A 56,966-nucleotide genomic window follows, 5' to 3' on the forward strand; every position below is an offset into this window, starting at 1 on the left:
GCTCGGCGAGTTCGGGGTGCGCGTCAACGCCGTGTCGCCCGGTGCCTTCCCCACGAAGGCCGAGGAGATCCAGGGCGATGCCGCCGAGTACTCCGCCCACGTCATCGAGCACCAGGCGCTGAAGCGCCGGGGAACGGATGCCGAGCTGGCCGCGGTGGTCGCCTTTCTGGTGGGCCCGGATTCGTCGTTCGTGACGGGCCAGACCATCAACGTCGACGGCGGATGGATCATGAAATGAGGGGCACCCTATGAACATCTTCGGCCGCGACCTCTCGCGCGACGAACTCGAACGCCGCACCGGCGACCTGTCGGCGGTGGCCGGCATCCGTCAGATGGTGCTCGACAACGGCGTGGAGCGGGGCGTGCGCGCCATCGATCTGCGCACCGCATCGGGCCTCGAGCTCGAGGTGCTCGTCGACCGGGCGTTCGACCTCGGCTCGGCCCGCTTCCGGGGCGTGCCGCTCGGCTGGCGATCGGGCAACGGATTCCGCCACCCCGGGTTGCACGAGCACACCGACGAGGGCGGGCTCTCGTGGCTGCGGGCCCTCGACGGGCTGCTCGTGTCGGGCGGCCTCGACCACACCCTCTTCGGCGGCTCGGTGGATGCCACACGCTACGCCTACCCGCCCAAGCAGACCGTGTCGCACGGCTTGCACGGGCGGCTCACCGCGATTCCGGCCCGCCTGCTCGAGGCGCGCGAGGTGGTGACGACGGATGCCGCGGGGGCGGCTTCGTCGGTGCTGCGGGTCGTGGGCGAAGTGGTGCAGGCCACCTCGTTCGGCGAGCACCTGCGGCTGACCCGCACCATCGAACTCGACTTCGACGGGCGCGAGATCCGGCTGCACGACGTGGTCGACAACCTCGGGTTCGAGACCACGCCGCACATGTTCCTCTACCACCTCAACTTCGGCTGGCCCTTCGTCGACGAGGGCACGGAGTTCGTGGCGCCGATCGCGTCGACGCTCTGGGCCTCCGACTCCACCACCCAGCAGGGCGTGTCGTATCGCACGCTGCCCGAGCCCCAGCAGGGCTTCGTCGAGCAGGTCTACGAGCACGAGATCGTGCCCGACGCCGAGGGGCGCAACCACGTGGCGCTGCTCGCGGCCGACAAGACGATCGGCGTCGAGGTGTCGTGGACCGCGGCGGGGATGCCGCACTTCTTCGAGTGGCAGAATCTGCGCAACGGGCAGTACGCCGTCGGTCTCGAGCCGTCGACGCACCACGTCGACGGCGATGGTTCCGCCCGCGACGACGGGTCGATGATCTGGCTCGAGCACGGCGACTCGCGCACCTACGACACCACGATCAGGGTGCTCGAGGGCGCCGCCGAGGTCGATGCCGCTCGCGCCGGCATCCGTTCGATCGCGGATCAGCCCGAGTAGGGAGGGTGCTCGATGTCGTCGAACTCTCGCACTGATAGGCTTATGTTAGCGCTGCCATCATCATCGTCGATGCGTGTCGCAGCCCGTGAAGAACGAAGGACCGATCATGACTGACGCCACTGCCCAGGCCGCTCCGGCCGACTCGACCGCTGCCCCGGAGGTGCTCTCGGGCATCCGGGTGCTCGACTGCTCGATCGCGATGGCGGGCCCGTTCGCGGCGCAACGCCTCGGCGACCTCGGCGCCGACGTCATCAAGGTCGAGCCGACGACCGGGGAGTGGCAGCGGCACGCAGCGGCGGGCGGGGCCACCGGCAACCGCATCAACGTGTCGTTCCTGTCGCTCAACCGCAACAAGCGCTCCATCGCCATCGACCTCAAGGCGGCCGAGGGCAAAGAGATCCTCTACGACCTCGTCAAGACGGCCGACGTCTTCCTGCAGAACTACCGCCCCGGCGTGGCCGCGCGCCTCGGGGTCGACTACGAGACGCTGCGCGCGCTCAACCCGTCGCTCGTCTACGTGTCGATCTCGGGCTACGGCGAAGACGGCCCCTACCGCAACCGCCCCGGGCAAGACCTGCTGCTGCAGGCGATGAGCGGGGCCATGCTCTCCTCCGGCAGCCGTGGCCACGCGCCGACGCCGGCCGGGCAGTACCTCGTCGACGCCGTCACCGCGTCGACGGCGTTCGAGGGCGTGCTCGCCGCGCTCTTCCACCGCGAGCGCACCGGCCAGGGACAGCTCGTGTCGATCAACATGCTCGACGCCATCACCACCCTGCAGATGCAGGAGCTCTCGGTGTTCACCGTGGGCAAGGTGGCGCAGACCCGGGGAGAGCAACCGCACGCGCACGTCTACATCCGCGCGCCCTACGGCACCTTCTCCACCACCGACGGCTACATCGCGCTGGCCATGCCCGACCTGCACACGCTCGGCGAGGTGATCGGGGAGCCCCGGTTCCTCGGCATGGACACCGAGACCGACAGCTGGGCGCACCGCGACGAGATCTTCGAGAAGACCGCTGCCCGCCTCGCCACCGAGTCGACCGAGCACTGGCTGACGGCGCTGGGCGCGGCGGGCATCTGGGCGGGGCCGGTCTACGACTACCAAGACCTCGTCGACGACGAGCAGATCATCCACAACGGCACTTTCATCGAATACGAGCACCCGACCGAGGGGCTCGTGAAGACGCCCGGCTTTCCCTACAAGCTCTCGGAGACACCCGCCCGCATCGATCGCGGGGCGCCGCTCGCGGGCGAGCACACCCGGGAGATCCTGGTCGAGCTCGGGCTCGGCGACGACCGCGTCGACGAACTGCTGGGAGCCGGGGTGGTGGCGGCCGACACGATCGACGGCGGCGCGAGCGGGGCGCAGGCCGGCGAGCCGGTGACGGATGCCGCGGCCGCAGTCGCCGCGGGGGAGCGCGCGTGACCAGCTACCGCGGCATCACCTGGAACCACCCCCGCGGCAAGAACGCCCTGCTCGCGGCGGCGGCCGAGGCGCGGGCTGCCGGAAGCCTCGACATCGAGTGGCAGGCCCACTCGCTCGAGCACTTCGAGTCGCATCCGATCGACGACCTGGCGCAGAACTTCGACCTCATCGTGCTCGACCACCCGCACCTCGGCGAGGCGCTCGCGCTGGGGTCGTTGCAGCCCCTCGACGCCGTGGTCGGCCCCGAGCGCATCGCCGCCTGGGCGAGCGAGTCGGTGGGCCCCTCGTTCTCGTCCTACTCCGCCGGCGGATCGCAGTGGGCGCTGCCCCTCGACGCCGCCACCCAGGTCGCGGTGCACAAGCCGGCCCTGCTCGACCCGGCCGACGTGCCGGCCACCTGGCCCGACGTCGAGGCGCTCGCCGCCTCGGGGCGCGTGCCCGTCGCCCTCTCCCTCGCCGGGCCGCACGCCTTCCTTACCTTCGCCTCGGCCTGCGTCGCGTTCGGCGACGCCGTCGGGGGCCCGGATGCCGCCGCGCTCCCGCCGGGCGACGACGGGTTCGTCGCGACCGCCACCGGCATCCGCGTACTCGAGCTGATGCGCGACATCGCCTCGCGGGCACCGGCCGGCAGCGACACCTGGAACCCGATCGCCCTGCTGCAGCGCATGACCGACACCGACGAGGTGGGCTACTGCCCGCTCGTGTACGGCTACGTCAACTACTCGTCGCCCGACCTGCGGTTCGCCGACGCCCCCGCGGCCGCGCCCGGCGGCCGGCGCGGGTCGACCATCGGCGGCACCGGGCTCGCTCTCAGCGCCCGCGCCCGGGTCACCCCCGAACTCGTCGAGCACATCGAGTGGCTGATGTCGCCCGACGCGCAGGCGCGGTTCATCCCGCAGCACGACGGCCAGCCCTCGGCGCGGGCGGCATGGCTCGACCCCGAGGTCAACCACGCGAGCCACGACTTCTACCGCGGCACCCTCGCCACGCTCGACGACTCGTGGGTGCGCCCGCGCTTCTCGGGCTACATCGCGTTCCAGTCCCACGCGTCGGCCGTCATCCGCGATGTCGTCGCCGGCCGCGTGCCCGTGCCCGCGGGCCTCGCCGAGCTGCGCGAGGCTTATAGCCACGCCCTGGCGGCGTCGAGAAGTCACGATCGGGTGCCCAACGACGCCTTTGCACCGCAAAATGACTTCTCGATGGGCGCTGCGCGCCCTCGACCTCAGGAAAGGGTCTGATCATGACCGCCACCGCCCCCGTGCTCGCCACCGACGAGATCGTGTTCGAACTCGACGGCCAGGTCGCCGTCGTCACCCTCAACCGGCCGGCGAAACTCAACTCGGTCACGCAGGAGATGTCCGACGCGCTCGTCGAGATCGCCGAGTGGGCCAACGACAGCAACGACGTGCGGGCCGTGGTGCTCACGGGCGCCGGCGAGCGGGCCTTCTGCGCGGGCAGCGACATCCGTTCGCTCGACAAGTACGCCACGCCGTGGGACTTCCGCAACCGCGGCGACTACTGCGACGCCCTGCGGCTGCTGCGCAAGCCGATCATCGCGGCCGTCAACGGCTACGCCTTCGGCGGCGGGCTCGAGACGGCGATGACCTGCGACATCCGGCTGGCCTCGACCACGGCGTCGTTCGCGGCCCCCGAGATCAAGCTCGGCTGGATCGGCGGGGGCGGCATGAGCACGTTCCTCGCCCATTCGATCGGCGCGAGCAATGCCGCGCTGATGCTGATGACGGGCGATCCGATCGACGCCCAGCGTGCTCTCGCCTGGGGCCTCGTGTCGGAGCTCACGGAACCCGACGCCCTGCTCGGCCGCGCGATCGAGCTCGCCCGCACCATCGCGTCGCGCCCGCCGATCGCGGCCGAGACCGCCAAGGCCAACCTGCGGGCCGCCTACAACCTGCCGCAGGATGCCGCCATCGCCTACGAGCGCGACCTGCAGACGGTGACCTTCGCCACGGATGACGCGGCCGAGGGTCGGGCCGCGTTCGCCGAGAAGCGTGCCGGGGTGTTCCACCGCCGATGAACGCGTTGCTGCCTGCCGCCTCTCCGAGCGCCGCCGCCGCGGCTGCGGTCGCGCCGCGTGCCGCCGCCGTGCCCGCGCCGTGTGTCGCGGCGCGGGCGCTTTACGCTTGCACCCGAGCGCCGGCCGGCGACACGCCCGCGCGCACCACCACCGCTGACCGCCGCCCCACCACGACTAACGCGAGCCTCACCACTACCACTGCCCGCGGGACCACCGCCGCCCGCACCACGACCGACCGCACCACGACGATGGAGTCACGATGACCGACCGAGACACGAGCACCGCCGGCCCCACCAGCACGGCCTGGGCCGGGCCGGCCTCGCGGGCGCTGCCCGCCGACGGCTACACCGGAACGCTGATCGCCCGCGTGTGGGATCCGGCGGCCGGCCCCACCGGCGGCCCGTCGCCCGTGCTGGTGCGCGCCGACGGCGTGTTCGACCTCAGCGGCACCTTCGCCACCGTGAGCGACCTCGCCGAGGCCCCCGACCCCGCGGCGGCGGCCCGCCTCGCGGCCGACGACGGTGTGCGCCTCGGCGGTTTCGATGAGATCTACGCCAACACCGCGGCATCCACCCGCGACGCCGGCCGCCCCTGGCTGCTCGCTCCGGTCGACCTGCAGACCCTCAAGGCCGCGGGCGTCACGTTCGCGGTGTCGATGATCGAGCGCGTGATCGAAGAACGCGTGCGCGGCGACATCGAGGCCGCCGCCCGCATGCGCGGCAGCATCCTCGACCAGATCGGCGCCGACCTGCACGAGATCAAGCCCGGGTCGCCCGAGGCGATCGCCCTGAAGAAGTACCTCGTCGACGAGGGTCTGTGGAGCCAGTACCTCGAGGTGGGCATCGGCCCCGACGCCGAGATCTTCACCAAGGCGCCCACGCTCGCCGCCGTCGGCACCGCCGCCCAGGTGGGCGTGCTCTCGACCTCGCTCTGGAACAACCCCGAGCCCGAGGTCGCGCTCGTCATCGACTCCTCGGGCCGCATCGTGGGCACCACCCTCGGCAACGACGTGAACCTGCGCGACGTCGAGGGCCGCTCGGCCCTGCTGCTGCCGAAGGCGAAAGACAACAACGCCTCGTGCGCTCTCGGCCCGTTCCTGCGCCTGTTCGACGACAGCTTCGACCTCGACGCGGTGCGGCGGATGCGCGTGACCCTAGAGATCGACGGCGGAGAGGGCGGCGACGGTTTCCACCTCGACGGCACCTCGGAGATGGCGCAGATCAGCCGCGATCCCGTCGATCTGGTGGCGCAGCTGACGGGCCCGCAGCACCAGTATCCGGATGGCGCGGTGCTCATGCTCGGCACCATGTTCGCGCCCATCGTCGACCGCGACGAGACCGATCGCGGCTTCACGCACAAGGCCGGTGACGTCGTGCGGATCTCGTCCGACGAACTGGGTAGTCTGGTCAACCAGGTCGAGGAGAGTGAGAGGTGCGAACCGTGGGAGTTCGGAATCGGCTCGCTGATGAAGAATCTCGCGAGCCGGAACCTGTTGTGACCGGCGAGGGCCGCGCCGCCCTCGCCCTCGACGACGGCGGAGTCACCGATGCGGGTGCGGGGCTCGAGGGCGGCGCGTCCTCGAGTGTTGGGGTGGGTGTTGGGGTCGGTGTCGGCTCCGGCCCGCGCCAGACGCGCCGCTCCACCAACACGGTGACGCTGACGGATGTCGCCCAGCACGCCCGCGTCTCGCCGCAGACGGTGTCGCGCTCGATCCGTTCCCCCGAACTCGTGTCGGAGTTCACGCTCGAGCGCGTGCGCAACTCGATCGCCGAGACCGGCTACGTGCCGAACCTGGCCGCCTCGAACCTCGCCTCGAACCGCAGCATGACGGTGGCGGCCGTCATCCCCGCGGTCTCGGCGTCGGTGTTCGCCGACGCGCTGCACGGACTCGAAGAGGTGCTCTCGCCCGCCGGCTACCAGCTCTTCATCGGCTCGACCGACTACCGCCCCTCGCACGAAGAAGAGCTCGTGCGCGCTCTGCTCGGCCGCCGGCCCGACGGCATCTTCATCGTGGGCACCAAGCACTCGCCGAACACGACGCACCTGCTGCGCGAGTCGCGCGTGCCCGTGGTCGAGGCCTGGGATCTCACCGACGATCCCATCGACAGCGTCGTCGGCTTCTCGAACCGCGACGCGATCAGCGCGCTCGTGCAGTTCGCGGTGACGCGCGGCTACGCGCATCCGACGTTCGCCGGGTCGTTCCAGACCGGTGACTTCCGTGCCATCGCCCGGCGCGGAGCGTTCGAGGACTCGGTGCGCGAGCTCTACCCGGGCGAGCCCATCCGGGTCGTCGACTCCGGCACGGCGACCGTCGACTTCGAGACCGGGCGGCGCCTGCTCGACGAGACGCTCACCACCTACCCCGAGACCGACGTGCTCATGTTCGCGAGCGACGTGTTCGCGGCCGGCGCGGTGCTCGAGTGCGCGCGCCGCGGCATCCGGATTCCCGGCGACATCGCCATCACGGGGTTCGGCGACTTCGAGATCAGCCGCCACCTCGTGCCCACCCTCACCACCGTCGCCGTGCCGAACCGCCAGATCGGAACAATCGCAGGCGAATTGCTGTTGGCCCGCATGACGCATCGACCGGTCGAGAACTCCGAGCTCGATCTGGGGTTCTCGGTGGTCGCGCGCGAGAGTGCGTGAGCCGCTTCGCGCCCCGGATGCCCCGCCCGCCACACGCCACGCACGATCAGTTCTGCCCCGCCACACGCTCCGCCCGCCACTTGCTTCACCCCGCAGCTTGCTCCACCCCCGCCACACGCTCCACCCCGCCAGACCCTCCGACGAAGGAACAGACATGTTGACCACCACGAATCCCCGAACCGGTGTTAGCGCTGCCACCGAGTTGAAGCCCACGAGCCTCGAGGGCGTGGATGCCGCCGCCCGGCGCGCGGCCGGCGCCGCGCTCGAGCTGCAGTCGCGCGGGCGCGAGTTCCGGGCGCAGTTGCTCGACGCCATGGCCGCCTCGGTCGAGAACGCCCGCGAACGGCTGGTCGCGACCGCCGACGCCGAGACCGGGCTCGGCGCGGCGCGCCTGAACGGCGAGGTGTCGCGCAGTGCCTTCCAGTTCTCGCTCTTCGCCGAAGCCGTGCGCGAGGGCAGCTTCATCGAGGCCATGATCGACCACGCCGGTGACACCCCGCTCGGCGCGGCCCCCGACGTGCGGCGCATGCTCGTGTCGATCGGTCCGGTCGCGGTGTTCGGCTCGAGCAACTTCCCGTTCGCCTTCTCAGTGCTGGGCGGTGACACCGCCTCGGCCATCGCCGCCGGGTCACCCGTGGTGATCAAGGCGCACGGCTCGCACCTGCTCACCTCGCAGCTCTCGTTCGACGTGCTGCAAGCGGCGGCGGATGCCGTGGGCGCCCCTCCCGGAACCTTCGGCATCGTCTACGGCCAAGACGCCGGACTCGCGCTCGTGAAGCACCCCGCCATCAAGGCGGCGAGCTTCACGGGCTCACTGTTCGCGGCCGAGTCGCTGCAGTCGGCCATCAACACGCGGCCCGACCCCATCCCGTTCTTCGGCGAGCTGTCGAGCATCAACCCGCTCGTGGTCACGCCGGGTGCCGTCTCGGCCCGGGGCGCCGAGATCGCGTCGGGGCTGTTCACCTCGTTCACCGGTTCGGCCGGGCAGCTCTGCACCAAGCCCGGCATCGCCTTCATCCCCGCGGGCGACGAGGGGCAGGCGCTCGTCGACGAGATCGCGGCCCTCACCTCCGACGCGACGCCGCAGGTGCTGCTCAACTCGCGCATCCGCTCGTCGTTCGGCGAGATCGAGGAGCGGCTGCTGGCCGCCGGAGCCGCCGAGGTGGCGCGGGGCGACGACCCGGTTGTTGACGACGCTGTGGCCGATGACGCTGTGGCCGCCGGGGGGGCCTCGGCCGCGGCATCCGGAGGTTTCACCGTGGCGCCGACGCTGCTCGAGACGACGGCCGCCGACTTCAGCGCCGAGCTCGCCGAGGAGTGCTTCGGGCCGCTGATCGTGGTGGCGCGCTACTCGTCGCTCGACGAGGTGCGGGAGGCGTTCGGGCGCATCCCGAAGTCGCTGACCGCCACGCTGCACGTCGAGGACTCGGAGGCGGATGTCGTGGCCGAGCTCTCGTCGACGCTCGAAGCGAGTGCGGGACGCATCGTGTTCAACGGCTACCCGACCGGCGTTCGGGTCACGTGGGCGCAGCACCACGGCGGATCCTGGCCGTCGACCAACTCGCAGCACACCTCGGTGGGTGTGACGGCGGTGCGGCGCTTCCTGCGCCCCCTGGCCTGGCAGAACGCGCCCGCCGCCGCCCTGCCCGAAGAACTCCGCGACGACTACACCGCCATCCCCCGCCGCGTCGACGGCACCCTCGTGCTCCCCGCCTGACCGGCCGGCCCGCGGGCCGCCGCGCCCGCCGCTACCGCCCGCCCAGCCCACTCCCACCCTCGCGAGAAGTCACAATCTGTGCCAACTCCGCCTCGGAGCGACCACTTCTTGACTTCTCGTCCACTCCCACCCTCGCGAGAAGTCAATATGTGTGGCAACTTCGCCGCCCAATGACCGGTTCTTGACTTCTCGGCGAGGTGGGGAGGCGCCCGGCGCGACGGGGGCGCGACCGGGGGCGCGGCGGGGGTCAGCCCTTGATGGCACCGCCGAGGCCCGCGCTGCGGAGGAAGAGGCGCTGGAAGATCACGAAGAGCGCGATCGGGATGAGGGTCGAGATGGCGAGCGCCGCGAGGTAGACGTCGAGCTCGATGGTCTGCTGCAGCGCGGGCAGCCGCACCGAGAGCGGCTGCATGGCCGGCACGGTGAGCACGAGCATGGGCCAGAGGTAGTCCTTCCACGCGGCGATGATGGCGAACACCGACACCACCCCGATGATGGGGCGCGACATCGGCAGCACGATCGACCAGAACAGCCGGAACGGTCCCGCGCCGTCCATGCGCGCCGCCTCGAAGATCTCGCGCGGCAGGTTGTCGAAGAACCGTTTCATCAGCACCACGTTGAACGCGGATGCCCCGGCCGGCAACCACACCGCCCAGAACGTGTTGAGCAGCGAGGTTCCGATCAGCGGCGGATGCAGGATCGTGAGATAGAGCGGCACGAGCAGCACCACCGCCGGCACGAACAGCGTCGCGAGCACGAGCCCGTAGACGATGCGGCCGTAGCGCGGCTTCAGCACGCTGAGCGCATAGCCGCCGGTCGCCGCCACGACGAGCTGCACCGCCCACGCGCCGGCGGCCACGATCACGGTGTTGAGAAACTGCACGTCGATGTGGATGGTGGTCCACGCGGTGACGAGGTTCTGCCAGTCGATGCCGTTCGGGAAGATCGCCATGGGGGTGCGCAGGGTGTCCTGCGTCGGGGTGACCGCGGCCTTCAGCAGCCAGAGCAGCGGCCCGAGTCCCGCCACCACGAGCAGAGCGAGCAGCACGCCGTGCACCACGCGCGTCGTGCGCCGGATGGAGGGGCGACGGTGGTCGGAGATCGAGATGATTCCGCGATCGCCGGTGCTGCCGGCATCCGGCCCGCCCTGCAGGCGACGAGCACGGCGCCGGTCGCGCCAGCCCCGCCAGCCGTGCCGACCGGGCCCGCCCGGCCCGCCTGGTCCGCCCGGCCCGCGGCCGTCGGAGCCCCCGGATTCCGGCTCGGTCATGACCGTGGCTCCGAGCGGCACGAAGGGCGGAGCCGGAGTGTCGGTGGTCGAGGTCATTCTGAGCTCCATGATTTGGTGAGCCGAAAGTAGATGAGTGAGAACACAGCCAGAAACACCGCGAGCAGCACGCTCAGCGCGGTCGCCGCCCCGTAGTTGCCGCCGAGCGAGTTCTGGAACGCGTAGCGGTAGATGAGCAGCAGGATGGTCGACGTCGAGTTCGCCGGCCCGCCGTTGGTGAACAGGAACGGTTCGAGAAACACCTGCGCCGTGCCGATGATCTGCAGGATGAAGGTGATCAGCAGCACGCCCCGTAGCTGCGGCAGCGTGACGTGCCAGACCTTCTTCCAGATGCCGGCGCCGTCGATCTCGGCCGCGTCGTAGAGATCGGGGCTCACGCTCGTGAGCGCGGCGAGATAGATGATGATGGTGCCGCCCGCTGCGGCCCACGTCGCCTCGAGCACGAGCGAGGGCATCGCGGATGCCGCGCTCTGCAGCCACGGTTGCGGCGGGATGCCCACCCACGACAGCACGGTGTTGAAGGGCCCTGTGGGGTCGGCGTTGTAGAAGACCTTCCAGAGCAGCACCGCGACGACCGGCGGCACGACGACGGGCAGGTAGGCGAGAGCGCTGTAGAGACCGCGCGCCCGCTTCACCTCGCTCATCAGCACCGCGACGACGAGCGGCACGGGGTAGCCGAAGAGCAGCGCGAGCGCCGCGAAGTAGAGCGTGTTGAGCGCGGCCTGGCCGAGCTGCGGATCGGAGAGCACCTTCACGTAGTTGTCGAGCCCGATGAACGTGGCGGGGCTCACCAGGTTGGTCTTCTGCAGGCTCATCACCACCGCTTCGACGATCGGCTTCCACGAGAAGACGCCGAAGATCACCAGCAGCGGCAGCATGAACAGCAGGTTCGAGAGGCCGCCCCGCCGCACCCACGAGACGGGTGAGCGTCTCGGGGTGCGGGCGGGGCGTTCGAGGGTCGACATCAGTCGGCGTCGACCAGAGCCTGCACGTCGGAGTTCGCCTTGGCGAGCAGTGCGTCGATGTCGGCGTTCTGGTCGGTGAGCACGGCCTGCACCACGGTGTCGAGCGCCGCGTAGAGGTCTTGCGTGTGCACCGCCGGCTCACCCACGAGGGTGCGGCCGACGTTGCCCTCGGCGAAGTACGACACCTGGTCCTGCGGCACGTTGATGTAGTCGGCGATCCACTCGCGCGACTGGTCGAGCGTGGCCTGGTCGAAGATCGGCAGCGCCGGGGTGCCGACCGCCTGGTCTTGGTCGGCGAGGATCTTCGCGTCGGCGACCGCGGCATCCTGGTCGACGAGCTTGGCGACGTCGTAGAAGTCGATCCACTTCACCGCGGCGTCTTTCTGCTCGTCGGTCGCCTTCGCGCTCACGACGTTGAGCGTGCCACCGCCCATGATCGCCGCCTCGGGCGAGTCGGTGATGGGGATGGCGGCGAGCCCGTAAATCGCGGGGTCGAGGTTGTTCTCGCGGGTGAGCGACGTGAACAGGTCGGAGCCCGAGGTGTACATGCCGATCTGCCCGGCCGCGAAGGCCTGGTTGATGGTGCCCCAGTCGAAGAGGAAGTTCGAGCCCATCGAGTTGTCCTGCCAGCGCAGCTCCTTGAGGAACTCGAGCGACTCCTTGGTGGCGTCGTTGTCGAGCGTGACGGTGGTGGTGTCGCCCTCGCCCTCCTCCATGCGGCCGCCGCGCGAGACGGTGGCCGCGGTGGTCTGCCAGCCGCCGGTGTTGCTCTGGGTCATCTGCATGTAGCCGGCCTGGCCGGTGGCGTCGGCGATGGCCTTGGCGTCTTCGCGCACCTCGTCCCAGGTGGTGGGCGGGTCGTCGGGGTCGAGCCCGGCCTGCTCGAACAGGTCGCGGTTGTAGTGCAGCCCGATGGCATAGGCCTCGCGGGGGATGCCGTAGATGTTGCCCTGGTCGTCTTGTGCCGTGGCCAGCACGCTGGGGTTGAACTGATCGAAGTAGGGCAGGGCCTCGACCTGGGCGGTGAGGTCGGCGAGCTGACCGTTCGCGATGAGGGTGCGGCCGTCGGTGAGCGGGATGCGGAACACGTCGGGCAGCGTGCCGCCGGCGAGCTGCGCCGTGAAGGTCGTGGCCTTCCACTCGTATTCGACCGGGTCGACGACGATGTCGGGGTTGAGCTTCTCGAACTCGGCCACGCGGGCGTCGAACGCGTCGAAGGCCGCCTGCTCGGTGCCGGGGATGAGGGATGCGACGGAGATGTGGACCTTGCCGTCGTCAGAACCGGCGTCGGCCGAGCAGGCGCTCAGCAGTCCGGCGGAGGCGATGCCGACCGCGACGATCGCGACGGCCTTTCTGGGTGACTTCATCGTCAGTGCCTTTCTCGGTGTGTGGGATGGTGCTGTTGTGGCGGGACGGGGTCAGTGTGGTGGGCGCAGCCAGACGGTGGCGTCGCACGGCAGGCGGTCGCCCTCGAGGTCGGCGCTGGCCAGCAGCACCGCGCTGTGGGCGGGTAGCGCGGCGGGGGAGCTGCCGAAGTTCGTGACGCAGACGACGTCGCCGCGCGAGAACGCGAGCACGCCGGGCGCACTCGGCAGCCACTCGAGCGAGCCGTCGCCCAGGTCGGAGTCGTTCGTGCGCAGTCGCAACGCGGCCCGGTAGAGCGAGAGCATCGAGTGCGGGTCGCGCTCCTGGGCCTCGACGGTGAGCCGCTCCCAGCCCTGCGGCTGGGGCAGCCAGGTGCGCGGGGCGGGCGTGGTGCCGACGGGTGCGCTGAAGCCGTAGGGAGGGTGGTCTCCCGACCAGGGAAGCGGAACGCGGCATCCGTCTCGGCCCGGATCGACCCCGCCCGACCGGTGATGCATCGGGTCGGTGAGCAGGTGCCGGGGAATGTCTTCGACCTCGGGCAGGCCGAGTTCGTCGCCCTGGTAGAGGTAGAGCGAGCCGGGCAGGGCGGCGGTGAGCAGCGCGGCCGCCCGGGCCCGGCGGGTGCCCGAGGCGAGATCGGTGGGCGTGCCGAAGCGCTTGCCGGCGAAGGCGAACGTGCTGTCGGCGCGACCGTAGCGGGTGACCGGCCGGGTGACGTCGTGGTTCGAGAGCACCCACGTGCTCGGCGCCCCCACCGGGGCGTGCGCCGCGAGCATCGTGTCGATCGAGGTGCGCAGCTGCTCGGCGTTCCAGGCCCGGCTCATGAAGTCGAAGTTGAAGGCGGTGTGCATCTCGTCGGGCCGCAGGTAGTTCGCGAAGCGCTCGGCGTCGGGCAGCCAGATCTCGCCCACGAGCACCCGGGTGCCCTCGTAGCCGTCGGCGATGGCCCGCCAGCTGCGGTAGATGTCGTGCAGTTCGTCGCGGTCGGTGTTCGGATGCTGCCCGGGCGCGGGGTTCTCGGGCACCTCGGGCAGGGTCGCGTCTTTCACGAGCAGCGCAGCGGAGTCGATGCGCACGCCCGCGACACCGCGGTCGAACCAGAAGCGCAGGATGCTCTCGTGCTCGCGCCGGGTCTCGGGGTGATCCCAGTTGAGATCGGGCTGCTCGGGGGCGAACAGGTGCAGATACCACTCGCCGGGGGTGCCGTCGGGGTTCGTGGTGCGCGTCCAGGTGGGTCCGCCGAAGTTCGAGACCCAGTCGGTGGGGGGCAGCTCGCCGTGCTCGCCGCGGCCCTCGCGAAACCAGAAGCGCTCGCGGGCGGGGCTGCCGGGCGCCGCGGCGAGGGCCTCTCTGAACCACGGATGCTCATTCGACACGTGGTTCGGAACGATGTCGATGATCGTGCGGATGCCGAGCGCGAGTGCCTCGGCGATGAGCGCCTCCGCCTCGGCCAGGTCGCCGAACGCGGGGTTGATGGCACGGTAGTCGCTGACGTCGTAGCCGCCGTCGGCGAGGGGCGAGGGATACCACGGGGTGAACCAGAGGGCGTCGACGCCGAGGTCTTTGAGGTAGCCGAGCCGGCTGCGCACCCCCGCGAGGTCGCCCGTGCCGTCGCCGTCGGCGTCGGCGAAGCTGCGCACGTAGACCTCGTAGATGACGGCGCTGCGCCACCAGTCGGTGTCCGGCGTGGCGGCAGCGGTGGCCCGCGGGGCGGGCACGGTCTGGGTGTTCACGCGGTCGGGCTCCTCGGCTTCGGTCGTGACGGAGCGCGAGGCTGCGCTGCCGTGCCCCGAATGTAGCCTTCGGAATGCGGACTGCGCAAGAATTCGACAGATAGTAAGCAAGTTAAGTATTCTTGCGGCCGTTTGCGCGGGGGAGGGGCGCGCGGGCTCGCGTCAGGGAGGCCGTTCGGGAGGAGGGCCGCGCTCGGGAGGCCGTTTCGGCCTCCCGACGGCGCGACGGCCTCCCGAAGCGCGGTCAGGCGCGCGGGCGCGCCGGCCCCGTGGAGCCGCGCACCACGAGTTCCGGCTCGAAGAAGTACTCGTCGGGCGCGGCGGCGCTGCCCTCGATCTGGGCGACGAGCAGGTCGATCGCCATGCGTCCCATCACCTCGATCGGCTGCCGCACGGTGGTGAGGGGCGGGTCGGTGCTCGTCATCAGGGCGGAGTCGTCGAAACCGATCACCGAGACATCCGCCGGCACCGCGAGCCCCGCGCGCTTCACGGCGCGGATGGCCCCGAGGGCCAGGGGGTCGGATGCGCAGATGATGGCGGTGACCCCGGCTTTCAGCAGGCGGGTCGCGGCGGCCTGGCCCGCCTCGAGCGAATACTGGGAGTGCACGACGAGCTCGCGAGGGAACGCGCCCGCGCTCAGTCGATCGGCCGAGGCGAGCTTGCGCAGCGACGGAACGTGATCGGCCGGGCCGAGCAGCAGGCCGATGCGCTCGTGACCGAGCTGGCTCAGGTGCCCCCAGGCCTGCTCCATGGCGACGGCGTCGTCGGTCGAGACGGTGGCGAAGCCCAGGTCGGCGATCGGCGCGTTGGTCACCACGGTGGGCAGCCGCAGGTCGATCAGCCGGCGGTAGTGCTCGTGCGGCGCCTCTTCCTGCGTGTACTGGCCGCCGGCGAACACCACTCCCGACACGTGCTGCTGCAGCAGCAGGTCGAGGTAGTCGGCCTCGGAGATGCCGCCGGCGGTCACCGTGCAGAGCACCGGGGTGTAGCCGTGCTGGGCAAGCGCGATGCCCACCACCTCGCCGAAGGCCGGGAAGATGGGGTTCTGCAGCTCGGGCAGGAAGAGCCCGACGAGTCGGGCCCGTTCACCCCGCAGTTTGCTCGGCCGCTCGTAGCCGAGCACGTCGAGCGCGGTGAGCACCGCCTGCCGCGTGGCCTCGCCCACGCCGGGCTTCTCGTTGAGCACCCGGCTCACGGTGGCTTCGCTCACGCCCACCTTGCGGGCGACATCGGCCAATCGACGAGACATGCGTCGATCTTACGCAGACGACGCAAGTTCTTGCAGAAACGGCGACGGATGCCTCAGGGCGTGGCTTCGTGGCCGGAACGACCGTGGGTGCGCCGATCTTCTTTCATCTCGGCCTCGAACAGGTGGCGGCGGCCTGCCACCAGCTCGCTGCGCGTCATCCGCTCGGCCTCGCGGAAGGCCGCGTAGTAGCCGTCGTCGAACTCCTCGACGAGCTGGAACGTCCAGCGCCCGTCGACGACGTTCCGGCCGATCAGGGTGCGCTCGATCTCGTCGGCCAGGGCGCCGTGACCGGCTGACCGCAACGCATCCGTCGCCTCGCCGAGCGTCAGGTCGGCCATTCCGGTGAGCCGGTGGAAGCCGTAGAGCATGCCCCGGGCCTGCTCCACGATCTCGAGCGCCTCGGAGACCTTGCCGACCGCCGCGACGGTCTCGTCGGAGACACCCTCGGGGCGCCGGTGCTCGGGCGCGGGCCGTTCGCGATCGGTCGGGTTCATGCTTCGAGCTTGCCCCTGTTATCCGGCCAGGGGGAGGGGCAGGCTGAGGGCAGACCCGAAACCGGGCCGACAGTCGAGAGAGGTGCCCCGTGGCCAAGAAAGACATCGAGAAGGTCGGATTCGATCCGATCGAGTTCGCGCACGATCTCGGAATCCGCAGCAAGCACGCCTACCTCGCCGGGTTCGCCTCGGTGGTGCTGGCGCTCATCGCCTGGCTCGCCTCGCGCGGCAAGAAGAACGACGACAAGGCGCAGTCCGACCGCTGGGGCATCTTCATCGGTCACTGGGCGCCCACGTTCTTCGCGATCGGCATCGCCCTCAAGCACGAGGAGTGAGTGGTGGGCCGGGGTGCGCCCAGCGCCCCCGGCTACTGCCGCGGTGTGTACTCGTCGATGACGAGGATGTCGCGCCGGAAGTGCTCGGTGCGGTAGGCCGCGCGCCCGATCATGTGCGCTGACGCGGGTGCCGTGAGCGACTGGAAGAACACGATGGCGAGCGCCAGGGTGATGGTGCCGACCGACGGGTTCGTGACCGCGACATCCGCGACGATCGCGATCAGGCCGAGGATCTGCGGTTTGGTCGCGGCGTGCAGGCGCGACAGCACGTCGGGAAAACGGATGAGTCCCACTCCGGCCGCGAAGCACATGAGGGCGGCCAGCAGCACGAGCGCGGCGGTGATGACGTCGCGGATGTCGAAGCCCAGGTCGCCGGTCATGCGTCGTCCCTCGACGAGATGAACCGCGCCACGCTGACCGAGCCCACGATGCCGAACAGGGCCAGCCCGAGCAGCACGGGCAGATTGTCGGTGTGGCGGTTGATCGCCATCTCGGCGCCGATCGCGCACATCGCCGTGGCGACGAGCACATCGCTCGCGATGATGCGGTCGAGGGCCGACGGGCCCCGGATGATGCGCCAGAGCGCGCCGACCGCTCCGGCGCCGAACAGCACGCCGGCGATCACGATCACGACGGTCATTCGGGGCTCCCTTCGCGAAGCCGCGCGAGGTCGTCGGCCGATCCGGCCGCGCGGATGAGACGGCGTTCGGTGGCCAGCACCTCGCGCTTGAGGGCCGGCACGTCGTCGGCCGAGCGCACGTTCAGCGCGTGCAGATAGAGGGTCGACGTGTCACGGTCGATGTCGAGCACGATCGAACCCGGCACCAGCGAGACCGCCTCGGCCGTGAAGGTCATGACGAGATCGGATCGCGTGCGCAGCGGCACGGCGATGATGGCGTTGCTCGGGCGGTACCACGGGCTGACCGCGGTCCAGGCGATCTGCAGCGACGCCACCACGATGTCGAACAGCAGCCGCAGCGCGAACACGAGCGCCCACACCAGGTTGAGGCGGCCGCTCAGCCGCACGGCCGGAAGGTAGAACACCACCGACACGAGCAGAGCCAGCACCACTCCGGTGACGAGGGCGAGCCAGGTGAACTGGCCCCACAGCAGCATCCAGAGCAGCACCAGCCCGAGGAAGGGCACCAGCCCGCTCGCGATGCGCGCCCGGATCATGCGCGAGGGCCGCTGCGAGGTGTCGCCCTCGGCCGCCCGCTCGCCCTCGGCCGCCGCCCGCTCGCCCTCGGCCGCCGCCAGCTCGCCCTCACCTGCTCGCTCGCCCGTCATCGCACACCCCCCGGAAAGACGGAGTCGACATACATCTCGGGCGTCGCCACGTTCCCGGCCGCTCGCTGCGCGAGGTCGAACAGCGGCCCCGCGAACACCGTGAGGCAGATCGTCATGGCGATCAGTCCGGTGGTGGCTCCCACCATGAGCTTCGACGTGCCCGTGGCGGTGGCCACCCCGGTCGCGGTGCCGTTGGTGGCCTCCGGGCTCTCCTGCAGCGATTCGGTGAGCGGCGACTCGTAGCCCTCGACGTCTTCTTTCGGCCGCCAGAACGCCATGTTCCACACCCGCATGAGCGCATAGAGCGTGAGCAGCGAGGTCACGGCGCCCGCGCCGATCAGCACGTAGACGAGCGGGCTCGGGCTCGCCGCGCCCGCCTCGAACAGGCCGACTTTGCCGAGGAACCCCGAGAACGGCGGGATGCCGCCCAGATTGAGTGCGCCGATGAAGAACAGGATGGCCACGAACGGAGCCTTCTTCAACAGCCCGCCGAGCCGCGTGATCGACGTCGACCGCCCCACCCGTTCCACGAGCCCCACCACGAGGAACAGCGCGGTCTGCACCGTGATGTGATGCACGATGTAGTAGATCGTGGCGCCGGTCGCGAGCTCGGTGCCGATCGCGACGCCGAAGATCATGTAGCCGATGTGGCTCACGAGCGTGAACGACAGCAGCCGCTTCACGTCGGCCTGCGCGAGCGCGCCGAGGATGCCGATCAGCATCGTGAGCCCGCCCACGATCAGCAACGGCACGGTCAACGGCACATCGAAGAAGAGCAGCTTGTCGGTGCGGATGATGGCGTAGACACCCACCTTCGTCAGCAACCCGGCGAACACCGCCGTGACCGGCGCCGGGGCCGTGGGGTAGGAGTCGGGCAGCCAGAACGACAGCGGGAACACCGCGGCCTTCACCGCGAACCCGATCAGCAGCGCGGCGCACAGGATCACCTGCACGTCGAGCGGCAGCTCGCGGATGCGGTCGCTCAGCAGCGCCATCGTCACCGTGCCCGTGGCGCCGTAGATGAGGGCGATCGCCCCCAGGAACAGCAGCGACGACACCAGGCTCACCACCACGTAGGTCACCCCGGCCCGGATGCGCGACCCGGTGCCGCCGAGCGTGAGCAGCACGTAGCTGGCCGCGAGCAGCATCTCGAACCCGACGTACATGTTGAACAGGTCGCCCGCGATGAAGGCGTCGAACAGGCCCGCGGCGAGGATGAGGTAGGTGGGGTGGAAGATCGACACCGGGGTGTCGCGGTCGCGGTCGGCGATGCCCTGCCCGACGGCGAAGATGAGCACCCCGAGCAGCATCAGTGCCGAGACGACCACCATGATGGCCGACAGCCGGTCGACCACGAGCACGATGCCGAACGGCGGCTCCCACCCGCCGACCTTCACCACGGCGGGCTGGCCGGTGCGGTCGACCACGGCGAGCAGCGCCGCCGCCGCGATCGTGACGGCGGTGAGGGCCGTGACGCTGATGGCGATCTGCACGCGCGGGTAGCGGCCGAGGATGAGCGTGACGGCCGCTCCCACGAGGGGCAGGATGACGAGCAGCGGAACGAGGGCGTTCATCGCATCACATCCCTGTCGCGCTCGCTCGCTTCCGGCTCCGGGCCGCGGCCTCCGTCGATGTCGTCCTCGGCGTCGCCGCCCTCTTCGAGCACGGTGCGCACCGCCGCGTCGTCGCCCTCGAGCGACCGGTGGAACACCTGCGCCTGGTCGGCCTCGGCGGCGTCGTCCTCCTCTTCGCCGGTCGTGACGTCGTCGCCCTCGTCGCCGAGGTTCGAGAGCCACCACGAGCGGTAGATGAGGGCGAGGATGAACGCCGTCACGCCGAAGTTGATCACGATGGCCGTGAGCATGAGCACCTGGGGCACCGGGTCGACGGTGGAGGCGGCATCCGTCTGCCCGTCGATGATGGGGGAGTCGCCCGATCGGCCCGACATCACGAAGATGAGCAGATTGGTGGCGTTGCCCACCAAGAGGAAGCCGATGAGGATGCGCGTGAGACTGCGCTCGAGCATGACGTAGACGCCGGTGCCGTAGAGCACGGCCATGAGCACGACGAGTGTGATGGAGGCGCTCACGAGGCACCTCCGTCGGTGGCGTCGACGGTGCCGGTGCTGGTGGTGCTCGGTGGGCCGGAAGCTCCGGATGCCGCCGCCGCGGTGACCGGCGCGCCGCTCGTGTCGCGCCCCGCCACGCGACCGCGCGTCTCGGCCTCGGCGGCCGAGACGGAGTGGTCGTCGGGTTGCCCGTCGACCTCGTCTTCGGCCTGCTGCCGGTCGACCTCGCCGCCCAGGGCGCGCAGGATGTCGAGCACGACGCCGATCACCACGAGGTAGACGCCGATGTCGAAGATGGTCGAGGTGCCGAACGAGATGTGGCCGAGCACCGGCACGTCGGCCTCGAAGTAGGCCGACTGCAAGATCTCGCCGCCGAAGAACAGCGAGCCCACCGCCGTGCCCGTGGCCAGCAGCATGCCGCCCCCGAGCAGCACGCCCGGGCCGATCGGAATGGTCTCGCCGAGCTCGTAGCGGCCCCCCGCGAGGTAACGGGCGATGAGCGCGAGCCCCGCGAGCAGCCCGGCCGCGAACCCGCCGCCCGGGGCGTTGTGGCCGGCGAAGAGCAGAAAGATCGACACCACGATCGCGGGGTGGAAGATGAGCCGCACGAGCACCTCGAGAATGAGCGAGCGGTTCTCGGGCGAGAGCGTGCGCCCGCCGAGCAGCCAGGAGTGCTGGCGGTCGTCGGGCGCCTCGTCGGAGGTGTGCGGGTCGGCCACGAGCAGGGTGCGCTTCGAACCCTGGCGGCGGCCCCGCGACTCACGCAGTCGCGGAACGGTGAAGTTGCGGCCCGTGACGAAGATGAGGCTCGCGACGCCGGTGGCCACGACCACGAGCACCGAGAGCTCGTTCATGGTGTCCCAGGCGCGGATGTCGACGAGCATCACGTTGACGACGTTCTTGCCGTGGCCCTCCTCCACGGCGAGCCGGGCGAGTTCTTCGCCCATGCCCGGAGCCTGCCGGGCGCCGAGCGCGATGAAGCCGACGAGACCCATGGTGACGCCGACGAGCGAGCCGATGACGATGCGCCAGCCCTTGCGCACGGGCTTGTTGTGCTGCGCGATCTTGAGCGGAAGGCGGCGCAGCACGAGCACGAAGACCACGATGGTGACGGTCTCGACGAGCGCCTGCGTGAGCGCGAGATCGGGGGCGCCGTGGAAGGCGAAGAGCACCACGAGCCCGAAACCGGTCGCGCCGACGAGCAGCACGGCCGCGAGCCGGTGCGTGGCGCGGGCGGCCATCACGGCCGCGACCGCCATGGCGAGCGCCACGAACACCTGCGCCGGGTAGTCCCAGGCCACGAACTCGCTCGGCCAGGTGCGGTTGAGCGCGCTCGAGGCGCCGAGGCAGAGCACGAAGACGAGCAGGATGGTGCCGAGATATTGCGGCAGGCCGCCCCTCTGGGCGAACAGCGTGACGCGGGCGGCCGCGTTGTCGACGCTGCGCACGATGGTGAGATAGCTGCGCGACGCGTCGACGAGCGGGGGCACCTTCTTCTGCAGGCGCGCGAACGGCCTGCGCAGCGCGAAGAGGCCGAGACCGGCGGCGATCACGAGCGCCGAGATGCCGAGCGCGGGCTCCAGGCCGTGCCAGAGGGCGAGGTGGTAGTCGCCGCCGCCCGGCACGGTGTCGGCGTAGGTCTCGAGCGCGTGGCCGAGAGGGGCCGCCGCGAGTCCGAAGCCGATCGTGGCGAGCGTCAGCACGACGGGAGCGATGAGGATGCCGCGGTCGGGAGCGTGCGGCTCGTGCTCGGCCGCGTGCTGCCGGGCGGCATCCGTGTTCTTCGTGGCGAAGGCGCCGTAGAAGAAACGGGCGCTGTAGGCCACGGTCAGCACCGAGCCGAGGCTCACGCCCACGAGGGCGATGATGCCCCAGGGGTCGCCGGCGTGCTCGGCCGTGCCGATGCCGGCCTCGAGCAGCGACGTGAGCACTCCCTCTTTCGCCACGAAGCCGAGCAGGGGCGGGATGCCGGCCATGCTCGCCACCGCGATGAGCGCCACGGCCGCCAGAACGGGCCGGCGGCGGCCGAGCCCGGAGATCTCGCGCAGGTCGCGGGTGCCCTCGTCGTGATCGACGATGCCGACGACGAGGAAGAGGGTGGCCTTGAACAGCGCGTGCGCGAGCAGCAGCGCGGCGCCGGCGAGGGCGGCATCGCGCGTGCCGAAGCCGACGACCACGGTGAGGAAGCCGAGCTGGCTCACCGTGCCGTAGGCGAGCAGCAGTTTGAGGTCGTTCTGCCGCAGCGAGCGCCAGGCGCCGAGCAGCATGGTCCAGACGCCGAGGCTCACGAGCAGCGGCGTCCAGCCCGGGGTGTCGGCGTAGCCGGGGGCGAACCGGGCGATGAGGTAGATGCCGGCCTTCACCATGGCGGCGGCGTGCAGGTAGGCGCTCACCGGGGTGGGGGCGGCCATCGCCGCCGGCAACCAGAAGTGGAACGGCACGAGCGCCGACTTCGACAGGGCGCCGACCAGGATGAGCATGATCGACGTGGTGACGAGCGCACCGCCGGGCGGCGGGTCGGCCACGAGCTCCGAGATCGACGTCGTGCCGGCGTGCACGCTCAGCAGCACGATGCCCACCAGCATGGCGAGGCCGCCGAACGTGGTGACGAGCAGCGCCTGCAGGGCGGCGCCGCGGCTCTCCTTGCGCTCGGTGTAGTGCCCGATGAGCAGGTAGGAGAGCACGCTCGTGATCTCCCAGAACATGAACATGATGAAGATGTCGTCGGCGGTGACGAGGCCGTACATGGTGCCGGCGAAGGCCAGCAGCAGTGCGGCGAAACGACCGAGCGAGGGCTCGCGCGGCGAGAAGTAGCGGGCGCAGTAGATGAGCACGAGGGCGCCGACGCCCGACACGACGAGCGCGAGCAGCCAGGCGAGGGTGTCGACGCGGAAGCTCAGGGCGATGCCGAGCTGCGGAATCCACTCCACCCTCTCGACCGCCGCGCCACCGCTCAGAACCGTGCCGGTCTGGGTGAGTGTATAGACGAAGGCGGCCGCGGGCAGAGCCGCGACGACGTAGAAGACGCGAGTCGAGAGCAGCCTCGTCAGCAGGGGAGTGAGCGCTGAAAGTCCTGCGAACAGCAGCAGGATCAGGATCACGCGGACTCCTCATGTCGGGGAGAGGGCAGGGCCATCAGTCTACCCGGTCGACCTGAGGGCGCCTTCGGCCCCCACGATTCGCGCCCCACCGGCCGGATGCGGTGTAATCGACGAGACGAAGGGGTGCGTGTGGAATCGGTGGCGCTGGACGACGCTGTTCGCTGGGTGAGACGACAGGTGGAGCAGGGGCCGTTGCCCTCGGCGGTGCTCGGGGTGGCGACATCCGGGGGCATCCAATTTCTCGAGGCGTTCAGCGGCAGCGACGAGCGCCCGGCGCGCGTCGACGACCACTACGCCCTCTACTCGGTCACGAAGCCGCTGACCGGCATCGCCATGGCCCGGGCGATCGAGCGCGGTGACCTGTCGTTGCGCCGCGACCTCTCCACGGTGCTGCCGGATGCGCCGGGCGGCCCCGCGCATCCGTGGCGGTCGGCCGTGCGGCTCGAGCACCTGCTCTCGCACACGGCAGGCCTCGTCGAGCCCGCCCTCGACGACCCGCGCCCCCTCGACGAGCAGCTCGCCACCGCCGGGCAGGCGTTCGTCGCCGGAACCAGGATCAGCTATTCGAACATCGCCTTCCACGGGGCCGCGAAGCTGTTCACCGCGGCCACGGGGCGGGCCGTGCACGACGACATCGAGGCGCTCGCCGGCCTGACCGGCGCCGCCGACGGGTCGCTCACCTTCGACGCGGCGAGCGATCCGCACCGCGTCTACGGCCAGGAGCGCGCCGGGGTCTCGCCCGACCGCATCGCGGCAGCCCGGCATCCGGCCGCCGGCGTCAACGGCACCGCGGAGGGGCTGCTCTCGCTGGGCGCCTCACTGCTGCGCGCCCTGGGTGGCGCCCGCGGCGAGGTGCTGCACCCCGAGACCGCGCGCGGCATGACCATCTCGCGCACGGCCGGGCTGCCCGAAGCGGTGCCGAACGACGATCGGCGCGACTTCGGCCTCACCTGGCACCTGCGCGACGAGTCGTCGGGGCTGCTGCACCGAGACGCCATCGGCCACGAGGGGTGGACGACGACGCAGTGGTGGATCTACCCCGAACTCGACCTCTGCTTCACGCTGCTGACGAACGTGCTCGACGCCCGCGGGCTCGGGGTCGACCCCGACGAGCTGAACAACGCGGTGGTGGCGGGGAGCTGAGCCCTGTGCGCCCACCGCTCGGCGCCCGGCCCGGCGGTCAGCCCTGCGCTCAGCCCAGCGCTCAGCGCTCGGCGCCGGCCAGCATGCCGAGCACGCGCGGGTAGCTGCCGTTCGCGACCGCGTTGCGCAGGAAGCCGACGTTCTCGACCAGGATCTCGGCGGCATCCGGCTGGGTCTCGATCAGCAGCATGACCTCGTCGAGGAAGGCCTCGAGCGGCATCGCCGTGGGTGACTCGGCCTGCCCCGGCATGAGGTCGGTCTGCACCGCGGGCGGCACGAGCTCGAGCACCTGCACGGGCGTGCCGGCGAGCTGCACCCGCAGGCTCTCGGTGAACGAGTGGATGGCGGCCTTCGTGGCGCTGTAGGTGGGCGTGGCCGGCAGCGGCACGAACGCGAGTCCCGACGACACGGTCATGAACACCGGGTTGCGGGCCTGCTCGAGCCACGGCTCGAAGGCGGCGAGCAGCCGGATCGGGCCGAGCAGGTTGGTGGTGATCGTGCGCTCGGCGGTGGCGAGGAACGCCGGGTCGCGCAGGTTCTCGGCCTGCATGACGCCCGCCATGGCGATGACCACGTTGAGCTCGGGGTGCCGCCCGGTGACGGTGCGGAAGGCCTCGGCGATGGAGTCGGGGTCGGTGGTGTCGATCTGCACGGCGTCGAGGCCCGGGTGCCCGGCGACGAGCTCGTCGAGCAGCTCGGTGCGGCGCCCGCCGATGACGACGGTGTTGCCGAGCGCCTGGAAGCGCAGCGCGAGGCCGAGGCCGATGCCCGAGGTCGCTCCGGGGATGAAGAGGGTGTTTCCTGTGATCTGCATGCCTCCAGCGTGGTCGCCGGCGGCGCGGCGCGGCAGAGAGGGCTTGTCCAGGGATCGGCGGTCCCTGGCACGCGCCCCGCGGGTCGGCGAGGATGGGGAGCATGAACCGTGCCGATCTCGCCGACTTCCTGCGCACCCGCCGGGAGGCCCTGCAGCCCGCCGACGTCGGCATCGGCGCGGGTCAGCGCCGGCGTGCCCCCGGGTTGCGGCGCGAGGAGGTCGCGCTGCTGGCCGGCATGTCGACCGACTACTACGCCCGGCTCGAGCAGCAGCGGGCGCCGCAGCCTTCGGAGCAGATGCTCACCTCCATCGCCCGCGCCCTGCGCCTCACCCTCGACGAGCGCGACCACCTCTATCTGCTGGCCGGCCACAACCCGCCCTCGCGCGTGCGCCGCTCGGAGCACGTCGCCCCGGCCCTGTTGCGGGTGCTCGACCGGCTGCACGACACACCCGCGCTCGTGGTGAGCGACCTCGGCGTCACGCTGGCGCAGAACGCCATGTCGCTCGCCCTCAACGGCGACGAGATGCACTTCACGGGCCCGGCCCGCAGTGCGGTGTTCCGCTGGTTCACCGATCCGGCGGCGCGTGCCCGCTACCCCGAGCGCGATCACGCCCACCAGAGCCGCGTGCAGGCCGCCAACCTGCGAGCCGCGGTGGGCGGCGGGGCGGGCGAGGCCGATGCCCGGGCGCTCGTCGAGGAGCTGGTGCGTCAGAGCGCCGAGTTCCGCTCGGTCTGGGCTGCGCACGAAGTAGCCCGCCGGTTCGACGACCACAAGACCTTGGTGCATCCGGAGCTCGGCGAGATCGAGGTCGACTGCCAGCCGTTGTTCACCGAGAACGCCGCCCAGGCCCTGCTCGTGCTGACCCCGCGGGCGGGCACGGATGCCGCCGACAAGCTGCGTCTGCTGCAGGTGGTCGGGGTCACGTTCGCGGGGTGACGCTGGGTAGGCTCGCACCATGAGCTCCCGCCCGCCCCTGATCGCCGAGCACGTGATCTCGAACGCCGACGAGGGGCCCTACGCCGTGGCCGTCACGGCCGACGGTGCCGTGTGGTGCACGCTCGTGCACGGCGGAGCGGTGGTGCGGTTCGACCCTGCCACGAACTCCGCCGCGCGCGTCGACCTGCCGGTGCACGCCGAACGCCACCACGCCGGCCACAGCCACGCCGGCCGCGCCCAGCCTTCTCAGCTCGCCGTCGCCGACGAGGCCTCGGTGTGGGTCACCGACACCACGGGCGACCGCGTGCTGCTGCTCGGCCCCATGGAGCAGACGGATGCCGCGGCGGAGCCCTTCGGCGTGCGCCTCACCGTCGACGTGCCCACCGCGGGCGCGCAGCCGTTCGGCATCACCACCACCGACGACGGCACCGCCTGGTTCACCGAGATGGGACGCGACGCGCTCGGGCGCATCGACATCCTCGGTCGGGTCACCGAGTTCGCGGCAGGCACCGACGAGGGCTTCGTGTCGATGATCGCGGCGTCGGGTGAGAGCCTCTGGTTCACGGCCAACCAGGCCAACGCGATCGGCTACATCCGGGGCGGCGACTCAGCCGTGCAGCTGTTCGAGGTGCCGACGCCGCACGCCGGGCCTGTGGGCATCACGGTGGCCGACGACGGAGCCGCCTGGTTCGCCGAGATTCTGAGCGGGCGCATCGGACGGGTCGATCGCGCCGGCCGGTTCACCGAATACCCGCTGCCGTGGAGCGAGTCGAAGCCGCACGCGATCTGCGCCGACCCGGCCGGGGGCTGCTGGTTCACCCTGTGGGGGTCGAACCAGCTCGGGCACATCGGGTTCGACGGCGAGATCGAGCTGCACGACCTCTCGGCGACCCAGACCGAGCCGCACGGGCTGGCCGTCGGCCCCGACGGCACGGTCTGGGTGGCGATGGAGTCGGGGGCGCTGCTGGCGGTGAGCCGCGCAGGCTGAACCGGCGGGGTGGGCGCCGGCCCGCTGGGCGCCGGCCTCCTGGGTGCCGGCCTCCTGGGCGCCGGCGGCTGAGCTCAGGGGAGGGCGTTCGCGATGGCGGTGAGCACCTGCTCGGTGGTCGGCACGCCGGATGCGCGCATCCGCTCGTCTCCGCCGGCGTCGGTGATGACGATGGTGGGCGTCGCCACGATGCCGAGGCGCTCGCTGTCGTCGGGGGCGTCGGCCACGTTGATCTCGCGCCATCCCACCCGGTCGCCGAGCAGTGGGGCCACGCGGTCGAGGGTCTGACGCGTGCTCGAACAGGCGCCGCAGAAGCTCGACGAGTAGAGCGTGACGGTGAGTTCGGGCATGGAGTCCTCCTCTCCTGCACAACCCGCCGTGGGCCCCGCAGATTCCCACAACGACGGGGCGACGCGGATGCGCCGGGGTGCCCACGATAGAATCGACTGTCAACCGGCACCGGCGTCGGGCACTGACATCGGAACCGAGAGGAATCCACATGCCAGCGATCGTCTTGATCGGCGCCCAGTGGGGCGACGAGGGCAAGGGCAAAGCCACCGACCTGCTCGGCAGCCGCGTCGACTACGTCGTGAAGTTCAACGGGGGCAACAACGCCGGCCACACGGTCGTCGTGGGCGACAAGAAATATGCGCTGCACCTGCTGCCCTCGGGCATCCTGACCCCGGGCGTCACGCCGGTCATCGCCAACGGCGTTGTGGTCGACGTCGAGGTGCTGTTCCACGAGCTCGAGGCGCTCGGTTCGCGCGGTGTCGACGTGTCGCGGCTTCTCGTGTCGGCGAACGCCCACGTCATCACCGCCTACCACCGCACGATCGACAAGGTCACCGAGCGGTTTCTCGGCAAACGGCAGATCGGCACCACAGGCCGGGGCATCGGCCCGGCCTACGCCGACAAGATCAACCGCGTCGGCATCCGCATCCAAGACCTGTTCGACGAGGGCATCCTGCGACAGAAGGTCGAGGGCGCGCTCGACCTCAAGAACCACATCCTGGTGAAGGTCTACAACCGGCGGGCCATCGAGGCCGAGCAGGTCGTCGACGACCTGCTGAGCTACACCGAGCGGCTGCGGCCGATGGTGGCCGACACCTCGCTCGTGCTCGACCGGGCGCTGCGCGACGGCAAGACCGTGCTGTTCGAGGGTGGCCAGGCCACCATGCTCGACGTCGACCACGGCACCTACCCGTTCGTCACGTCGTCGAACGCGACGTCGGGCGGCGCCGCCACCGGGTCGGGCGTGGCGCCCAACCGCATCGACCGGGTGATCGCGGTCGTCAAGGCCTACACCACGCGCGTCGGCGCGGGCCCGTTCCCCACCGAGCTGTTCGACGAGTCGGGTGAATACCTGCGCTCGAAGGGCTTCGAGTTCGGCACCACCACCGGGCGGCCGCGACGCACCGGGTGGTACGACGCGCCGATCGCGCGCTACACCGCGCGCATCAACGGTGTCACCGACTTCGTGCTCACGAAGCTCGACGTGCTGACCGGGCTGCCGACCATCCCGGTCTGCGTCGCCTACGAGGTCGACGGCGTGCGGGTCGACGAGGTGCCGGTGTCGCAGAGCGACTTCCACCACGCCGTGCCGGTCTACGAGGAGTTCGAGGGCTGGACGGAAGACATCACCGGTGTGCGCACGTTCGACGAACTGCCCGCCGCGGCGCAGCGCTACGTGCTGGCGCTCGAAGAGATGAGCGGTTCGCGCATCTCGGCGATCGGCGTGGGCCCGGGGCGCGACGCGATCGTCACGCGACACGATCTGCTCGAGTGAGGTCGGCGTTCGCGGCGGTTTGTTGCTGATCGCTCTTTATCGGGCGGCCGCGGCATCCGGAGTCTGAGGCCGATTTACTGCGTCGATTTCCCGGGTCGATTTCCTGGTCGGCCACGTTGACTTTCGCACGCTCTCGTGAATATGTTGTGAGCAACCACTTTTTTGGATCGACTACTGCACTGGAGCACCGATGTCGCTGACCCCTACCCGTGAAGACAAGTTCTCGTTCGGCCTCTGGACGATCGGCTACAACGGAACCGATCCGTTCGGCGGGCCCACCCGGGCGCCCCTCGACGTGGTGCACGCCGTTGAGAAGCTCTCGGAGCTCGGTGCCTACGGGCTGACCTTCCACGACGACGACCTCTTCGCGTTCGGCTCGACCGACGCCGAGCGTCAGACCCAGATCGACCGGCTGAAGACGGTGCTGGGCGACACCGGCCTCGTGGTGCCGATGGTCACCACCAACCTGTTCTCGGCGCCCGTGTTCAAAGACGGCGGCTTCACCTCGAACGACCGCGCCGTGCGCCGCTTCGCCCTGCGGAAGGTGCTGCGCAACATCGACCTCGCGGCCGAACTCGGTGCCACCACGTTCGTGATGTGGGGCGGCCGCGAGGGTGCGGAGTACGACGCGGCCAAAGACATCCGCTCGGCGCTCGAGCGCTATCGCGAGGCCGTGAACCTGCTGGGCGACTACGTCACCGATAAGGGCTACGACATCCGGTTCGCGATCGAGCCGAAGCCCAACGAGCCCCGCGGCGACATCCTGCTGCCCACCGTCGGCCATGCGCTCGCCTTCATCGAGACGCTCGAGCGGCCCGAGCTCGTGGGCGTCAACCCCGAGGTCGGCCACGAGCAGATGGCCGGCCTCAACTTCGCGGCCGGAATCGCGCAGGCGCTCTATCAGGGCAAGCTGTTCCACATCGACCTCAACGGGCAGCGCGGCATCAAATACGACCAAGACCTTGTGTTCGGCCACGGCGACCTGCACAATGCGTTCGCCCTCGTCGACCTGCTCGAGAACGGCGGCCCCGGTGGCGCGACGACCTACGACGGCCCGCGCCACTTCGACTACAAGCCCTCGCGCACCGAAGACGAGTCGGGCGTGTGGGAGTCGGCCGCCGCCAACATGCGCACCTACCTGCTGCTGAAGGAGCGGGCCGCGGCGTTCCGCGCCGACCCCGAGGTGCAGGAGGCGCTCGCGGCTTCCCGCGTGCCCGAGCTGTCGGTGCCCACGCTCGGCGAGGGCGAGAGCTACGCCGACCTGCTCGCCGACCGCTCCGCCTTCGAGGATTTCGACGCCGACGCCTACTTCGACGGCAAGGGCTTCGGCTTCGTGCGCCTGCAGCAGCTCGCCCTCGAGCACCTGGCGGGCGCCCGCTAGCGCGCCGCGCCGCGCCGCGGCTGCGGCCGCCGTCGCCGTCGCAGCTTCAGGCGAATCTCGCGTCATTCGGGCCCGTATTCGGGGCGAGCGGCGCGAGGCTCGCCCTTATCCGCGGCAGGCGCGAGTCGGGGCAGCGAAGCGGTGGGGCAGCTCAGACGCCCGAGTGGTTCTCCGGCGGGCGCCGGCTGACGCGCGGCGCGGTGGCGCAGCCGCGGCCACCGGCGCAGCTTCGGGCGAACCTCGTGTCATTCGGGCCCGTGTTCGGGCCGAGCGGCGCGAGGTTCGCCCGCGGCGGGTGCGGGTCGCGTCAGCGGAGCGGCGGGCGAGCCAGGCGGGCGAGTAGTTCTGAGGCGGGCGCCGGCTGGCGCCCTTATCCGCGGCGGGTGCGAGTCGCGCAGCGGGCGGCCGCTGGCGCGCGGCGCCGCGGCTGCCGTCGCAGGTTCCGGCGAACCTCGTGTCATTCGGGCCTGTATTCGGGGCGAGCGGCGCGAGGTTCGCCCTTAGCCGCGGCGGGTGCGAGTCGCGTCAGCGGGGCGGCTGGGCGGGTTAGTCGACTAAGTAGTTCTCGGGCGGGCGCCTGCCAGCGCGCCGTCGCAGGTTCAGGCGAACGCCGCGTTGTTCGGGGGTGTATTCAGGGCGAGCGGTGCGAGGTTCGCCCGCGGCGGGTGCGCGTTGCGGCAGCGGAGCGGAGCGGAGCTGAGCTGAGCGAGCGGAGCGAGCCGCGCGAGCGACGGGGTGGGTCAGACGACTGAGTAGTTCTCGGGCAGGGTGCCGCGCCCGGTGAGGCTGAGCAGCAGGGTCTCGCCGTCGCCCCGGGCCGCGGCGATGCCGGCGGCGAGCTCGAGGGTGCTCATGACCGCGTCGGCCGACTGGCCGTGCGGCAGCCCGGTGGCACGGGAGATGTCGATCGAGTGCACGACGAGTTCGAACACGCGGGTGCGCAGGTATTCCGGCAGGGCTATGCCGAGGCCGCCGATCGACACGATGCGCTCGGGCGGCGAGGTGTCGACGAGCGCCATCGCGCGGCCAAGTGCGTCGGCGATCGCGACCGCGGGCTCGGCACCCAGCCAGATGCCCGCCTCGACGCCGCGGGCGGCGACCGCCGCGGGGTCGGTGAGGTCGCGGTAGACCCGGGCGTAGTAGTGCTCGGCGTTCGCGACATTCGGATAGCCCGGGTCGTCGAGCAGCAGATAACTCTCGACCGTCAGGATGGCCCGGGTCGTGTGCCCCACGAGCGATCGCAGGCTCCACTCCCCGAGCGCGATCGAGTCCCACGCGTCGTCGGGTATTCGGGTGACGAGATCGTGGAACGCGGTGGCGGAGTGGAAGAACGTGGCGGCACTGCCCATGGGTCAATCGTGGCACAGCTGAAGCGCGGGCGGACACCGTTCCAGCGCGAGCGGACACGGTGGCGGCATGGGCTCTCGTTCGGCGCGCCACCGCCCGCCGAGCGCCGCCCGCGAAGCCTCCCCCGGCCGCCCGGGATGCCAGACTTGTCGCATGGCAGCAACGCTTCCCGACCGCGGCATCCTGACCGGGCGCTACATCACGCTCGAGCCCCTCACTCGGGAACTGCTGCCCGAACTGCATGCCGCCATCGGCCACCCCGAAGTCTTCGCCGGCGGCTACGGCGGCGGCCCCAAGGGCTACCGCGACACCGCGGCCGCGTTCGTGGAGTGGGCCGAGACCTATTACCAGTGGACGGGCGGCAACGCCTACGCCATCCGCCTGGTGGGCGGCAGCCACGACGGCGCCCTCGTGGGCACGTCGACGCTCGGCGATCTCAACCCGGCGCTCGAATACGCCCACCTCGGCTGGACCGCCTACGACCCCCGGGTCTGGGGAACAGTCGTGAATCCGGAGGCGAAGCTGCTACTGCTCGGCCTGGCCTTCGACCACGGGTTCGGCCGCGTCAAGATCCAGGCCGACGTGCTCAACACGCGGTCGCGGGCGGCGATCGCGAAGCTCGGGGCGACCTTCGAGGGCATCAGCCGGCGCGATGTTCCGCGCGCCGACGGCTCCTGGCGGGACTCCGCGGTGTTCTCGATCATCGTCGACGAGTGGCCCGCGGTGCGGGCCGCCCTCGAGCAACGCGTGCAGGATCAGGGCCGGGGAGTGCCGGTGGAGTACAAGACGGTGTGAGCGGCGTGTGCCGCGGCATCCGTTCTCCGTCGCGGGCGCATTGGTCGAATCGTTCGAACAATGGTGAACTAGCTCCATGGAATCTCTCTACACGGCAATCGCCCATGCCTCCGGCGGCGGACGCGACGGACACGTTCGCAGCGAAGACGACCGACTCGATTTCGACACCCGCCCCCCGAAGGAGATGGGCGGCTCCGGCGAAGGCACCAACCCCGAGCAGCTCTTCGCGGCGGGTTATTCGGCCTGCTTCCTGAGCGCGCTCCACGCCGCCGGTCGCCAGCTGAGCCTCGACACCACGGATGCCGCCGTGTCGGCGAGCGTCTCGATCGGCAAGACCGACGAGGGCGGCTTCGGGCTCGCGGTCGAACTCGACGTCTACGTTCCCAACGTGACGCCCGACGAGGCGCAGCAGCTCGCCGACCGGGCGCACGAACTGTGCCCCTATTCCAACGCGACGCGCGGCAACATCGACGTGGCGCTGACCATCGTCGAGTAGGCGCGACTGCCAGATGCCCGGCGCTGACTGCCAAATGCCGGGCTGAGCACTCCGCGCGGGTTCGCGAGGCCGAACCCGCGCGGTAGTGTCGGCGGGTGACACCGCTCCAACCCGCCGCCGCTCCGGCTCCCGCTCCCGGATCGGGTCCCGCCCCCGCACTCGCGCGGGGCCGGTTCGCCGTGGCGCTGCAGTTCGCCGCGATGGGCCTCGTGTGGGGCTCGAGCTTTCTGTTCATGAAGGTCGCGCTCGGTGGCATCTCGTTCGGCCAGGTGGCCTGGACCAGGCTCGTTCTCGGCGGCCTCACCCTCGGCGTGATCGTGCTGGTGATGCGGGCGCGGCTGCCGCGACAGGCATCCGTCTATCTGCACTTCCTCGTGATCGGTGTGGTGGGCTGCGTCATTCCGTTCCTGCTGTTCGCCTGGGCCGAGCAGTACGTGACGTCGGGGCTCGCCAGCATCTACAACGCGGTGACCCCCATCACGACGGCGTTGATGGCGACGCTGGTGTTCCACGTCGAGAAGCTCGACCGGTCTCGTGTGCTGGGGGTGGTGGCCGGCATCCTCGGGGTCGTCGTCATCATCGGGCCGTGGACCTTCATCGCCAACGACCAGGCGCACGGATCGCTCTTCACCGAGCTCGCGGGCCAGCTCGCGTGCCTCGGCTCCGCGGTGTGCTACGGCTTCACCTTCAGCTACCTGCGCCGGTTCATCACCAGCAAGGGCACGGTCTCGGGCATCACGGGAGCCTTTCTGCAGGTGGGCATGGGCGCGGTGGTGATGCTCGTGCTGACGCCGTTCATCGCGATCGGGCCGATCTCGCTCGACCCGTGGATCGTGCTGAGCCTGCTGACGCTCGGCATCCTGGGCACGGGCGTGGCCTACCTCTGGAACATGAACGTCTTTCTCGCGTGGGGCCCCACGGCCACCTCGACCGTCACCTACGTGACCCCCGTCGTCGGCGTCGCGCTCGGCATCGTGCTGCTCGGCGAACGCCTGAGCTGGAACGCGCCGGTGGGGGCGCTGCTGGTGTTCCTCGGCATTCTGCTCGCTCAGGGGCGGCTGCGGCTGCCGAGGCGCTCGTCGCCCGCCCGCGAAGGCGGCGCGCAGGATCAGGCCGGAGAAGCTGGCTAGAGTTTACGCATGACCAACGCGGATCACACGGCACCCCAGTCGGGCGGTTTCGACAGCAACGCCGACGTCTACGCCCGGCTCGAGAGCATCCGCCAGTCGATCGACAACATCGACGCTGCGCTGATCCACCTGCTGGCCGAGCGCTTCAAGTTCACCCAGACCGTCGGCCGGCTGAAAGCCGACCACGGCCTGCCGCCCGCCGACCTCGCGCGCGAGGCCCGCCAGATCAAGCGTCTGCGCGCGCTCGCCGAGGAGTCGCACCTCGACCCGGCGTTCGCCGAGAAGTTCCTCAACTTCATCGTCGCCGAGGTCATTCACCACCACGAGCGCATCGCCGGGGGCGCGGCCGAGGCCTGAGCCTTCTGAATCAGCGGATTTTCGCGGGTTCGTGCATGAGGGCGGCTCGAACGCGCGAATTTCCGCTGATCCGAACGGCGCCGAGCGAGCGACCGGCGAGCGACGGGCGATCGACGGCGGTCAGCCGCCGACGACGGGCCCGAAGTTCGCCGGCAGAGCCGCGCGGTGCGTGCCCGAGAGCTCGTCGAGCGGCACCTCGAACAGCCCCTGCACCTCGAGCGAGCCCGACAGCGCGTCGGTGACGCCGATGCGGATGACCGGCACCCCGCGCCCGGCGCACAGCCCCTGGAACTTCACGTCGTCTTCGCGCGGCACCGCCACCAGCACCCGGGCGGTCGATTCGCTGAACAGGGCATCGGATGCCGACACCCCGTCGCGCTCGATGATCTCGTCGAGCCACACCCGAGCGCCCACCCCGAACCGCAGCACCGACTCGGTCAGCGTCTGGGCGAGTCCGCCGTCGGAGAGGTCGTGCGCCGAGTCGATGAGCGCCTCGACGGCCCCGGCGCGCAGCAGCTCGGCGAGCGCCGTCTCGTCGGCGAACGACACCTGCGGCGGGCGGCCGCCGAGGTGGTCGTGGATGACGCCGGCCCAGGCCGAGCCGTCGAGTTCGGCGCGGGTGGTGCCGAGCAGGTAGAGGTTGTCGCCCTCGTCCTGCCAGCCCGAGGGCACGCGCCGGGCGACGTCGTCGATCACGCCGAGCACGGCGACGACGGGCGTTGGGTGGATCGGCTGCGAGCCGGTCTGGTTGTAGAACGAGACGTTGCCACCGGTGACGGGGATCTCGAGCTCGAGGCATCCGTCGGCCAGCCCCTCGACGGCCTGCGAGAACTGCCACATCACCTCGGGGTTCTCGGGTGAGCCGAAGTTCAGGCAGTCCGAGACGGCGACCGGCACGGCACCCGTGACCGACACGTTGCGGTAGGCCTCGGCGAGCGCGAGCTGGGCGCCGCGATAGGGGTCGAGCTGGCAGTAGCGGCCGTTGGCGTCGGCGGCCAGGGCGAACCCGAGGCCCGACTCCTCGTCGACGCGGATCATGCCGCCGTCGTCGGGGAACGACAGCGCCGTGTTGCCGAGCACGTAGCGGTCGTACTGGTTGGTGATCCACTCCTTCGACGCCATGTTCGGCGAGCCGACCACGCGCAGGAACTCGTCTCGCAGGTCGGCCCCGGATGTCGCACGCGGCAGCCGCGACGCGGAGTCGGCCTGCACGGCGTCGAGCCAGGCCGGGTAGGAGACGGGCCGCTCGTAGACCGGGCCGTCGACCGCGACGGTGCGCGGCTCGACGTTGACGATCTCCTCGCCGTGCCAGTTGATCACGAGCCGGCCGGTCTCGGTGACCTCGCCGAGCACGCTCGTCTCGACATCCCACTTCGACGTGACGGCCAGGAAGCCCTCGAGCTTCGACGGCTGCACGATGGCCATCATGCGCTCCTGACTCTCGCTCATCAGAATCTCTTCGGCGGTGAGCGACGGGTCGCGCAGCAGCACCTTGTCGAGCTCGATGAACATGCCGCCGTCGCCGTTCGAGGCGAGCTCGGAGGTGGCGCACGAGATGCCGGCCGCACCGAGGTCTTGGATGCCCTCGACCAGGTCGCCCGCGAACAGCTCGAGGCAGCACTCGATGAGCACCTTCTCGGCGAACGGGTCGCCCACCTGCACGGCGGGGCGCTTGGTGGGGCCGCCGGCCGAGAACGTGTCGGAGGCGAGAATGGATGCGCCGCCGATGCCGTCGCCGCCGGTGCGGGCTCCGAAGAGAACGACTTTGTTGCCCTCGCCGCGAGCGTTGGCGAGGTGCAGGTCTTCGTGCCGCAGCACACCCACCGACAGGGCGTTCACGAGCGGGTTGCCCTGGTACACCGGGTCGAAGTAGGTCTCGCCGCCGATGTTGGGCAGGCCCAGGCAGTTGCCGTAGAACGAGATGCCGCTCGTGACGCCGTGCACCACGCGTGCGGTGTCGGGGTCGTCGATCTTGCCGAAGCGCAGCTGGTCCATGACGGCGACCGGGCGGGCGCCCATCGAGATGATGTCGCGCACGATGCCGCCGACGCCGGTGGCAGCACCCTGGAAGGGCTCGATGTAGGAGGGGTGGTTATGGCTCTCGACCTTGAAGGTCACGGCCCAGCCCTCGCCCACGTCGACGACGCCGGCGTTCTCGCCGATACCCACCATGAGGTTCTTCTTCATGGCCGGGCTGACCTTCTGCCCGAACTGGCGCAGGTAGATCTTCGACGACTTGTAGGAGCAGTGCTCGCTCCACATCACCGAATACATCGCCAGCTCGCCGCTCGTGGGGCGGCGGCCCAGGATCTCGCGGATCTTCGCGTATTCATCGGCCTTGAGGCCGAGGGCCTCGTAGGGCTGCTCCCGCTCGGGGGTCGCGAGGGCGTTCTCGACGGTATCGGCAATGCTCACGCGGCCAGGACTCCTTGAGTTGCGGGGGAGGGATGCGCCTCGATTCTACCGGGCGCGGAGGCACCCCTGGCCGGGCGGCGGCCTGCGCTGGGCGCGGCGGCGTGCGCTGGGCGCGCCGGCCGCGGCGGCCCCGGCCGGCCGGGCCGCCGCGCCGGGCTCAGTCGCCGGCGCCGCGCAGGGTTCCGGTGTTCGGGCCGTCGGGGTGGCCGATCACGCAGGTGATCAGGCGGTCGCCGTCGAGCCACGACTCCTCGGTCGGCATCACGTAGCTGTAGACGTATTGCGAGTCGTCGTAGGGGATGCCGACGAACTCCTCGTAGGCGTCGTAGCATCCGTTGTCGGCGGCCACGTCGACCTTGTCGTCGCCCGGGTAGCTGCCGTCGCTCGTGTCGGGCACGGTGAAGTCGTCGTAGACCTCCCAGTCGTGGGGCGAGGCGCAGTCGACGAGGGGCACGTCGTAGACGGTGCCGTCGTTCCAGTCGTTGAGGCAGTCGCCCACGGTGAGGTCGAACACGCTCGCCGAGCCGCCGTCTTGCGACCCGTCGCTGCCGGTGCCGCCGTCGCCGGGCGAGCCCTCGGAGCCCTGCGACCCATCGGATCCCTGCGAGCTCGACCCCGAGCCGCTGCTGAGCCCGCCGAAGACCGCCGCCGTGAGCCCCGCGGTGAGGCTGAACACCAGCGCGACGGCGATGATCACCACCGAGATGCCGGTGAACACGGCTCCGATGACGACCCCCGCGAGCGCAGGGCTGTTGCGATAGCCGGCCTTCTTCGACTGACTGAGCGCCACAGCCGACAGGATGAGCCCGATCACGTTGAAGAAGATGGCCACGATGAGCCCCACCACGCCGAGCGTCTTGCCCGGGAAGTCGCCCGGGGCCAGCGGTGGCCCAGGCGGCGGGCCCATCGGCGACCCGGGCGGCGGCCCGGCCGGCGGAACGGACTGACCCGGGTAGGGCTGCGAGTAGCCCCCGGGGGCGCGGTTCGGGTCGTACGGCTGGCTCATCGCTCTCCTCCTGGCACGCGCGGCATGCTCATCCACCCCGCTGCCTCCGACGCTACCAACGTCGGCCGCTTCTCACCCGCTGCGTGTGCGACGATCCGTCAGATGGTGTCGGGGCCGGTCGCCTCCGGCGCGTCATCTCGTGCGGCCTCTCGTGCGGCGGTCTGGGCACTGCCGGCCGCCGCATCGCGTGCCAGGCGCGCGATGTCGTCCCACCATCGGGAGGTGTCGTCGCGGGCGACGGCGGCGCGGGCGAGGCCGGCGGTGCGGATGCCGGCACGCGCGCTCCAGACCTCCCTCACCCGTGCGGGTGCCGCCCCTGCGAGCACCTCCTCGATGGTGAGCACTGCGTCTTGCCCGAAGTTGCCCAGCGCTCCGGTGAGCTTCACGGAGGTGTAGTCGTCGACCGCGATACCCACCACGGGCACCCCGCCCGACACCGCGAACACCGCCGGATGGTAACGACTGGTCACCACGAGCGAAGCGCCCCGGGCGATCCCGGCCGCCGACACCGAGTCCGTCGGCACGATCGCCGTCGGGGCCGCAGTGCCCGCCTGGCCAGTCGCGCTCGCTGCGTTCGCGGCGGTCGTAGCGCCCGCCATCGCGGCGGCGACGAGCTCGTGCAGCACGGAGTCGCCCCGCACCTCGCCCGGCCGCAGCGAACCGAAGTGCGCCACGAACACCACCTCGAGCCCGGACTCCCGCAGCACGTCGTCGAGCAGCGCGGCGACGGCCCGCACGAACGCATCACGATCGTGCCCCGCGAGGTGGGTCGACAGAGTCACGGCGCAATACGGCCGGCCCCCGGCGACCGGCTCCGGGTGGGGTGCCGCCGCCCCGAGCGAGCCGCCGCCGGTCGGCTCGTTCCGAGATGTGGCCGCCGCCGGGCCCGGTGCAGCGTCGGCAGCCGTCGTGGTGGCGGCATCCGGTCTCGTCTGCGGTGCGCGGTCGCCCACGAAACTGGCGTCGTCCACCGTCTGATGCAGCAGGGTGGCGTCGACTCCGAGCGCCCGACAGAGCTCAAACGACGCGCCCTCGCGCAGCCCCACCCGGCGAGCGGATGCCAGCAGACCGGCCACGAGGCCGGCGTCGGCGGGCTCGAGGCGCGGGCCGATCGTCTGTCCGCTCACGACGAAGGGCCGGCCGAGTGCGGCGGCGATGCGGGCGAGTGTCGCGCGTTCGAAGATGTGCAGGGGCCAGTTCGACGCCATGTTGCCGCCGCCCGTCACCAGCACGAGGTCGGCGTGCCGCACGGCCTCGATGACCGCGTGGGCCGGGTCGTCGGCGGCCAGCAGGCCGGTCTGCCCGGCCGCCGTCAGCTCGACCCGGCGCAGTCGGTCGTCGTCGGCGGCGCGGTCGAATGACGGGCCCGACGAGAATCCGACGCGGGCCACGGTCTCGATGCCGTAGCGCGCGGCGGTCTCGGGCGGGTTCGCCGAGATCGCGGTGACCGTCGACGCGCCCCGCCGACGCAGCTGCTCGAGGGCCTCGTCGAACATGGCCTCGTCGCCGATGTGGATCATCTCGTCGACGACTCCGACGTCGCCGAGCAGCACGAGGTTCACAGATTCTCCCGGTCGCAGAGCCAGAGCCTTCACGCTAACCCATCGAGGGCACGAGGCCGCGCGCTGGGCGCCGCCACCGCCGCCCCCGCCCCCGCCCTTCACCCGCCGGACACCCTCCCGTCACCGGCATCCGCGCCTCTTCCTGTGCCGCTCCCGGCCGACCGCCATAGGATCGGGAACGTTCAGCGCCAGCTGAGAGATCGGCCTGACCGAAAGGCTGCCCATGGGCATTCAGACATCACTCGATGCGGTGCGCGCCGCGACGCGCCTGGTCGACTCGATGCGGCTCGCCGACGACCTCGCCTTCGAGGCGAACCGCGACCCCGGTGCGCGCACCATCCGCATCCTCACGCAGGCCCTCGACGACGACGACCAGATCGTCGCCATCGCCGCCACCCACGCGCTCGCCCAGGTGTTCGACGAGCAGGCCGACGTCGCCCTCTCGGGACTGCTGTCGAGCGACCGCCTCTTTCTGCGCGAGCACGCGGCCTGGGCCATCGGCTCGCGCATTCCGCGCTACGACACCATCGGGCGGCTCGTGTCGATGGTCGCCGACGGCGGATTCGGCGGCATGCTCGCCCAGCGCACCCTCGAGCAGTGGGCGTTCCCCACGCCCGAACACGTCGCCATCGGAGTTGAGGGCGCGCTGATCGGCATCCGCGAACCGGCTACCCGCTACCGCTTGGTCGAGACGCTCGGCCTCGTGCGCAGCCGCATCGCTCTGCGACCCCTGCTCGAGATCGCGGCCGACGCGAATGAAGACGAGACCGTGCGCGTCGCGGCCGTGTCGGCCCTCGGCCAGCGCACCGGCGACGCCCAGGTCGAGGCCTTCCTCGCCCCGCTCGCGGCCGGCGACGGCTACCTCGCCGACGTCGCCCGGCTCGCCCTCGTCGACCTGGCCGGCGGTCGCGCGGTTCGCGACGAGCCGCACGACGACATCACCGTGGCCCAGCTCTTTCTGCACGCCGACATCGACGCGCAACTCACGCAAGCCGGCAGCGGCGACAACGGCGGCATCGCCACCCTGCTCGTGCGGCTCGGCGACGCGTTGATCGCCGGCGGGCGACCGGATGCCGGCACCCACGTGCACCGCGTCATCACCATGTCGCGCGGCTCGGCTCAGGGGGCGCTCGCGAGTGTCGACGAGATCCGCGCGACCTCCGAGGGGCACCTCTACGGGCGCATCCCCCTGCTCAGCGAGCCGGTCAACTCGGCTTCGGCCTGGCCGCTGCGCGTGGCGGCCCGCCGGGGCGTGCGCCGCATGCTGCGGGCGGCCGGCGGTGTCGACCTGCTGCACTTGCGCATGGCCGACGTGGGCAGCCTCGCCGCGGCCGACGTGGCGCGGGAACTCGACGTTCCCGTCGTGTTCACCGTGGCCCCCGACCCCCATGCCGTCATCCGCTCGCTCGACCTGGCGGGGCAGCTCACGCGCTGGAACTTCGGCGACGTCGACGAGACCGAGCACTTCTGGTTCCGCACGCGGCTCGTGCAGCGCCTCGCGTCGAACGCCGCCCACACCGTGCTCTTTCCGCGACCCGAGCTCGAGCGCGACATGCGTGAGCTGGTGGGCATCGAGATGACGTCGCATCCGGAGCGCCACACGGTCGTTCCCGAGGGCATCGACCTCGGTGTGGTCGACCGCGGGGTGGCCGAGGCGGCCGCCCACGCGTCGGGCCAGCCCGCCACGCCGCCACTCGACGAGTTGCGCGACCTGCTCGAGCAGCTTCCCGAACAGCGCCGCGCGTTGCCGCTCGTGGTGAGCGTCGGGCGGTTCCACCGGGTGAAGGGCATGGCGTCGATCGTCGAGGCCTGGGCGCGAGGCGGTCTGCGCGACCAAGCGAACCTGCTGCTCATCGGCGGCGACCTCGAGCATCCGTCGGTCGACGAACGGGAACAGCTGGCCATCATGAACTCGCTCGTGCCCGCACAGCAGCGCGCGGCATCCGGCCTGCTGCTGCCCGGTCACCGGCCGAACGACACGGTGGCCCGGTGGGTGGCCGCCGCGCGCTTCGGCGTGCCCGGGCTCGCGGCGCCCCGCGGCGTCTATGTGTGCGGCAGCCTGAAGGAGGAGTTCGGCATCGCCCTGCTCGAGGCCATGGCGGCGGGACTGCTCGTGGTGGCGCCCGACGGCGGCGGCCCGGCGACCTATGTCGACCGCGGCGTCACCGGTTTTCTCACCCAGACCTGGCACGTCGAACGACTCGCGGCGAGCATGGGCGAAGCCCTGCGCGCGGCGGCGGCTGAGAGCGGTGTCGATCGGGCGGCCGCGTCGCGCCGAACGGTCGAGAAGAGCTTCACCATCGAAGCGATGGCCACGGCGCTCGCCGAGGTCTACGCCGGGGTGCACGCCGAGTCCGACACCCAGTTCTCGCCGGCGGCCGTGCGGTGACGCTGCTCGTCATCAGTCCCGACTACGCCTCGCACCTGCTGCCCCTAGCGACCCTCGCCACCGCCTGGCGCGACGCCGGTGAACGCGTGGTGGTGGCCACGGGGCCCGCGACCGACGGCATCGTGCGGTCGTTCGGGTTCGAGCGGGTCGACCTGCAGCTCGGCAAGGGATCGAACCCGGGCGTCATCCGCGCCGAACAGCAGCCGGCGGGCGAAGACGACGCCCTGCGCGGATTCTTCGCGGCCACCCGCCGGGGCATGATCGAGACGCTCGCGTTTCAGGCCGAGGCCCGGCTGAGCGATCTGATGTGGCAGCCGGTGCCGACGGCCCGCGCCGTGCAACGGGTCGTCGCCGAGGTGGCGCCCGACGAGATCATCGTCGACCACCTCGCGTTCAGCGCGCGCCTTGCCCTCACGGCCGCCAGCATCCGTCACGCCGACGTCGTGCTCGGGCACCCGACTGCGCTGCCGGTCGCGGGCGAGGTCTACGGCTATCCGGCGACCTGGCCGGCCGCGTTCGCTCCGGATGCCGCCGACCTCACCGCTCTGCGGCAGCTCTGCGAGCGGGTGAGCGACTCGTTCACCGCCGAATGGAACGCCGCGCTCGCCGCTCTCGCCGCTCTCGCCCCCGCGTTGCCGCCCTCGGTGTCGGCGTTCGAGGAGCACGGCGATCTGCTGCTCTACAACTATCCGGCCGAGCTGAGCGAGCCGGCCCGCACGGCCCTGCTGCCTCCGCACGCCTTTCTCGGATCGGCCGTGCGCGACGAGCCGCTCGACCCCGAGGTGGAGGAGTGGCTCGCGTCGAGCGACGAGCCGTTCGTCTACGTGAGCTTCGGCAGCTTTCTCTCGGTGCGGTCAGACGTGCTCGCGCGCGTGGCGGCCGCGCTCGCCGGGGTCGGGGTGCGGGCGGCTCTGGCGCTCGGATCGGCCGACCGGTCGGAGCTCGGCGAGCTGCCCGCGTCGTGGTTGGTGCGCGAGTTCCTGCCGCAGGTGCGGTTGCTTCAGGCCGCGGCCGCGCGCGGTGGGGCCGCGGTGACGCACGGCGGCAACAACAGCGTGACCGAGGCGATGACGGCGGGTGTACCGCTCGTGGTGCTGCCGTTCTCGACCGACCAGTTCGCCGGCGCGGCCGCTCTCGAGCGGGCCGGCTTCGCCGAGGTGCTCGACCCGAACGCGGCGTCGGTCGGCGAACTCGCGGGTGCTCTCGCGCGGGTGCTGGGCCCGGTGTGGGCGGGCGGCGAGCCGGCGGCGCGGCTCTCGGCGCTCTCGGCGTCGCTGCGGGCGTCGGGCGGGGCCGAGCGGGCCCGCGCGGCCGTGCGCGAGTGGGTGGCGGCGGCGCGCTGACGGGTGGGTTGCCCTCGCGTGGGCGGCGCGGCACAGGGATGCCGCCGGCGACGCAGCCCGCCCCGGTCAGTCGGCGGCGTCGAGTGCCACGAGGTCGCGCATCGCGGCCGGGGTCGCGGCGGCCGAGCGGTAGCGCTCCATCAGGGCGGCGTTCGCGTCGTAGTGCGCACCCTCGCGCGGCTGGGCCACGTGATGCAGCGCGAACACGTGCCCCTCGTGCCGTCGCGGAGGCTCCCCGAGCAGCGTCTCGTGGGCCACGTGCCAGGCGGCATCCTCGAAGCCCCACCCCCGGAACCGCTCGTCTTGCCCACCATGACTCCGCCACGTCGCGGGCGTCGTGACATAGACCCCCGAGCAGGCGCCGTGCACGATCTCGTGCGCGCAGTCGCCCAGCGGCCGGCCCGCCATGAACGCGGCCGTTCCCTCGGCGCCGAGCCAGCGGTACTCCGTGTAGGGCAGGTGCACCCGTCCTGACGTGCGCGCCGCCGCGATCGCCTCGAGCAGCGGCCCGCGCTCCGGAACGGTGTCGGCATCGCCGATCACCACGACGTCGTGCGGCGAGGCGATCCCCTGCACCCCGGCGTTGCGGCAGCGCGCGAGGTTGAAGACCTCGTCATCCGTATCCACCGCCACGATCGGCACGTCGCCGAGGGCCGAGCGATACCACTCGACCACGGCATCGAACGCGGCGAGCCGCGAAGGCTGGGGTCTCCAGGGAATGACGATCGTGACCATGTTCTGAGAATAGGCGTACGCTCACGCGCATGAGCGACACCAGCAACGAGGCGAAGGCCCGGCCGAGCAGACCGGATGCCGCCCTCCGCACGAAGCGGGTGCTCTCGTGACCGGCCGCCCCCGCCACGCCCGCGAGGGATCGTCGCCGCTGCTGGCGCTCGGCGAGCAGCGGTTCGTGCAGCTGACGACGTTCCGCAAGACCGGAGTCGCCGTGTCGACGCCGGTCTGGATCGCCCGCGACGGCGACGAGTTGCTGGTCACCACCCCCGCCGAGAGCGGCAAGGTCAAGCGCCTGCGCAACAGCGGGCGGGTCGAGCTGCAGCCGTGCAGCCGGCGAGGCAAGGTCGACGACGGGGCGCCGCGCGTCGAGGCGGTGGCGCGCATCCAAGACGGCCGCGCCGAGGTGGAGCGCGGCAGCCACTGGTTCGCCAACAAGTACGGCGTCGAATACCGGGTCACCCTGCTCATCGAACGCATCGTGGCGCGGGGTCAGCGCAGGCGCGTCATCCTGCGCATCCGCGACAGCTGATCGCGTCTCCGGTCAGCCCTCGCGCGTCGCCGGGAGACTCCTCTCATGCTGAGCAAATTCTCGGCTCCGCGGAGTAACGTCGCCGCCACATCACAGCGACCGCCCCCGCGGTCGAGGCACTTGAAAGAAGATGATCGTCATGGCTCGAACGTGGCAGCGATGGGTTCCCGCGGTCGCGGCCCCCGCCGTCGTGGCAGTTGCCGTCGTGGGTGGCGTCTTCGCCACCAGCGCGTCGGCCGATCTGCCCGAGAAGACCCCGCAGCAGGTGCTCGAGCTCGCCGCGGCGAGCGACGTCGAGTCGTTCTCGGGCGACGTGCAGCAGAGCGCCGACCTGGGGTTGCCCGACCTCTCGAGCGTGCCCGGGGGTTCGGGCGCGGCATCCGGTGGTTCGGGCTCTTCTGCGGCCGATGCCGACGCCGGCATCTCGAGCGCCCTCGAACTGCTCACCGGCAGCCACGACGCGCGGGTCTACGCCGACGGCCCCACGAAGGTGCGCGTGCAGATTCTCGACCAGCTGGCCGAGCGCGACGCGATCCGCAGCGGCGACGACCTCTGGCTCTACGACTCCGGCGACCAGACGGCGGTGCACTCCACGGTGCCGGCCGAGACCGAAGACGGCTCGACGGGATCGGGCGACGACGTGAGCGCCACCCCGCTGCCCACCGAGATCTCGACCCCGGCCCAGCTCGCGCAGAAGCTCCTCGATGCGGTCGATCCGACAACGGATGTCACCCTCGGAGCCGACACGAAGGTGGCGGGTCGCTCGGCCTACGACCTCATCCTCACCCCGCGCTCCTCCGACACCCTCGTGGGTTCGGTGTCGATCGCGGTCGACTCCGAGACCGGGCTGCCGCTCAGCGTCGAGGTGCTGGCGCGCGGGGCCTCCGACCCCTCGTTCAGCGTGGCCTTCACGTCGCTGTCGCTCGACACCCCGTCGGCCGACCTGTTCGCGTTCACCCCGCCCGAGGGCACGACGGTGACCGAAAAGCCGTTCCCGGAGCACGGCGACGGGCCGGCGACCGGATCGGACGCGGCATCCGCCGGGCCGCAGCCCGTCGTTACCGGCGAGGGCTGGGCGCGCATCGTCGAGCTGCCGGTCGGCGCGAGCGTCACCGACATCACCTCGTCGCCCCTGTTCTCGCAGCTGACCACCCCGGTCGACGGCGGCGCGGTGCTGCAGACCACGCTCGTGTCGGTGCTGCTGACCGACGACGGGCGCGTGTTCGCCGGCGCGGTGCCGGCCGAGCAGCTGCAGGCGGCGGCCGCTGCGGCGCCGGATGTCGCGACGCCGGACGCTGCGGCTCCCGCTTCGCCGACCGCTCCCGCCCCCGCTTCGCCGGCCGAGTGAGCGCGCCGCTCGCCGACGTCGGGGCCGCGCCCTCGGTCGGCGGCGCATCCTCGCCGGCTGGTTCGCTCGCGTCGTCCTCCTCGTCGTGGTCGTCATCGTCGTGGTCGACCTCCTCGTCATCGTCGCCCGCGCCGCAGTTCGCCATCGAGACCCACGGACTCACCAAGCGCTTCGGCAAGCAGACCGTCGTGAACGGCGTCGACCTCGCGGTGCCGCGCGGGTCGGTGTTCGGCTTCCTCGGGCCGAACGGATCGGGCAAGACCACCACCATCCGCATGCTCCTCGGGCTCGCGAGCGCCACCGCCGGCGACATCTCCGTGCTCGGCGAGAGCATGCCGCGCCGGCTCGCGACCGTGCTGCCGCGGGTCGGAGCCCTCATCGAGGGGCCGGGGTTCTACCCGTTCCTCTCCGGTGAGGCCAACCTGCGCCGCCTCGATGCCGCCGACGGATTCGCGCCCGCCGCCACGCGCGCGGCCCGGGTCGCGCACGCGCTCGAGCGCGTCGGACTCTCGCACGCCGCCTCGAAGAAGGTCAAGGCCTACTCGCTCGGCATGAAGCAGCGCCTCGGCATCGCCAACGCCCTCCTCGCCCCCCGCGACCTGATCGTGCTCGACGAACCCACCAACGGACTCGACCCCCAGGGCACCCGCGAAGTGCGCAGCCTCATCCGCTCGCTCGCGGCCGAGGGAACCACGGTCTTCGTCTCGAGCCACCTCCTGGCCGAGATCGAGCAGATGTGCACCCACGCCGCCGTCATGAGCGCCGGCTCCCTCGTGGCCCAGGGCACCCTCGACACCCTGCGCCAGGCCGGCCAGACCCGCCTGCGCCTCCTCACCCCCACCCCCGACACGGATGCCGCCACCCGCGTCCTGACCACCCTCGGCCTCCTCCCCACCCCCGCCGCCCCGCCGCCTCCCGCCCCCACCCCGTCGCTCGCCCCCACCCTGTCCCCGCCCACCGGTAGCGCAAACGGCTCCCCCGCCCCCGATTTGCAGCACTTTGCGCGACCGTCTGCCGCTCCTGCAAGTGCTGCGCCGCTGGACACCGCCAATACCTCATCCCCAGCTATCGATAGCGCAAACGATTCGTCGAGCGCCTCCACCCCGCCCCCAGCGCCGGGTAGCGCAAACGGTTCGTCCACCACGGATTTGGAGCACTTTGCGCGACCGACGCCTCGGCCCAATACCTCACCGCCAGCGAGCGGTAGCGAAAAGGGCTCTTCCGGTGCCGACTTGGACCACTTTGCGCGACCGTTGAGTGCCGCCACCGGCGCCGCCGAGGCGCGCGCGGCGAGCGGTAGCGCAAGGGGTTCGTTCGCGGGCGAGTCTGCGCACTTTGCGCGACCGGGGCTCGACGAGACCGTGGTCGAGGCGCCCCTTCCGGACGGGTTCGCGCCGGAATCCGTGGTCGCAGCGCTCGTCGGCGCCGGAGTGCGGGTGCGCGGGTTCACGGTCGAGCGCGCGTCTCTCGAAGATCTCTTCGTGGCACTGACGGGGGAGGGGTTCGACGTTGTCCAGTGACGCTCACGGCACCCATTCGCCCGGAGAACCCGGCCGGGGCCCCGCACCGGCCGCCGCACCCGGCTCGCTGCCAACACCCACCCCGTTGACCACCGACACGTCGGCTCCGGCGACGGCCACCGCGGATGCCCCGACCCGTGTGACCCCGGGCGACACGCTCGCCGCGGCATCCGCAAGCCCCGGCCCCGCGAGCCCCGGCCCCACCGGCACCGAGCTCACGACCCGGCGGCCGCAGCGGGCGATCGGGTTCGGGTTCTTCGCGTCGGAGTTGTCGGTGCTGTTCCGGCGGCGGCGCACGTGGGCGATGCTCGGGGCGCTGGCCGCGATTCCGGTGCTGATCGCGGTCGCCATCCGGCTCACCGACGGCGGCGACGGACGAGGCCCCGCCTTCCTCGACCGCATCACCCAGAACGGCCTGTTCGTGGGCATGACCGCGCTCGTCGTGTCGATTCCGCTGTTCCTGCCGCTCACGGTCGGGGTGGTCGCCGGCGACACCATCGCGGGCGAAGCCAGCACGGGAACCTTGCGCTACCTGCTCGTGTCGCCGGTCGGGCGCATCCGTCTGCTCGTCGTGAAATATGCCGCCGCGGTGGTGTTCAGCCTCGCCGCGACGGTGACCGTGGCGTTGGCCGGCATCCTGATCGGGTTCGCCCTGTTCCCTGTGGGGCCCGTGACCCTGCTCTCGGGCGACACCATCAGCGTGGGCGAAGCGCTGCTCAGATCTATGCTCATCGCGGCATACGTCACGCTCGGCCTCGTCGGACTGAGCGCCATCGGCCTGTTCATCTCGACCCTGACCGACGCCCCGGTCGGCGCGATGGCAGCCACCGTCGTGCTGTCGATCGTGTCCCAGGTGCTCGGACAACTCTCGCAGACCGAGTGGCTGCACCCGTGGCTGTTCAGCTACTACTGGCTCGACTTCGCCGACCTGTTGCGGCAGCCGATCGAGTGGTCGAGCTTCGGCGGCAATGCGCTGCTGCAGCTCGGGTATGTGATCGTGTTCGGGGCGCTGGCCTACGGACGCTTCGCGTCGAAAGACGTGCTCTCGTAGCTCGCGACCGCCGAGCGCCCCCGCTCGCTACTCGTCTTCGAGCCGGAAGCCGACCTTGAGCGTCACCTGGAAGTGCGCGATCTCGCCGTTCTCGAGCTCACCCCGCGTCGACACCACTTCGAACCAGTCGAGCCCGCGCAGGGTCTTGGCCGCCCGGGCCAGGCCGTTGCGGATGGCGGCATCCGTGCTCTCGGGCGAGGTGCCCACGATTTCTGTGACGCGATACGTGTGGGTGCTCATCATCGACCTTCCGTCGTAGTCCGTCTGTGTTTTCCGAGCCTATTCCGCACCGGTGCAGAAGTCTTTGAGATCGATCAACTTCTGCGCAGTTTTCGCTCAGGCGCACCTTGGGCCAAGCTCAAGTCGGCGCTCACTCAAGGGGTTCAGAACGACGGATGCCGCCGCCGAAACCCCTGGTCAGCCGAGTGTTTCGCCCCCGCGCCTCGGAGCCGCTCGGGCCGCCGACCGAACCTGGGAGCCCCGGATGCCGGGCGTGGCGGGCCGCCCGCACCGGCGCTAGCGTATGCAGCAGTACCCGATACAGGGACGGCACGTAGGTTCACCCCACCCGCCTGCCGTCCCGCCGGCACACCCGATGCCGATGCCGTGGTGCGCGCAGCAACCCCCAGGCGTTCCCCATGCCTGCTGCGCGCACCACGTTTCTCGTTAAACGGGGCAGCGGCCCTCGGCGCGGCTCTCGTAGCAGGGGCGCCCGCCGCTCGCGTCACACCTCGATCGCTCCGCCGCGCTCGGCGAGGTGCCGCCGCAGGGTGAGGCTCGGGTCATCCGTCTGCCGGGCGCGATATGCCGAAAAGTCGAGCTGCTCGCGCAGGCTCGTGCCCGCGCGCATCCGTTCGGCCTGGGCCCCTTCGGTCTGCAGGATCACCGTCGCGGCCTCGAGCACGTCGTCGAGGCGATCGGCCGCGACGAACAGGATGCCGTCGTCATCGGCGAACACGTGGTCGCCGGGTGCGACCGAGGCGCCGTCGAGGTAGGCGCTGTACATCGGCGCGCCCGCCGGCGGCACCCGGCGCGGACCGAACGGGAAAGCGCCGAGGCTGTGGATCGGCAGTCCGATCTGGTGCAGCTGCGCGGTGTCGCGGTGCCGGCCCCACACCACGACGCCCGCGGCTCCGGCTTCGCGGGCCTCGAGCAGCATGAGGTCGCCGACGCAGGCCTCGTCGTCGCGCCCCGCGTTGTCGACCACGAGCACGAACCCGGCCGGAGCGTCGTCGATCGCCTGCAGGATGACGTCGACGCTTCCCAGGTGCGTGACCGGCATCGCTGGTCCGCTGAACACCGCGCCGGCGAACAACGGATGCAGCGCCGCGGGTGCTGTGCGCACGGGCACCCCCACCCGCAGCGAGGCGTCGGCGATGGCGGCGGTGGGGTAGGTGGTCATGGCGTCTCCTGGGTGGGGCGGGGTCGCCGCCAGCCAAGCGGATGTCGCGCCCTCCCACAAGAGACCAGCCGACGCCGCGTGGCATCCTCGCAGCGGGCGCCCGCTCCGTGGCCTCCCGCAGGTCGGCCTTCTCACCAGCGCGCCCCTTCTGTTCGCGCGCCGTGCCTGAGGGGCGCGAGGAACCAAAAGGGGCGCGATCAGCGGGAGCTCCCCGCGCACCGGGGTCGGCGGCGCGAACTACGCTGGCTGGGTGGCGCGCGCATCCGAGACTCTGCGGCGCCTCGCCTGGGGGCGGGGCGCGCCGCTGCCGCGCGACGTCGTCGTGCTCGGCGTGGTGGCGTTCTTCGTGATGCTCGGGTTCGGCGTGGTGGTGCCCGTTCTGCCCGTCTATGTGCGCAGCTTCGGAGTGGGCTACCTCGAGGTGGGCGCCGTGGTGTCGGCGTTCGCCGTGATGCGACTCGTGGCCAACCCGTTCGTGGGCAAGCTGGTCGATCTCGTGGGCGAACGGGTCGTGCTCGCCTCGGGCATCGGCATCGTCGCCCTCTCGAGCGCCCTCGTCGGGCTCGCCGACAACTATCTGCAGGTGCTGCTCCTCCGCGGAGCGGGCGGCATCGGCTCGGCCATGTTCACCGTGTCGGCCATGACCCTGCTGCTCGCCTCCTCCGAGCCCGCCACCCGCGGCCGCTCGGTCGGCTTCTACCAGGGCGGATTCCTCATCGGCGGCATGGCCGGCCCCGCCGTCGGCGGCCTGCTCGCCGGAATCTCGCTGCACGCCCCCTTCTTCTTCTACGCCGGCACCCTCGTCGTGGCCGGCGCCGTCGGTCTCGCCCTGCTGCAGCGCCACGACCGCAACGAGACCACCGCGCCCGAGCCCGCCCGCCCGTTCCGCGAGGTGCTGCGCGACTCGCGCTACCAGACCGCCCTGCTCGCCAACCTCGCCCAGGGCTGGTCGGCCATGGGCGTGCGCAGCGCCCTCATCCCCGTGCTCGTGGTCGAGGTGCTGCACGGCGAACCCGCCTGGACCGGCATCGCCTTCGCCATCGCCGCCGTCGCCCAGACCCTCGCGCTGCTGCCCGCCGGCCGCTTCGTCGACACCGTCGGCCGACGGCCCGCCATCATCGCCTCGTTCGCGGTGGGCGCCCTCATCATGCTCGCCATCCCGGCGGTGACGAGCCTCTGGCTGCTCATCGTGTTGCTCAGCCTCTACGGCGTGGCCGCCGCCTTCATGGGCACCGCTCCAGCGGCCGCGGTCGGCGACGCCGCGGGCGCGCGCGGTGGTCAGCCCGTGGCCGTGTTCCAGGCGTTCTCCGACGCCGGAGCCATCGCCGGCCCCCTCGTCGCCGGCCTGCTCGTCGACGCCTTCGGCTTCGAGGCCGCCTTCGGGTCGGCCTTCGTGCTCATGGCTGCCGCATCGGTCTTCGCGCTCCGGATGCCCCGAACCCGCCCCGTCGCCGCCTGACCGGTTCCCGGCTCCGCCCGCCGACGACCCTTAAGGCCCACCTTAGCCGAGGCCTGCCGGCGCCCCGCACGATAGGTCGCGTGCCCGACGAGCCGCCGCCGCCTTAGAGAGCATCGTGAACTCATCGAACATCCGCTCACGATCCGACAAGGAGACACCCCATGCTCTTCCTCATCCTGCTCGGCATCCTCGCCCTCTGGCTCGCCGTGCTGCTCTACGTCGCCGGCATCGACACCGGCCGCGAGGGCACGCCCGACGACTACCCGCTCCTCACCGAACCGCGCTTCTTCACCCGCTGACCCCGCTGACCCGCTGACCGGGCCCGGCCAAGCCACTGACCGGGGTCCGGCCCACCCGAGGCTCGGCACCTCGCCTCAGCCGGCCACCGGCCCACCCAAGGCCCGGCAGCCCACTCCGCCTCAGCCCAGCGCCCCCCGCAAGAACCCGACCATCTCGTCGATGAGCAGCTTGCGCGACGACGCCCGCCGATACTCGTGCCCCTCGCCCGCGAGCTCGAGGTAGCTCACCGGCCGGCCGAGCTCCCGCAGCGCGGCCACGATGCGGTGCGCCTCACCGATCGGCACGTTGGTGTCGAGTTCGCCGTGCACGACCAGCAGCGGCACCTCGATGCACTCCGCCTTCGTCAGTGGCGAGATCGACCGCAAGAACTCGGCGTCGTGCTCGGGGTGCCCGTATTTCGTCACGGCGGCCGCCGCGATCCAGGGCTCGGTCTCGTCGTAGAAGTGCAGCAGGTGCGACATGCCGCAGATGTCGACCCCCGCCGCGAACACGCCCGGCGTGAACGCGAGCGCGGCGAGCGTGAGGTAGCCGCCATACGACCGCCCGGTCACCGCGATGCGATCGGCGTCGGCGACACCGAGCTCCACGAGGAAGGCCGCCGCCGCGACCACGTCGTCGAAGGCCCCCCGGCGCTTGTGCACGTCGTCGGCGTGCACGAACTCGCGCCCGAAGCCCGACGACCCGCGCACGTTCGGCGCGAACACGGTGATGCCCGCGGCCGCGAGGGCCTGGTGCTGCGGACTGAAGGTGGGCCGCTCCTGCGACTCGGGGCCGCCGTGCAGGTGCAGCATCGCGGGCCCCGGATGATGCGGTGCGGCCATCGGCAGCGTCCACGGCCCGGTGGCCGGGTCGGCTCCCTCGGCAGTGTGCGAGTCGACCGTCTCGGGCACGCGGTAGAGCCAGCCGGTGATCTCGAGCCCGTCGCGCGAGCGGTAGCGCTCGAGGGTCGGCACCACGAGCCGCACCGCCGGAAGCTCGGGAACCGCGGTCACCCTGGTCCAGCCGAAGCCCGCCGTGTCGAGCCGCCACAGCTCGCGCGGCCGCTGCGGACCCTCGACAGCGAGCAGCACGCTCGACCCGTCACGGCTCAGCACCGGGCTCGTCGCCACGGCGCCGGGCAGGCCCGGCACGGGCTCGAACCGGCGGGTGTGGGTGTCATAGAGCTCGAGCTCGCTGCGACCCGAGACGTTCCACACCAGCAGCAGCAAGCGGCCCTCGTCGTCGGAGTCGAGCGACTCGAGCTCGGCGTCGGCGCGATCGGCCAGCACCACGGGAGGCCGGTCCCAGTCGGAGGGGTCGACAACGGATGCCACGAGCTGACGCCGCGGCAGGCCCACCTCGGTGGCCGCGTAGACCACGGCGGGCGCCGACTCGTCGGGCGGAGACGGGCGGATGAAGGCCACCTCGGTCGCCCCGCGCGCCGGGTGCGGCATCACCGGATGATCGACGTCGGTCGCCCGGTCGACGACCACGCAGAACTCGTGACCGCGCCGGCCGTCGCGCATCACGAGCATCCGTTCGCCCGCTGACAGATCGAGCACGTGGATGAGGTCGCCGACGGCGAGGGGTTCGAGCGCGCCGGTCACCGGGTCGGCCAGGTAGGCCCGGGTCGGTTCGCCGGGCTCGGTCGACGGCAGGGTGACGGTGACGCGGTGGCCGCTGCGGGTCCAGGGCCCGAGCTCCCCGTGAACGCCGGGCAGGCCCGAGACGCGTCGCGCATCCGTTCCGTCGGGGCGCACCACCCACACCTGGGTGCGCACGCCGCCATCGGTCGCCACGGCGCAGGCGAGCCACGCGCTGTCGGCCGACCAGCTCACCGAGATCACCGGATCATCGGTGAACGTCACCCGATAGGCATCCGGCACCGAGGTCGAGCCCGGTGCAGGCACGTCTTGCACCCACACCTCGGGCGAGCCGCCTCGATCGCTGATGAAGGCGACGCGGGCGGCATCCGGGGTCATCGACGGGCCCCAGCTGCCCCACGCGTCGACGAGCAGGTCGGCGAACGACGAGGTCATCGAATTCCGTGCTCCTGCAACCACATCTCGAGCAGGGCGAGTTGCCAGAGCGCGTTGGAGCCGAGGGTGGTGCGGGTCTCGTTGGGGTCGGCGAGCATGCGGTCGACGACGCGGCGGTCGAAGAGGCCGCGGGCGTCGGCGGCGGGGTCGGTGAGGGCGTCGCGCACCCGGTTGAGGTAGGGGCCCTCGAGTTGGCGGATGGCGGGCACCGGGAAGTAGCCCTTGGTGCGGTCGATCACCTCGTCGGGCACGATGCCGCGGCTCGCGCGCTTCAGCACGCCCTTGCCGCCGTCGGAGAGTTTGAGGGCCGGCGGGATGCGCGCCACCAGCTCCACGAACTCGTGGTCGAGAAACGGCACCCGGGCTTCCAGGCCCCAGGCCATGGTCATGTTGTCGACCCGCTTCACGGGGTCGTCGACCAGCATGATCGTGGTGTCGTTGCGCAGGGCCGCGTCGACGGAGGTCGAGGCGCCGGGCCGCGCGAACTCGGCCTCGATGAAGACGGTGGCGGCATCCGTCTCGCCCAGCCAGGCGGGGGAGAGGATGCGGGCGAGCTCGGCCCGTGGGCGGTCGAAGAACACCGACGAGTAGGCGGCGACGGCCTGGTCGCGGGGCACGTCGGCGAGCGGCGGATACCAGTCGTAGCCGCCGAGCACCTCATCGGCGCCCTGGCCCGACTGCACCACCTTGACCGACTTCGACACGTCTTCCGAGAGCAGGTAGAAGGCCACGCAGTCGTGGCTCACCATGGGCTCGCTCATGGCCGCGACGGTGGCGTCGATGCCGGGCAGCAGGCGCGAGCTGTCGATCGCGATGCGCTGGTGATCGGTGCCGAACCGCTCGGCCACCAGGGTGGAGTACTCGAACTCGTCGCCCGACTCGCCGCCCGCGGAGTCGAAGCCGATGCTGAAGGTCTTGAGGTCGTGCTGCCCGGCCTCGGCGAGCAGCGCCACCACGAGGCTCGAGTCGATGCCGCCCGAGAGCAGCACGCCCACCGGAACGTCGGCCACCATGCGGCGCTCCACGGCTGTGCGCAGGCTCGTGATGAGGGCGTCCTCCCAGTCGCGCTCCGACCAGTCGGCCTGGGCGGGGTCGCGCTCGAAGTCGGGCCGCCAGTAGACGTGCTCGGTCGACGAGCCGTCGGGCTCGATGATGCGCACGGTCGCGGGCGGCAGCTTGCGCACGCCGTTCAGGATGGTGTGGGGCGCGGGCACGACGGAGTGGAACGTCATGTAGAACTCGAGCGCCGTCGGGTCGATCGACGTGTCGACGTCGCCGCCCTCAAGAAGGGCCGGCAACGTCGACGCGAACCGCAGGCGGCCCGGACGCTCGTCGAGATAGAGCGGTTTGATGCCGAGGCGGTCGCGGGCGAGCATCGCGCGGCCCGAGGCCTGCTCCACGATGACGAACGCGAACATGCCGAGCAGGTGGTCGACGCAGTCGGCGCCCCACTCGGCGTAGGCCTTGCCGATCACCTCGGTGTCGCTGGTGGAGAAGAACCGGTGCCCCGAGCCCTCGAGCTCGGTGCGCAGCTGCTTGTAGTTGTAGATGCAGCCGTTGAACACGATGCTGAGACCGAGGGCCGTGTCGATCATGGGCTGGGCGCCGGCGGCACTGAGGTCGATGATCGAGAGCCGCCGATGGCCGAGGGCGACGCGGCCGTTGGCCCACAGCCCGGTGCCGTCGGGCCCGCGATGATGCTGGCAGGCCGTCATCCGGTCGACCGCTTCGACGTCGGCGCTGCGGCCGTCGAAGCGCAGTTCACCTGCGACGCCGCACATCAGCTGCCGCCTTTCTGCGAGTCGGTTCCGGATGCCGCCGCGGCACTGTCGGGCTCGGCCGCGGGTTCCCCGATGATCCAGGTGTCTTTCGCGCCACCGCCGCGCGACGAGTTCACCACCATGCTGCCGGCCGGGGCCACGCGGGTGAGGGCGAGGTCGGCCACCGCGAACGGCTGCGCCTCGTCGCCGGTGGCATAGACGAAGACGCGCAGGTCGACGTGCCGAGGCTCGAGCACGGCGTCGACCCGCCCGGCGCCGGCGCGCGACACCGTGTTGGCGTCGGGGGCCGAGAACGTCGGATGCGACGACAGCGCCACGACCTCCTGCGCCACCCAGCCGGCGGGGTCGGCCGAGATCTCGGCGCGGCGGCTGGCGACCGCGGCGGCTCCGCTGGCCGGGCCGATCAGCACGCCCTCGCCGCCGTGCCCGTCGACGGGCTTGGTGACGAGTTCGCCGACCCGCTCGAGCACCGTGCGGCGCTCGGCCTCGTCGCTCGTGCGATAGGTGGGCACCTGCTCGAGCTGCGGCCGCTCATCGAGGTAGTAGGCGATCAGCGCCGGAACGTTGCAGTACATCGCCTTGTCATCGGCCACCCCGTTGCCGGGGGCGTTGGCGAGATAGACGCCTCCGGCCTCGGCGACCGCCATGATCTCGTCGCCGATCGCACGGCCGGAGCCGTCGACGAGGTCGGGCAGTTCGACGTCGAGGCGCAGGTAGAGCGCGTCGACCGGGCGGCCTGAGGCGCGTTCGACGACCCGGCCGCCGGTCACGTCGAGGTCGTCGACCTCGACGAGCAGCAGGCCGGCGCCGTCGGCGAGCGTGCGGTGCTCGAACCAGGCCGAGCTGTCGGGGCCGCTGGAGAGCAGGGCCGCCGTGGGCGAGCCGTCGCCGGCGCCGTTCGCCTCGGCCCCGTTCGAGTCGGCCCCCGCCACGACCGCGCGCCGGAGCGTCTCGAACACGGTCTCGGGGTCGAGCACGTCGGCGGGGCGCGGCACGTCGGCGGCGACCTCGTCCATCAGCCGCCGGATCGCGAGCCCGTATGCCGCTCCGCTGGGGTTGCGCACGTTGTCCTCGAGCACGCGCCAGCCGCCGAACTCGTTGCGCACGAGGTCGAAGCCCATCACGGGCGCGCGGACGGCGCCGACGGGAACGCGACGAGCGGCGTCGTGCCAGCCGGGGGCATCCTGAACCGCCGACCGCGGCACGACACCGTCGTTGAGGATGCGCTGCTCGCCGTAGACGTCTTGCAGGAACGCCTCGATGGCCTTCGCGCGCTGCACGAGCCCCGCGGCGATCTGCTTCCACTCGTGCCGGTTGATCACCCGCGGCACGAGGTCGACCTCGAAGTCACGCAGTTCGCCGCCGACGCCGAAGGTGAGGCCGTTGCGGCGGGTCCATTCCAGGCCCGCCTGCATGCGGTCGGCCACCCGGTCGGGGTCGAGGCGCTCATAGAAGCCCACGATCTCTTCGTAGGCGGGGCGCGGCCGCGATCCGGGGCCGACGGCCTCGTCGCCGGCCCGGGTGCGGTAGGTGCGGAGCGCGGGAACGGCGGGCGGGATGCCGCTGGCCGGCCCGTGGGTCTCCTCGACCGCGAGCTTCACCACGGCGTCGAGCTCGCCGCGCTCGGCGAAGGCGGCGCGCTGCCGGTCGGCCGAGTTGCCCCGGGCTAGCAGCGTCTCGGAGAGCTCCACCACGTCGTCGTAGTCGCCGAGCTCCTCGAGCTGGGGCCGCAGCCGCCGGATGAGGTGCCGCACGGCGTGGGCGGCGGCGGTGGGGCGCGGATGCAGGGTGTCGTCGAGCAGGTCGCCCGAGAGGCCGCTGCGAGCCGCCTGCCACATGGCG

Annotated in this window: 50 protein-coding genes and 1 pseudogene (2 of these 51 cut by a window edge); 27 read left to right on the plus strand and 24 right to left on the minus strand. The window is 71.3% G+C overall.

Going from position 1 to position 56,966, the window contains the following annotated elements:
* From N1032_RS19710 to N1032_RS19745, 8 genes are all read left to right on the plus strand, one after another.
* Positions 1-238 carry the 3' portion of an SDR family NAD(P)-dependent oxidoreductase gene (locus N1032_RS19710; RefSeq protein WP_259541417.1) on the plus strand. It extends 539 nt beyond the left edge of the window, so 238 of the gene's 777 nt are visible here — the last part of the coding sequence; its start codon lies off the left edge, out of view; its stop codon occupies positions 236-238.
* 10 nt (positions 239-248) lie between these two features.
* Positions 249-1,382, plus strand: coding sequence for an aldose 1-epimerase family protein (locus N1032_RS19715; protein ID WP_259541420.1), 1,134 nt, complete (start codon positions 249-251; stop codon positions 1,380-1,382).
* A gap of 106 nt (positions 1,383-1,488) precedes the next feature.
* Positions 1,489-2,808, plus strand: a complete 1,320-nt coding sequence (locus N1032_RS19720) for a CaiB/BaiF CoA transferase family protein (RefSeq protein WP_259541423.1) — start codon at positions 1,489-1,491, stop codon at positions 2,806-2,808.
* Positions 2,805-4,046, plus strand: coding sequence for a type 2 periplasmic-binding domain-containing protein (locus N1032_RS19725; protein ID WP_259541433.1), 1,242 nt, complete (start codon positions 2,805-2,807; stop codon positions 4,044-4,046). Before N1032_RS19720 ends, N1032_RS19725 begins: the two co-directional genes overlap by 4 nt.
* A 2-nt stretch (positions 4,047-4,048) precedes the next feature.
* Positions 4,049-4,843: an enoyl-CoA hydratase/isomerase family protein gene (locus N1032_RS19730; RefSeq protein ID WP_259541435.1), complete on the plus strand. Its 795-nt coding sequence runs from the start codon at positions 4,049-4,051 to the stop codon at positions 4,841-4,843.
* Positions 4,844-5,102: 259 nt separating this feature from the next.
* Positions 5,103-6,341 (plus strand): fumarylacetoacetate hydrolase family protein, encoded by a 1,239-nt coding sequence (locus N1032_RS19735; RefSeq protein WP_259541447.1) that lies wholly within the window; start codon positions 5,103-5,105, stop codon positions 6,339-6,341.
* On the plus strand, positions 6,338-7,489 hold the full coding sequence (locus tag N1032_RS19740; protein ID WP_259541449.1) for a LacI family DNA-binding transcriptional regulator: 1,152 nt from the start codon (positions 6,338-6,340) through the stop codon (positions 7,487-7,489). Before N1032_RS19735 ends, N1032_RS19740 begins: the two co-directional genes overlap by 4 nt.
* Positions 7,490-7,643: 154 nt before the next feature.
* Positions 7,644-9,206, plus strand: coding sequence for an aldehyde dehydrogenase family protein (locus N1032_RS19745; protein ID WP_259541450.1), 1,563 nt, complete (start codon positions 7,644-7,646; stop codon positions 9,204-9,206).
* Between the two features lie 247 nt (positions 9,207-9,453).
* Here N1032_RS19745 and N1032_RS19750 read toward each other — a convergent pair whose 3' ends face one another.
* The 6 genes from N1032_RS19750 to N1032_RS19775 all read right to left on the minus strand — a co-directional run bounded on the left by N1032_RS19750 (position 9,454) and on the right by N1032_RS19775 (position 16,300).
* Entirely contained in the window at positions 9,454-10,533 is a 1,080-nt protein-coding gene (locus N1032_RS19750) for a carbohydrate ABC transporter permease (protein WP_259541452.1), read from the minus strand.
* Positions 10,530-11,459, minus strand: a complete 930-nt coding sequence (locus tag N1032_RS19755) for a carbohydrate ABC transporter permease (protein WP_259541454.1) — start codon at positions 11,457-11,459, stop codon at positions 10,530-10,532. The genes N1032_RS19750 and N1032_RS19755 overlap by 4 nt, the downstream gene beginning before the upstream one ends.
* Complete coding sequence (locus tag N1032_RS19760; RefSeq protein WP_259541469.1) at positions 11,459-12,826, minus strand: ABC transporter substrate-binding protein; 1,368 nt, start codon at positions 12,824-12,826, stop codon at positions 11,459-11,461. The genes N1032_RS19755 and N1032_RS19760 overlap by 1 nt, the downstream gene beginning before the upstream one ends.
* Before the next feature lie 51 nt (positions 12,827-12,877).
* On the minus strand, positions 12,878-14,557 hold the full coding sequence (locus N1032_RS19765) for a glycoside hydrolase family 13 protein (protein WP_259541479.1): 1,680 nt from the start codon (positions 14,555-14,557) through the stop codon (positions 12,878-12,880).
* 244 nt (positions 14,558-14,801) lie between these two features.
* Entirely contained in the window at positions 14,802-15,806 is a 1,005-nt protein-coding gene (locus tag N1032_RS19770; RefSeq protein ID WP_259541481.1) for a LacI family DNA-binding transcriptional regulator, read from the minus strand.
* 53 nt (positions 15,807-15,859) lie between these two features.
* On the minus strand, positions 15,860-16,300 hold the full coding sequence (locus N1032_RS19775) for a hypothetical protein (RefSeq protein ID WP_259541482.1): 441 nt from the start codon (positions 16,298-16,300) through the stop codon (positions 15,860-15,862).
* A gap of 89 nt (positions 16,301-16,389) precedes the next feature.
* Here N1032_RS19775 and N1032_RS19780 point away from each other — a divergent pair, with 89 nt between their 5' ends.
* Positions 16,390-16,635 (plus strand): hypothetical protein, encoded by a 246-nt coding sequence (locus N1032_RS19780; RefSeq protein WP_259541484.1) that lies wholly within the window; start codon positions 16,390-16,392, stop codon positions 16,633-16,635.
* Positions 16,636-16,667: 32 nt separating this feature from the next.
* Here N1032_RS19780 and mnhG read toward each other — a convergent pair whose 3' ends face one another.
* The 6 genes from mnhG to N1032_RS19810 are packed head-to-tail and all read right to left on the minus strand — an operon-like array spanning position 16,668 to position 23,091.
* Positions 16,668-17,015, minus strand: a complete 348-nt coding sequence (mnhG, locus tag N1032_RS19785) for a monovalent cation/H(+) antiporter subunit G (protein ID WP_259541486.1) — start codon at positions 17,013-17,015, stop codon at positions 16,668-16,670.
* Positions 17,012-17,275, minus strand: a complete 264-nt coding sequence (locus N1032_RS19790; RefSeq protein WP_259541495.1) for a monovalent cation/H+ antiporter complex subunit F — start codon at positions 17,273-17,275, stop codon at positions 17,012-17,014. Before N1032_RS19790 ends, mnhG begins: the two co-directional genes overlap by 4 nt.
* Complete coding sequence (locus N1032_RS19795) at positions 17,272-17,922, minus strand: Na+/H+ antiporter subunit E (protein ID WP_259541498.1); 651 nt, start codon at positions 17,920-17,922, stop codon at positions 17,272-17,274. The genes N1032_RS19790 and N1032_RS19795 overlap by 4 nt, the downstream gene beginning before the upstream one ends.
* Positions 17,919-19,496 carry a Na+/H+ antiporter subunit D gene (locus tag N1032_RS19800; RefSeq protein ID WP_259541499.1) on the minus strand — a complete coding sequence of 526 codons (1,578 nt, stop codon included), beginning with the start codon at positions 19,494-19,496 and terminating at the stop codon, positions 17,919-17,921. The genes N1032_RS19795 and N1032_RS19800 overlap by 4 nt, the downstream gene beginning before the upstream one ends.
* Positions 19,493-20,011 (minus strand): sodium:proton antiporter, encoded by a 519-nt coding sequence (locus N1032_RS19805; RefSeq protein WP_259541501.1) that lies wholly within the window; start codon positions 20,009-20,011, stop codon positions 19,493-19,495. Before N1032_RS19805 ends, N1032_RS19800 begins: the two co-directional genes overlap by 4 nt.
* Positions 20,008-23,091, minus strand: coding sequence for a Na+/H+ antiporter subunit A (locus tag N1032_RS19810; protein WP_259541504.1), 3,084 nt, complete (start codon positions 23,089-23,091; stop codon positions 20,008-20,010). Before N1032_RS19810 ends, N1032_RS19805 begins: the two co-directional genes overlap by 4 nt.
* 129 nt (positions 23,092-23,220) lie before the next feature.
* Here N1032_RS19810 and N1032_RS19815 point away from each other — a divergent pair, with 129 nt between their 5' ends.
* The gene (locus tag N1032_RS19815) at positions 23,221-24,234 is read left to right on the plus strand and encodes a serine hydrolase domain-containing protein (protein WP_259541512.1); all 1,014 of its coding nucleotides are present in this window, start codon (positions 23,221-23,223) and stop codon (positions 24,232-24,234) included.
* A gap of 61 nt (positions 24,235-24,295) precedes the next feature.
* Here N1032_RS19815 and N1032_RS19820 read toward each other — a convergent pair whose 3' ends face one another.
* Positions 24,296-25,048, minus strand: a complete 753-nt coding sequence (locus tag N1032_RS19820; RefSeq protein WP_259541522.1) for an SDR family oxidoreductase — start codon at positions 25,046-25,048, stop codon at positions 24,296-24,298.
* A gap of 101 nt (positions 25,049-25,149) precedes the next feature.
* Here N1032_RS19820 and N1032_RS19825 point away from each other — a divergent pair, with 101 nt between their 5' ends.
* Positions 25,150-25,986 carry a helix-turn-helix transcriptional regulator gene (locus N1032_RS19825; RefSeq protein WP_259541524.1) on the plus strand — a complete coding sequence of 279 codons (837 nt, stop codon included), beginning with the start codon at positions 25,150-25,152 and terminating at the stop codon, positions 25,984-25,986.
* 19 nt (positions 25,987-26,005) lie between these two features.
* Entirely contained in the window at positions 26,006-26,974 is a 969-nt protein-coding gene (locus N1032_RS19830) for a Vgb family protein (RefSeq protein ID WP_259541526.1), read from the plus strand.
* Positions 26,975-27,048: 74 nt separating this feature from the next.
* Here the strand turns inward: N1032_RS19830 and N1032_RS19835 are convergent, their stop codons facing one another.
* Positions 27,049-27,324 (minus strand): glutaredoxin family protein, encoded by a 276-nt coding sequence (locus N1032_RS19835; protein WP_259541528.1) that lies wholly within the window; start codon positions 27,322-27,324, stop codon positions 27,049-27,051.
* 149 nt (positions 27,325-27,473) lie between these two features.
* Here N1032_RS19835 and N1032_RS19840 point away from each other — a divergent pair, with 149 nt between their 5' ends.
* Together N1032_RS19840 and xylA are read left to right on the plus strand one after the other, a co-directional pair.
* A complete protein-coding gene (locus N1032_RS19840) occupies positions 27,474-28,760 on the plus strand; it encodes an adenylosuccinate synthase (protein ID WP_259541530.1) in 1,287 nt (428 codons plus the stop codon).
* 190 nt (positions 28,761-28,950) lie between these two features.
* Positions 28,951-30,141 (plus strand): xylose isomerase, encoded by a 1,191-nt coding sequence (gene xylA / locus N1032_RS19845; protein WP_259541539.1) that lies wholly within the window; start codon positions 28,951-28,953, stop codon positions 30,139-30,141.
* Positions 30,142-30,881: 740 nt separating this feature from the next.
* On the opposite strand, the gene N1032_RS19850 is transcribed toward xylA, so the two are convergent.
* Positions 30,882-31,490, minus strand: a complete 609-nt coding sequence (locus N1032_RS19850) for a maleylpyruvate isomerase N-terminal domain-containing protein (protein WP_259541541.1) — start codon at positions 31,488-31,490, stop codon at positions 30,882-30,884.
* Positions 31,491-31,641: 151 nt separating this feature from the next.
* Between N1032_RS19850 and N1032_RS19855 the strand changes: the two genes are divergently transcribed.
* The 4 genes from N1032_RS19855 to N1032_RS19870 all read left to right on the plus strand — a co-directional run bounded on the left by N1032_RS19855 (position 31,642) and on the right by N1032_RS19870 (position 34,266).
* Complete coding sequence (locus tag N1032_RS19855; protein WP_259541542.1) at positions 31,642-32,283, plus strand: GNAT family N-acetyltransferase; 642 nt, start codon at positions 31,642-31,644, stop codon at positions 32,281-32,283.
* A gap of 76 nt (positions 32,284-32,359) precedes the next feature.
* Positions 32,360-32,779, plus strand: a complete 420-nt coding sequence (locus N1032_RS19860; RefSeq protein WP_259541543.1) for an organic hydroperoxide resistance protein — start codon at positions 32,360-32,362, stop codon at positions 32,777-32,779.
* A 200-nt stretch (positions 32,780-32,979) separates the two neighbouring features.
* Positions 32,980-33,909, plus strand: coding sequence for a DMT family transporter (locus N1032_RS19865; protein ID WP_259541621.1), 930 nt, complete (start codon positions 32,980-32,982; stop codon positions 33,907-33,909).
* 9 nt (positions 33,910-33,918) lie between these two features.
* The gene (locus tag N1032_RS19870) at positions 33,919-34,266 is read left to right on the plus strand and encodes a chorismate mutase (protein WP_259541544.1); all 348 of its coding nucleotides are present in this window, start codon (positions 33,919-33,921) and stop codon (positions 34,264-34,266) included.
* A gap of 120 nt (positions 34,267-34,386) precedes the next feature.
* On the opposite strand, the gene purL is transcribed toward N1032_RS19870, so the two are convergent.
* The 3 genes from purL to N1032_RS19885 all read right to left on the minus strand — a co-directional run bounded on the left by purL (position 34,387) and on the right by N1032_RS19885 (position 39,282).
* Positions 34,387-36,681 (minus strand): phosphoribosylformylglycinamidine synthase subunit PurL, encoded by a 2,295-nt coding sequence (gene purL / locus N1032_RS19875; protein ID WP_259541547.1) that lies wholly within the window; start codon positions 36,679-36,681, stop codon positions 34,387-34,389.
* Positions 36,682-36,838: 157 nt separating this feature from the next.
* On the minus strand, positions 36,839-37,687 hold the full coding sequence (locus N1032_RS19880) for a DUF4190 domain-containing protein (RefSeq protein WP_259541548.1): 849 nt from the start codon (positions 37,685-37,687) through the stop codon (positions 36,839-36,841).
* Positions 37,688-37,785: 98 nt separating this feature from the next.
* On the minus strand, positions 37,786-39,282 hold the full coding sequence (locus tag N1032_RS19885; protein WP_259541551.1) for a polysaccharide pyruvyl transferase family protein: 1,497 nt from the start codon (positions 39,280-39,282) through the stop codon (positions 37,786-37,788).
* Positions 39,283-39,472: 190 nt separating this feature from the next.
* On the opposite strand from N1032_RS19885, the gene N1032_RS19890 reads away from it, so the two are divergent.
* Positions 39,473-41,638 carry a glycosyltransferase gene (locus N1032_RS19890; protein WP_259541553.1) on the plus strand — a complete coding sequence of 722 codons (2,166 nt, stop codon included), beginning with the start codon at positions 39,473-39,475 and terminating at the stop codon, positions 41,636-41,638.
* Positions 41,635-42,981, plus strand: coding sequence for a nucleotide disphospho-sugar-binding domain-containing protein (locus tag N1032_RS19895; protein ID WP_259541555.1), 1,347 nt, complete (start codon positions 41,635-41,637; stop codon positions 42,979-42,981). Before N1032_RS19890 ends, N1032_RS19895 begins: the two co-directional genes overlap by 4 nt.
* Positions 42,982-43,047: 66 nt before the next feature.
* Here N1032_RS19895 and N1032_RS19900 read toward each other — a convergent pair whose 3' ends face one another.
* Positions 43,048-43,716, minus strand: a complete 669-nt coding sequence (locus tag N1032_RS19900; protein WP_259541556.1) for a hypothetical protein — start codon at positions 43,714-43,716, stop codon at positions 43,048-43,050.
* A gap of 106 nt (positions 43,717-43,822) precedes the next feature.
* Between N1032_RS19900 and N1032_RS19905 the strand changes: the two genes are divergently transcribed.
* From N1032_RS19905 to N1032_RS19925, 4 genes and pseudogenes are all read left to right on the plus strand, one after another.
* Positions 43,823-44,245, plus strand: coding sequence for a PPOX class F420-dependent oxidoreductase (locus N1032_RS19905; RefSeq protein WP_259541559.1), 423 nt, complete (start codon positions 43,823-43,825; stop codon positions 44,243-44,245).
* Between the two features lie 139 nt (positions 44,246-44,384).
* The gene (locus tag N1032_RS19910; protein WP_259541560.1) at positions 44,385-45,593 is read left to right on the plus strand and encodes a LolA family protein; all 1,209 of its coding nucleotides are present in this window, start codon (positions 44,385-44,387) and stop codon (positions 45,591-45,593) included.
* Positions 45,594-45,736: 143 nt separating this feature from the next.
* Positions 45,737-46,495, plus strand: a pseudogene (locus tag N1032_RS19915) (ABC transporter ATP-binding protein); the annotation flags it as partial.
* 922 nt (positions 46,496-47,417) lie between these two features.
* The gene (locus N1032_RS19925) at positions 47,418-48,164 is read left to right on the plus strand and encodes an ABC transporter permease (RefSeq protein WP_407933059.1); all 747 of its coding nucleotides are present in this window, start codon (positions 47,418-47,420) and stop codon (positions 48,162-48,164) included.
* Positions 48,165-48,191: 27 nt separating this feature from the next.
* On the opposite strand, the gene N1032_RS19930 is transcribed toward N1032_RS19925, so the two are convergent.
* Together N1032_RS19930 and N1032_RS19935 are read right to left on the minus strand one after the other, a co-directional pair.
* Positions 48,192-48,407 (minus strand): dodecin, encoded by a 216-nt coding sequence (locus tag N1032_RS19930; protein WP_456319121.1) that lies wholly within the window; start codon positions 48,405-48,407, stop codon positions 48,192-48,194.
* 481 nt (positions 48,408-48,888) lie between these two features.
* A complete protein-coding gene (locus N1032_RS19935; protein WP_259541563.1) occupies positions 48,889-49,566 on the minus strand; it encodes an RraA family protein in 678 nt (225 codons plus the stop codon).
* Between N1032_RS19935 and N1032_RS19940 the strand changes: the two genes are divergently transcribed.
* The 3 genes from N1032_RS19940 to N1032_RS19950 all read left to right on the plus strand — a co-directional run bounded on the left by N1032_RS19940 (position 49,565) and on the right by N1032_RS19950 (position 51,324).
* Positions 49,565-49,735, plus strand: a complete 171-nt coding sequence (locus N1032_RS19940; RefSeq protein ID WP_259541566.1) for a hypothetical protein — start codon at positions 49,565-49,567, stop codon at positions 49,733-49,735. The genes N1032_RS19935 and N1032_RS19940 overlap by 2 nt on opposite strands.
* 81 nt (positions 49,736-49,816) lie before the next feature.
* On the plus strand, positions 49,817-51,025 hold the full coding sequence (locus N1032_RS19945) for an MFS transporter (RefSeq protein ID WP_259541568.1): 1,209 nt from the start codon (positions 49,817-49,819) through the stop codon (positions 51,023-51,025).
* Positions 51,026-51,186: 161 nt separating this feature from the next.
* Complete coding sequence (locus N1032_RS19950; RefSeq protein WP_259541570.1) at positions 51,187-51,324, plus strand: hypothetical protein; 138 nt, start codon at positions 51,187-51,189, stop codon at positions 51,322-51,324.
* A gap of 120 nt (positions 51,325-51,444) precedes the next feature.
* Here N1032_RS19950 and N1032_RS19955 read toward each other — a convergent pair whose 3' ends face one another.
* The 3 genes in view from N1032_RS19955 to N1032_RS19965 are tightly spaced (each overlapping or abutting the next) and all read right to left on the minus strand, a layout consistent with a single transcriptional unit that may run on beyond the window.
* On the minus strand, positions 51,445-53,343 hold the full coding sequence (locus N1032_RS19955) for a S9 family peptidase (protein ID WP_259541571.1): 1,899 nt from the start codon (positions 53,341-53,343) through the stop codon (positions 51,445-51,447).
* A complete protein-coding gene (locus N1032_RS19960) occupies positions 53,340-55,124 on the minus strand; it encodes an N-acetylglutaminylglutamine amidotransferase (protein ID WP_259541572.1) in 1,785 nt (594 codons plus the stop codon). The genes N1032_RS19955 and N1032_RS19960 overlap by 4 nt, the downstream gene beginning before the upstream one ends.
* Positions 55,124-56,966 carry the 3' portion of a carboxylate--amine ligase/circularly permuted type 2 ATP-grasp protein gene (locus N1032_RS19965; protein ID WP_259541574.1) on the minus strand. It continues 818 nt past the right edge of the window, so only the last 1,843 of its 2,661 coding nucleotides appear in the window; its start codon lies beyond the right edge, outside the window; the stop codon is at positions 55,124-55,126. Before N1032_RS19965 ends, N1032_RS19960 begins: the two co-directional genes overlap by 1 nt.

Origin of the sequence: Herbiconiux daphne, assembly GCF_024979295.1 — a bacterium.
GTDB classification, from domain to species: domain Bacteria; phylum Actinomycetota; class Actinomycetes; order Actinomycetales; family Microbacteriaceae; genus Herbiconiux; species Herbiconiux daphnes.

Excerpts from the sequence above, each read along its gene's own strand:
- N1032_RS19760 (WP_259541469.1), bottom strand. The coding sequence starts at position 12,826 with ATGAAGTCACCCAGAAAGGCCGTCGCGATCGTCGCGGTCGGCATCGCC.
- N1032_RS19720 (WP_259541423.1), top strand. The coding sequence starts at position 1,489 with ATGACTGACGCCACTGCCCAGGCCGCTCCGGCCGACTCGACCGCTGCC.
- N1032_RS19745 (WP_259541450.1), top strand. The coding sequence starts at position 7,644 with ATGTTGACCACCACGAATCCCCGAACCGGTGTTAGCGCTGCCACCGAG.
- N1032_RS19840 (WP_259541530.1), top strand. The coding sequence starts at position 27,474 with ATGCCAGCGATCGTCTTGATCGGCGCCCAGTGGGGCGACGAGGGCAAG.
- mnhG (WP_259541486.1), bottom strand. The coding sequence starts at position 17,015 with ATGACCGGCGACCTGGGCTTCGACATCCGCGACGTCATCACCGCCGCG.
- N1032_RS19960 (WP_259541572.1), bottom strand. The coding sequence starts at position 55,124 with ATGTGCGGCGTCGCAGGTGAACTGCGCTTCGACGGCCGCAGCGCCGAC.
- N1032_RS19730 (WP_259541435.1), top strand. The coding sequence starts at position 4,049 with ATGACCGCCACCGCCCCCGTGCTCGCCACCGACGAGATCGTGTTCGAA.
- N1032_RS19955 (WP_259541571.1), bottom strand. The coding sequence starts at position 53,343 with ATGACCTCGTCGTTCGCCGACCTGCTCGTCGACGCGTGGGGCAGCTGG.
- N1032_RS19790 (WP_259541495.1), bottom strand. The coding sequence starts at position 17,275 with ATGACCGTCGTGATCGTGATCGCCGGCGTGCTGTTCGGCGCCGGAGCG.
- N1032_RS19735 (WP_259541447.1), top strand. The coding sequence starts at position 5,103 with ATGACCGACCGAGACACGAGCACCGCCGGCCCCACCAGCACGGCCTGG.
- N1032_RS19755 (WP_259541454.1), bottom strand. The coding sequence starts at position 11,459 with ATGTCGACCCTCGAACGCCCCGCCCGCACCCCGAGACGCTCACCCGTC.
- N1032_RS19890 (WP_259541553.1), top strand. The coding sequence starts at position 39,473 with ATGGGCATTCAGACATCACTCGATGCGGTGCGCGCCGCGACGCGCCTG.
- N1032_RS19795 (WP_259541498.1), bottom strand. The coding sequence starts at position 17,922 with ATGACGGGCGAGCGAGCAGGTGAGGGCGAGCTGGCGGCGGCCGAGGGC.
- N1032_RS19870 (WP_259541544.1), top strand. The coding sequence starts at position 33,919 with ATGACCAACGCGGATCACACGGCACCCCAGTCGGGCGGTTTCGACAGC.
- N1032_RS19860 (WP_259541543.1), top strand. The coding sequence starts at position 32,360 with ATGGAATCTCTCTACACGGCAATCGCCCATGCCTCCGGCGGCGGACGC.
- N1032_RS19850 (WP_259541541.1), bottom strand. The coding sequence starts at position 31,490 with ATGGGCAGTGCCGCCACGTTCTTCCACTCCGCCACCGCGTTCCACGAT.
- N1032_RS19775 (WP_259541482.1), bottom strand. The coding sequence starts at position 16,300 with ATGAACCCGACCGATCGCGAACGGCCCGCGCCCGAGCACCGGCGCCCC.
- N1032_RS19950 (WP_259541570.1), top strand. The coding sequence starts at position 51,187 with ATGCTCTTCCTCATCCTGCTCGGCATCCTCGCCCTCTGGCTCGCCGTG.
- N1032_RS19835 (WP_259541528.1), bottom strand. The coding sequence starts at position 27,324 with ATGCCCGAACTCACCGTCACGCTCTACTCGTCGAGCTTCTGCGGCGCC.
- xylA (WP_259541539.1), top strand. The coding sequence starts at position 28,951 with ATGTCGCTGACCCCTACCCGTGAAGACAAGTTCTCGTTCGGCCTCTGG.
- N1032_RS19925 (WP_407933059.1), top strand. The coding sequence starts at position 47,418 with ATGCTCGGGGCGCTGGCCGCGATTCCGGTGCTGATCGCGGTCGCCATC.
- N1032_RS19820 (WP_259541522.1), bottom strand. The coding sequence starts at position 25,048 with ATGCAGATCACAGGAAACACCCTCTTCATCCCCGGAGCGACCTCGGGC.
- N1032_RS19935 (WP_259541563.1), bottom strand. The coding sequence starts at position 49,566 with ATGACCACCTACCCCACCGCCGCCATCGCCGACGCCTCGCTGCGGGTG.
- N1032_RS19715 (WP_259541420.1), top strand. The coding sequence starts at position 249 with ATGAACATCTTCGGCCGCGACCTCTCGCGCGACGAACTCGAACGCCGC.
- N1032_RS19855 (WP_259541542.1), top strand. The coding sequence starts at position 31,642 with ATGGCAGCAACGCTTCCCGACCGCGGCATCCTGACCGGGCGCTACATC.
- N1032_RS19900 (WP_259541556.1), bottom strand. The coding sequence starts at position 43,716 with ATGGTCACGATCGTCATTCCCTGGAGACCCCAGCCTTCGCGGCTCGCC.
- N1032_RS19750 (WP_259541452.1), bottom strand. The coding sequence starts at position 10,533 with ATGACCTCGACCACCGACACTCCGGCTCCGCCCTTCGTGCCGCTCGGA.
- N1032_RS19770 (WP_259541481.1), bottom strand. The coding sequence starts at position 15,806 with ATGTCTCGTCGATTGGCCGATGTCGCCCGCAAGGTGGGCGTGAGCGAA.
- N1032_RS19880 (WP_259541548.1), bottom strand. The coding sequence starts at position 37,687 with ATGAGCCAGCCGTACGACCCGAACCGCGCCCCCGGGGGCTACTCGCAG.
- N1032_RS19930 (WP_456319121.1), bottom strand. The coding sequence starts at position 48,407 with ATGATGAGCACCCACACGTATCGCGTCACAGAAATCGTGGGCACCTCG.
- N1032_RS19910 (WP_259541560.1), top strand. The coding sequence starts at position 44,385 with ATGGCTCGAACGTGGCAGCGATGGGTTCCCGCGGTCGCGGCCCCCGCC.
- N1032_RS19800 (WP_259541499.1), bottom strand. The coding sequence starts at position 19,496 with ATGAACGCCCTCGTTCCGCTGCTCGTCATCCTGCCCCTCGTGGGAGCG.
- N1032_RS19830 (WP_259541526.1), top strand. The coding sequence starts at position 26,006 with ATGAGCTCCCGCCCGCCCCTGATCGCCGAGCACGTGATCTCGAACGCC.
- N1032_RS19825 (WP_259541524.1), top strand. The coding sequence starts at position 25,150 with ATGAACCGTGCCGATCTCGCCGACTTCCTGCGCACCCGCCGGGAGGCC.
- N1032_RS19865 (WP_259541621.1), top strand. The coding sequence starts at position 32,980 with ATGGGCCTCGTGTGGGGCTCGAGCTTTCTGTTCATGAAGGTCGCGCTC.
- N1032_RS19940 (WP_259541566.1), top strand. The coding sequence starts at position 49,565 with ATGGCGTCTCCTGGGTGGGGCGGGGTCGCCGCCAGCCAAGCGGATGTC.